Consider the following 55,567-nt stretch of genomic DNA (forward strand, 5'->3'; position numbering starts at 1 on the left):
CTCCGCGAGCGCGCCGGCTTGCGCGCCGAGCGCCGCCAGCCGCGCGCGCAGCGGCGCGGCGGACGCTTCGCCCGCCGCCGCGGCCCGGTCGCCGAGCGCGTCGATCCACGCCAGCGCGCGCTTGCGGTAAATGCCTTTCACCGCGTCGGCGATCTCGCGGGTATACGTCATCGTGTACGCGCTGCCGAACGTAGCGCCGGCATTGACGTGCGTGACGAGCAGGTCGGCGTCCCATAAGCCGTTCACGAACGACGCCAGCGCCGCCTCCAGCCCTTCGCCGCGCCAGCCGATGCCGTCCGCGGCGCGGCGGAACAGATCGAGCAGATGCCACTCGATGCCCGCCTGGACGAGCCCGTGGAAATCATGGTAAAACGCCTGCAGCCGCCGTTCCTGCTCGGCCGCGGTCTTCGCGCCGGCGAACAGCAGGCCTGCCTTGAAGCCCGGCTTGCGGCTCTCCAGAAACGACTGCGCGAGATCGCGCGTCGCCGCCGGCATGATGTTCGCGTTGTCCAGCAGGCTCTGGACATCCAGCCGCAGCCGGGTCCGCAAGCCGTTCGCTTCGTCCTCTATGCTGCGCAGCCGCGCTTCCAGTTCCGCGATCTCCGCGCGGACCCGCTCCGCCTCGGCCTCGCCGCCGGCTTGCGCCAGCAGCCGTTCGCGCTCGGCCTCGGCCGCTTCCTCCATCGCTTTGCCGTGCAGCCGCACGACGTGACGCGCGGACGCATCGACGCTGCAGACGTTCAGCGGCCCGCGCAGCCCGGCGAGCGACTCGAACAACGCCAGCAGCGACGTCCATTCCGAGTGCGGGTGGTTCGGTTCGCGCAACGACAAATAGACGATGCCGCTCGGTTCCAAATGCCAGTTCCCGAACGCTTCGTCTACGCTTTGCCGATAGGCGTCGAACGTCAGCTCGCTCTCGCGATGCTTGTCGATCTGGTTCACGATCAGGTACAGCGGCTTGCCCCATTCCTTCAGCTGCTTCGCGAACGTGAAATTGATTTCCGACTGGACGTGATTGTAGTCCATGACGTAAAAAACGACGTCCGCCAAATGCAGCGCCGATTCGGTCGCCATCCGGTGCGCGTCGTCCGTCGAGTCGATGCCCGGCGTGTCCAGCAGCACCGTATGGCCGCCAAGCCGAGGAATGGGGTAAGACAGGGAAACGGATACGACCGTCTCGCCGTCTTTGCAGTACTCGTTTACGTCTTGGATCGGCACGTCCAGCGTCGTTTCTTGCCCGCCGACGAGCTTGCGGATCGTCGCCTTCGCTTCCCCGTTCAGGATGCGAACGACGTTCGCGCTCGTCGGAATCGGGCTCGAAGGCAGCAGCTCCGTGCCGCAAATCCGGTTGACCAGCGTCGATTTCCCCGCGGAGAAGTGGCCGCAGAACGCAATAGTCAGCCGGCCGTCGTCCAGCTTCGACCGCAGCTCCAGCAGCCGCTTCGCGTCGCCTTCGTCTCCCGCCTCCGCCATCAGCGGCGCCATGTGCCCCAGCGTGGTTTCCATGGCGATCGCCGTTTTTTCCATCGTATGGCTCATGTTTCTCTCTCCCTGTCTGCTCCCCGTCTTACGTCTCACCGAGCCGTTATTAGACCAGCTGTACGGCCGGCAGGCAAATTTCGAATACATCGCCATGCTGCAAAATCGTCACGCCGCGTTCCTTCTCCTTCATGACGACGCATTCCGGCTTCAACCGCATACGTTCAATATATTGCTCCGGCACGTCGCCCGCTCCGCTGACCGTCACGCCTTCCAAGACGATTTCTTCGTTTTCGGCCGGCGGCGCCTCCATGATCTGTTCGTAAATGTCGGAAAACAACGCAAAGTCTTTCGTGTACACGGAAATGCATTTCATGTTTAATCATCCTTCTTGGTATGGGGTGGGTGGAAAAGCATCTAGCTCTTAGCCTTTCGGATTGGAGCAGGTTTCATACGTTGTTTGCCTTCTTTGCAAATTTCTAGCAGCGGGCATACCGGGCACTGCGGGTTTTGCGCCTTGCAATGGTACCGGCCAAAAAAGATCAAGCGGTGATGGGTTTCCGTCCACAGCTCGCGCGGTACGAGATGCATCAGCTTCTTCTCCACCTCGAGCACGCTATCGTCCGGCTTCGCGAAGCCGAGCCGCTTGGAGACGCGCTCGACGTGCGTGTCGACCGCGATCGCCGGCACGCCGAACGCGTTGGAGACGACGACGTTCGCCGTCTTGCGCCCGACGCCGGGCAGCTTCATCAGCTCCTCGTGCTCCCGCGGCACCTCGCCGCCGTAGTCGTCGATCAGGATGCGGCACAGCTTTTGGATGAACTGCGCCTTGTTGCGGTACAGGCCGATTCTCTTTATATCTTGTTCCAGCTCGTCCAAGGGGACGGCCAGATAATCCGCAGGCGTCCGGTACTTCTGAAACAGCGTTGCCGTGACTTTATTCACGGTCTCGTCGGTGCACTGCGCCGAAAGCAGCACGGCGATGGTCAATTCGAACGGATTGCTGTGATGAAGCTCGCAATGCGCGTCCGGGAACATTTCGCCGATAACCGCGAGCACGTTAGCCATTTTCTCTTTCGCCTTCAACTAGCGCTCAACTCCTAATAGAACCATCGCTTCAAAGTGTAGCGAAAATTGTCGCTTTAATCAACCGGCAGACCGCGTGAAACGGGCATGTTTTCGCGGGTTTTCACAGAATTGATAGAAAAAAGTTGTCCCGGCGAAAACGCCGGGACAAATCGTTCTACCTGTGACGCGATTACACCTTCGCGATCTCGACCAGCGTGTCCCGGTAGAAGTAGAGCACGATGGAATCCCCGTCGGCCAATTGGCTCAGGCTGATCGCCGAGCCGTTCTGCGTGAATTTGGCCGAAGCCGGCACCGTGTACGTATACACGTCCGTCAGGCTAGCCCGTTTGACGGACAATACGCGCGTGCTTGCGTCGTACTTCCAGAACTTCTTCGCGATGCCGGCGTTGACGGTAATGGACAGGCGGTCCTTCTCGTCGGGCTTGACTTCGACGCGGTCGCCCGCCGTCAACACGGCGGCGGAGCTGCCGGTCGAGCCGTTCTTGACGACGGAGTATGCCGAGCCCAGCGGCACCGTCACCGTATTGCCGTTGTAATCGGTCACCGTCAGCTTGTCTGCCGCGACCGAAGCGATCCGACCGACCGTGACGTTCAACGCTTTAAAGGAAGAGACCGATTGTCCCATGAAGTACAGGTTGCCGAACTGCCCTGCCGTGATGCTGCCGAGCGCCAGGCTGTCGCCCTTTTCATTCGTCAGCGTCAGTGCCGACGCGGCGTAATCCATAACCGCGCCGTCCGCGGTTTTGAATTTCACCCGCTTGCCGACGAGATCGACGGAATAGACCTCGACCTGCTTGGCGGTCTGCACTTGGAGCGTCGACACTCTATCTTGATTCGCATTCAGCAGCGCGGTCACCGTGTCGCCCGCCTTCACGTCGCTAAGCGTCGCGGACGTTTTGCCCGCGATTTCGACGTAATACGGATAGTCCAGCGGGACCGTGACCGCCAAGCCGTTTTGCAGCAGCGTAATCGAGTTGTTGTTCGTGTTAACCGCCGATACCGTGCCCGTATATTTGTAGACGAATTGAATGAAGACGGCTTTGTTCTCGGTGTAGCCGAGCGTAATCTTTTTGCCTTTGGCGAGCAGGGACGCCACGGCGTTCAGCTGCAGCGTCGTGCCGTTCATGTCCAGCTTCGTCTTGTCGCTCAGGTAGACGGACGCCAGGTTGTTGCTCGTATCCCGGACCGTCAGCGCCTTCAGATCGGCGTCGTAGCTGACGACCGTCGCGCCTGGCAGTGTGTTGACCTTGCGGTTCACGACTTTGACCGCGGCCACTTGCCCGCTGTCGTTCAGCGTAATGTCGAGCACGTCGCCTTTAACCAAATCCGAGATCGTCGTGCCGGTCAGGCCGTCGATGGAGACGTCGACCGAAGGGGTGACGAATTTCGCTTCAAGGGACTGCTGCGCGGAGCCCGCGTTCGTCACGTATTGAATCGTGCTGCCGTCGCTGCTCGCGGAATAAAACTCGCCGCGCACCAGCTTCGACGACGTTTGCGTAATCGTGATTTTCGTCACGATGGAATCCTTCACTTCGTACGTGACGGCATCGCCGACGCGAATCTGCGACAAGCCGCCGTCCAAGATTTGTCCCTGCCACACGACGTCGGCCTGCGGGGAGACGCCGTACATGACCGTCGATTTGGTCGCGCTGTCAGCGATCGTCACCGTTGGCGGCGTCGTTTGCACCGCTTGGACCGTGCCGCTGCCCGTCGCGTTCACCGGCGCCGATTGCACGGCAATGGATACCGCGATCGGCTTGGAACGGTATGTATCGCGGGCGACGACGATCTTGCTGTCCTTGGCCAGCGACGTGACCGGGATGACCTTGCCCGCGCCGTCGGTGACTTTCGTGACGCTGCCGTAATTGACGGCGACCGGCTCGTCGTCGACCCACAGCCACAGCTTGCTTTCGCTTGGCACCAGCCGATCAAACGTGCCCGTCATATTCTCGACTTGCAGCTTGTCGTCCAGCTGTTCGACGTACAGCGCCTTGCCGCCGCTCGCGACGACGAGCACGTTCGTGCTTGGCTGCAGCTGGTCGAGCGTTATCGCCTTCTCCGAATCGAACCGGTAGACGTACGTGTCGGCGCCGAGCGCGACGGACGTCTCTTTACCGTCCTGATAGAGCTTGAGCGAGGAACTATCGGCGCCCGTCAGGACCGCCGTGAATTGACCGGCGTAAGCGACGGGATACTGCACCTCGGCGCGGCTGAACATCGTCGCGATCGCCGCGCGCGTGATGCTGCCCTTCGGATCGAACTTGTCGACCGTAACGCCCTTGATCAGCTGCAGCTGAACCGCCGCGTTGACGTAGCCGGCGTAGTCTTTTCCGACTTGGTTGCCGTCTTTGAACGAGATCGGCGCGGTTGCGAGCCCTTTGGCCGCCTCTTCTTTGCCGATCGCCTTGACGATCAGCTTGGTGATCCATTCGCGGGACGCCTTCTTGGTGCCCCAGGCCGTGCCGGGTTCCGCGCCTGCCCGCTTGAACTCTTCGTCGCGGTTCAACAGCCCTTCTTGGAACGCGAGAATGATGTACGGTTTGAAATAAGTGCTGACGTCGAAATTTTCCGGGAAGACGACCGCGTCGTCCGTCTTCACTTCACTTTCCTTGCCGATGAACCGGATCGCGAGCGCGACCGCTTCCTGCTGGCTGATGTTGTCGTTCGGCTTGAACGCACTGTTGGTTCCCTTGACGATTCCTTGGCTCGCGAGCTTGGCGATGTGCTTCTCGGCCCAATGTCCGGCCGGCACGTCGCTGAATTTCGTCGTCGCGACCGCCGCGTCCGCGTGAACCGATGCGGCGCCCGCCGCCGTAAAGCCCGTCAGCAGCGAGAATACCATGAATGACGAGACGAGCTTGACCCATTTTTTTTGCGGCATATCTGCGTGCTCCCCTTTATTGTTTTTTGATCGGATGCTCCAGATCATCATGCCCCATCAGACTCTCGACCGCTTCGCCGTCGACGAGGATGTCCAAGGACGTCACGCCGTCGAATTGGAAGTACGTTTGCGCGATGGCGGATACGGCCAGCTGTTCGCCGGGCGCCCCGAGTCTCGCCTCGTCCGGGATATGCACGTCGAGCGTCACATTGCCGCCGTCTTGCTTTGCGCTTAACAGCTCGACGTTCTTCCACAGGGATGCCTCGCCCTTGTCGCTGTCCTTCCGAAGGGCCTCGAACGCCGCGGCCAGCTTCTCCTTGTCGTCGGCGTATTCGATTCGGGTCTTCTGCGCGTGCAGGTCGATCATCTGGTCGTCCGTGTAATAGACGGAAATATCCGCCTGCTCCTTCTCGACCGCCGCGTCGGCAGGCTCACTGGCGCCGCCCCCGCTTCCCGTCGTCGCGTTCCCCGCGCCGTTACCGGCATTCGCGGCGCCGCCGGCCGCGCTTCCGTTATCGGTCGTCGCGCCGGCATTGCCGCCGCCCTCCGTCGCCGATTGATTCTGGTTGCTTGTCCCGCCGTTCTGGAGCGGCTGCTCTTTGCTGCCGCAAGCGCTGAGGGATGCGATCGTGGCAGCCGCTATGAATGCCAGCACGACCGTCTTCGTCATCTGTCGCTTCATCTGCATCCTCCTAGCCGATCTTCAAATATTCTTTGATGCCCGCCACGATTTCTTTGGCGATCTTGTCCTGCTTCGCGCTGTTGTACAGCACGGCGCTGTCCGTGCCGTTCGAGAGATAACCCGCCTCGAGCAGAACCGCAGGCATCGTCGTTTCCCGGATGACGTGGTAATTGCCGGTACGGACGCCGCGGTCCTTCAACCCGGTTCCCGCCACCAGATGCTTGTGCATCACCTTCGCGAGCGCGAGGCTGTCCGAACGCCAGTAATACGTTTCGGAGCCGCTTGCGGTTCCGGACGTCGCCATATTCGCGTGGAATGAAACGAAAATGTCCGCGGGCAGCTTGTTGGCGTAATTCGCTCGGTCGGCGAGCTCGACGAACGTATCGTCCGAGCGGGTCAGATACGGTTTGATCTTCGGTTCCTGGTCGAGCAGCGCCATCACCTTCAACGTGATCGCCAGATTGTATTCCTTCTCCTTGCGGCCGTTCACGCTCGAAGCGCCCGGGTCTTTGCCGCCGTGGCCGGCATCCAGCACAACCTTGAACAAGCCGTCGCCCGGCTTGCTGTCCGGCGGCGTCACCGGCGGCGGATCGACGGCCGGACCGGTTTGCTCGAGCACGTCGATGCGCACGACATGGTCTTCGTTCGTTACCTTGAAGTTCGTCGGCGCGGACAGGTCGAGCACGACGCGAATCGTCGACGGCTTGTCCGAATAATACGAATAACGGACCTTCTGCAGCGTCGGATGGGAATCGATCAGCATTTCCCCGAGCTTGGTCCCGTTCGTTGACGGCAGGAAGCCCGGCATGAAGTACGGGTCGAAATTCATGTACGGCAGATCGATGACAATCCGCTCCGTGTTATGGAGCACCTGCGTCTGCACGCCGTCGAATTCGCCTTCGTACGGCAGGTAAATGCTGCCGAGTCCGTCGTACGTAATGGATTTGAGAAGCGCCTTTTCGTCGGTGGACGGAATGGTGGCCCCGCCGCCGGTGCCGGGATTCGTACCGGGCTGGCCCGAGCCGCCGGTGCCGTCGCCAGGCGCCGGATTGCCGCCGCCGGAATCAGCCGGAGGAGGTGTATCCACGAGCTTTGAATACATATGTACGGAGCGGGTTTCGGCATCCCAATACACATCTAAACCGAACTGCTCGCCTACGAAACGGAGAGGGACGTACGTCGAGCTCGACGATATCATCGCCGGCGCGTCAAGCACGGCTTCCCGGTCGTTGACGACGGCCGTCTTGCTGCCGATCGTCAGGACAACAATGGTGCTGCCGTTCGAAATCGTGACGTTCGGCGATTTCCAGTCGACGTCGTAGCCGAGCCCTTCGGTCACGGTACGAATCGGAACGAAGATTCGGGAGTTCACGTTCTTCGGTTCCGCGCTGCTCGACAGTTGTTTGCCATTCAGATAAAGCTTCGGTGCTTCCGCTGCTCCCGCAAGAACCGGAAACAATGTGATGAGAAACGACAACAGCAAAACAGCGGTTACAAACTTCTTCATCTTTCACCTCAATGACTGTTTTTTCGCCTTGAAGCAGCTCGTACAAGACGATGCTTACAGACGTACATTAGACGCGGCTTGTCAGAAAAAGTTGCGTTTATAGGAAAAATGTAGCTAAAGAAAACGACAATAGAAGACCCCGGCAAAAATGCCGGGGTCTTCCGGTGAAACGAAACGCCGTCCGAGCCGGCTTAGTACGCGGCGCGGCTCGCTTCGTAGGCGGCGATTTTGTCTTCGTGCTGCAGCGTGAGGCCGATATCGTCCAGGCCGAGCAGCAGGAATTGGCGGCGGTGCTCGTCGAGGTCGAACGGAATGTTCAGGCCTTGGTCATCCGTGATCGTTTTGTTTTCCAGGTCGACCGACAGCTTGTAGCCTTCCGTCTTCGCCGTGCGCTGGAACAGCTCTTCCACCTGCTCCTCGCTCAGCTTGATCGGGAGGATGCCGTTCTTGAAGCAGTTGTTGTAGAAGATGTCCGCGAACGACGGCGCGATGACGACCTTGAACCCGTAGTCGAGGATCGCCCAAGGCGCGTGCTCGCGGGAGGAACCGCAGCCGAAGTTGGCGCGGGAGAGCAGCACTTCTCCGCCCTTGTAGCGCGGCTGGTTCAGGCTGAACGACTCGATGACGTTGCCCTTCTCGTCCCAGCGCCATTCGAAGAACAGGAATTGGCCGAAGCCGCTGCGCTCGATGCGCTTCAGGAATTGTTTCGGAATGATGGCGTCCGTATCGACGTTCACGCGGTCCACAGGAACGGCGATTCCCGTCAGTTGTTTGAATGCTTCCATGTTAGTTGGCTCCTCTCTCGTTCCCGTTAGTTCAGCACTTCGGACTTGATTTTCCAGTCGCGGACGTCCGTGAATTTGCCCATGATCGCGGCTGCCGCGGCCATGGCCGGCGATACGAGATGCGTGCGTCCGCCGCGGCCTTGACGGCCCTCGAAGTTCCGGTTGGACGTCGACGCGCAGCGCTGGCCCGGCTCAAGTACGTCCGGGTTCATCGCGAGGCACATGGAGCAGCCCGCGTCGCGCCATTCGAAGCCCGCTTCTGTGAACACTTTGTCGAGGCCTTCCTTCTCGGCTTGCAGCTTGACGCGTCCGGAGCCCGGCACGACGATCGCGGTGACGCGGTCGCTTACCTTATAGCCGCGCGCGATTTCGGCGGCGGCGCGAAGGTCTTCGATCCGGCCGTTCGTGCAGGAGCCGATGAAGACGTAGTCGATGGCAATCTCGCTCATCGGCGTGCCCGGCGTCAGGCCCATGTATTCCAGCGCCTTCTCGGCCGCTTTGCGTTCGTTTTCCGTCGGCAGCTCGGCCGGAACCGGAACGCTCTTCGTGATATCGGTGCCCATGCCCGGGCTTGTGCCCCAGGTTACTTGCGGAATGAGCGAATCGACGTCGAACTCGAGGACTTTATCGAACGTCGCGCCTTCGTCGGTCGCCAGCTCTTTCCAGGCGGCGACGGCACGGTCGAACGCTGCGCCCTGCGGCGCGTGTTCGCGGCCCTTCAGGTAGTTGAAAGTCGTCTCGTCCGGCGCGATCAGACCCGCGCGGGCGCCGGCTTCGATGGACATGTTGCAGACGGTCATGCGCTCTTCCATCGACAGCGAACGAATCGCTTCGCCGGTGTATTCCATGACGTAGCCCGTGCCGAAGTCGGTGCCGTATTTGGCGATGACGCCGAGGATCAAGTCCTTCGCCGTAACGCCAGGCTTGCGGCTGCCGACGAAGCGGACTTCCATCGTCTTCGCTTTGGATTGCTGCAGGCATTGCGTCGCCAGCACGTGCTCGACCTCGGACGTGCCGATGCCGAACGCCAGCGCGCCGAACGCGCCGTGCGTGGATGTGTGGCTGTCGCCGCAGACGATCGTTTTGCCCGGATGCGTCAGCCCGAGCTCGGGACCCATGACGTGCACGACGCCTTGGTCGATCGTGTCGAGGTCGTACAGCGTCACGCCGAAATCCTTACAGTTTTGCGTCAGCGTATCGATCTGCTGCTTGGAGATCGGATCGGTGATGTTGTAGCGGTCCTTCGTCGGCACGTTGTGGTCCATCGTCGCGAACGTCAATTCGGGACGGCGAACCTTGCGGCCCGTCATGCGAAGGCCTTCGAAGGCTTGCGGAGACGTGACTTCGTGCACGAGATGCAGGTCGATATAAATAACGCTCGGCTTGCCGGCTTCGGCATGAATGACGTGGTTATCCCAAATTTTCTCAAACATCGTTCTTTTCGTCATTGAACTCACCTCTATCATAGTCTCATAAGTGCGGTTGCGCTTTCTATGAAATCCTTGCAGTTATCATAGCATTTCTTTCTTCATTGATCCAAGATATAATATCTATAAAAGCAATAGGTACGGCCTATAATGACCGTAACGGACATCGTCCATGAAAGGAAGTGCTCATCTTGGAACTTCGCCAGCTTCAATACGTCATTCAAATCGCCAAGGAGAAAAATTTCTCGCGCGCCGCCGAGAAGCTGCATATCGCCCAGCCGTCCCTCAGCCAGCAGCTGTCCAAGCTGGAGAAGGAGATCGGCGTCCTGCTCTTCCGGCGGACGACCAACTCCGTCGAGCTGACGCATGCCGGCGCCGTGTTCGTGGAGAAGGCGGAAGGCATTCTCGACAGCGTCGAGCAGCTGAAGCAGGAGCTGGACGACCTCGCGCACATGCGCAAAGGCAAGCTCGTCGTGGGCTGCCTCTCGATTACCGGCTCCCACGTGCTCCCGATCGTTCTGCCGATCTTCAACCGCCGCTATCCCGAAATCGAAGTGGTGCTCGTGGAAGACACGCCGTCCAAGCTGGAGCAGCTGACGGCCAGCGGCCAGACCGACCTCAGCCTGCTCGCGCTGCCGCTGCACGAGCCGTCGCTGGAATGGCTTCCGATCCTGGAGGAAGAAATCATCCTGGCCGTCCCTCCCGGCCACCCGCTGGCGAAACGGACGACGCCGGTCCGCGTCGGCGAGCTGCGCGCGGAGCCGTTCATCGTGCTGAAGAAAGGCCAAGGCTTCCGCCAGATCGTACTGGAAACGTGCGAGCGCGCCGGCTTCGAGCCGCGCGTCGTGTTCGAGAGCACGAACATCGAGACCGTGCAGTCGCTCGTGGCCGCGGGCATGGGCATCACGTTCGTGCCCAAGATGCTGATGCGGGCCGCCGACGGCGAGCTGGCGCCGGCCTATCTATCATTCGCCGCCCCGAAGCCGACGCGGACGCTCGTGATCGCCAGCCGCAAAGGCCGCTATCTGTCGAGAGCGGCCGAAGCATTCATCGCCACGCTGAACGTGACCGCCGAGGAGCATTTCGGCTGACCCGAATGGACTAATACAACGACGGCCTGCGGTCCTCGAACACGGGGATTTTCGCGCGCACCGCCTCGACGAGCGCCGGATCGATCCCGCCGCGCAGGATCGTCTCCTCCTCGCCGGCTTCGGCGACGATCTCGCCCCACGGATCGATGATCATGGAATGGCCGAAAAACGTCGTATCGCCGCTCGCGCCGCAGCGGTTGCAGGCGACGACGTACATTTGGTTCTCGATCGCCCTTGCCGTGAGCAGCGTCCGCCAATGGTGAAGCCGCGGATTCGGCCATTGCGCCGGCACGAACAGCGCCTTCGCGCCGCCCAGGGCCAGCTTGCGCGCGAGCTCCGGAAACCGGAGGTCGTAGCAGATCATCATGCCGGCTTGGAGCCCGCCGGCGCGCAGTGTGCCGGGCAGGTCGCCGGCCTGCAGATACTTCTCCTCGTCCATCAGCCGGAACAAATGCATCTTGGAATACGTATCCGTCAGTTCGCCCCGTTCGTCGAAGACGTAGGTCGTGTTGTACACACCGTCCGCCCGCTTCTCCGCGATCGAGCCGCCGAGGATCCGGACGGCATGCGTTCTCGCGAACGCGGACAGCAGCGCCTTCGCGCGTTCCCCGTCCCGGTCCGCGATGTCTTCGATGCGTTGCAGCGCGTAGCCCGTGTTCCACATCTCGGGCAGCACGATCAGCTCCGGCTTCTCCTCCCCGCCGACCGCTTCCTCCAGCTTGCGCGCGACCCGTTCGTAATTCGCGTCAGGCTCGCCCGCGTCCACGTGCATCTGCACCAAGGCTACCTTCAATGTCGTTCCGTTCATTCCCATTGCCTCCCGTTTCCCATGCCTGCCGCGCGAATATCGCCGCGATAGGGCTTCCGCGCAGTTTTTACCTAATCATAACGTCTCATGCTTCGCTGTCAAGATGGGTACCGTAACAACGAAACGAAATCCATGCTCGCCAAAGGAGCCCTTGTCATGAAAATGCGAAGTTTGAAAATCGTCGCCCTCTTCGGCCTTTTGCTTTGTTTGGCATTCCCCCTGTCCGCCTTCGCGAACGCCGCTGACCATCATATGCCGGACCAGCGTCCCGTGCAGGCGTTCGACGTCGTCGCCGGCAAAGTCGTCAAGACGGTGCCGAACGGCCCTGAGTTTCAGGGGTATGCGAAGTCGTGGCTGAAAGGCGTCACCGGCTTGTCGCCGAAGCTGCAGGCCGAGGACAAATGCGGGTACGTGTTCCGCATTCCCCTCGACGAGCCGACCTCGGTAAAAGCCGGCGCGGAACAGGTCGCGACGCAGGACGTCTTCCTGTTCTACTGCCCGAAAAAACCGCAGCTGCTGCTTATTTTCGACGAGAACCGCAAGCCTTATTTGCTGAAATTCAAAGCAAACATCAAACCGTTCCTGAAGGCGATGGATCTGTAGCGCCCGGCTCGCCGGACCGCACGTGCTCGACACTTATTCGACTCGTATGCTACATTAAAGCATAGAATAAGGGTGGAGGAGAAAGATGGAACGCACACAACCATTTCGAATCGCGCCGGCAATCCGGATGACCGGTCTGCCGGCTCAGTTTTTTGCTGCGCTCGTCGGCAAGGCGAACGCGCAGGCCGCCAAAGGGCGCGACATCATCAATCTCGGCCAAGGCAATCCCGATCGCCCGACGCCGCCGCATATCGTCGAGGCGCTGCAGGAAGCCGCGCCGAATCCGCTGTACCACAAGTACCCGCCGTTCAGCGGCTTTCCGTTCTTGAAGCAGGCCGTCGCGCAGCGGTATAAGGAAGATTACGGCGTCGACCTCGATCCCGAGAAGGAAGTCGCGATTCTCTTCGGCGGCAAGACCGGCTTGATCGAGATCAGCCAATGCCTGCTGAACCCGGGCGACGTCTGCCTCGTGCCGGATCCCGGCTACCCGGATTATTGGTCCGGCGTCGCGCTGGCCGGCAGCACCATGGAGTATATGCCGCTCTTGGAAAGCAACGGCTTCCTGCCGGATTACGGCGCGGTGCCGGCCAGCGTCGCCGACAAAGCGAAGCTGATGTTCATCAATTACCCGAACAATCCGACCGGAGCTACGGCGGGTTCGGACTTCTACGCGAGCACCGTCGAATTCGCCGCGAAGCACGGCATCGTCGTCGCGAGCGATTTCGCTTACGGGGCGATCGGCTTCGACGGCAAGGCGCCGGTCAGCTTCCTGCAGACGCCGGGCGCCAAGGAAGTCGGCGTCGAATTCTACACGCTGTCAAAGACATACAATATGGCCGGCTGGCGCGTCGGCTTCGCCCTCGGCAACCCGGAAGTGGTCTCGTTGATCAACCTGATTCAAGACCACTACTACTGCAGCCTGTTCGGCGGCATCCAAGCCGCCGCCGCCTCGGCGCTGACCGGTCCGCAGCAGTGCGTGACGGAGCTGGCCGCCACGTATGAAAGCCGCCGCGACGCGCTGTTCGCCGCCATGGACGAGATCGGCTGGGAAAGCCGCAAGCCGAGCGGTTCGTTCTTTTGCTGGCTGCCGGTGCCGAAGGGCTTCACGTCGGCGTCGTTCGCGGACCGCGTCCTGGAGCAGGCTGACGTCGTCCTCGCGCCGGGCATCGGCTTCGGCACGCACGGCGAAGGCTACGTGCGGCTGGGGCTGCTCGCCTCCGAAGAGCGGCTGGCCGAAGCGGTTCGCCGGATCGGCCGGCTGGGCTTGTTCGGCTAACGGCCCGTTTCATCGCCTGAACGAACGTTCGGGCGATTTTTTTTATGCCGTGCCCGCAACGGCGCGCCTCCGGTCGCTTTACAGGCCGGCGGCTAACATGGTATGCTAGCTTTAATTTCACACAAATCAACGTCTTGACGGGGCTAAGTATGCAATCCGCGACGCGATCAGAGAGTAAATTCGCTTGCTGCGAGAATTTACCGCGCCTGCTGCAGAAACCCACCCCTGAACGGCCGGCGACGAGTCGGACAGCGGCCTGCTGTTATCAGGTCTTTAAGCCGAACGGCTCCCTTCCAGTCCGCTGGAACGGCGAGGCCGTTAATAAAGGTGGTACCGCGGAAGTCGAACTTTCGTCCTTTGTCATTACAGAGGGCGGAAGTTTTTTGTTTTGCCGCATTGCAGTCCATTCCTTGAGAAAGGTTTGAGCGCACATGACAGATACGATCGTCGTCAAAATCGGCAGCAGCTCGCTGACGTCCGAGGAAGGCGGCCTGAACCGCGAGCGAATCGCGTTCTTCGCACGCGAGCTCGCGTCGCTGCACGAATCCGGCCGGCAGGTGCTGCTCGTAACGTCCGGCGCCGTGGCGGCCGGCTTCCGCAAGATCGGCTACGCGGCGCGGCCGAAGATCGTGCACGAGAAGCAGGCAGCCGCGGCCGTCGGGCAGGCGCTGCTCATGCAGGCCTATCAAGAGGCCTTCGCCTCGCACGGCGCGGGCGGCGGGATCGGCGTGGCGCAGATTTTGCTCACGCGCGCCGACTTCTCCAACCGCCGGCGGATCCAGAACGCGCAGCTGACCATCGAAGAGCTGCTGAAGCAGCGCATGGTGCCGATCATCAACGAGAACGACACGGTATCCACGGACGAACTTAAGTTCGGCGACAACGACACGCTTTCGGCGCTGGTCGGCAACATGGTGAAAGCGAAGCGGCTCGTCATCATCACGGACATGGACGGCCTGTACACCGAGGATCCGCGGAAAAATCCCGCCGCGCGCCGCATCGAGCGCGTCGACCAGATCTCGGACGACATCTTAAGCATCGCCGGCGGCGCGGGCTCGAGCGTCGGCACCGGCGGCATGCGTTCCAAGATCGAGGCCGCCCGCATCGCGATGCGCGGGGGCATCCCCGCCTTCATCGGCCGCGTCGTCGAGCCCGGCGATCTGATTCTCGCCGTCGAAGGCAACGGGCGCGGGACGTATTTCGATACGAGCCTGCACAACCTGCCGATGAAGAAGCAGTGGCTCGGGTTCCATTCCATGCCGCAGGGCCGCATCCTGGTGGACGAAGGAGCCGAGCGCGCGCTGCTGCTCGGAGGCAAGAGCCTCCTCCCCGCCGGCATCCGGGCGATCGAAGGCGATTTTCACCCCGGCGACGTCGTCGAGGTATGCAATCTGCGGGGCGAGACGCTCGGGCGCGGCGTCGTCAATTACGCCGCCTGGCAGGCGCAGGCGGCCGCGGGTCTCAGCTCCGAGGAAGTGCGCAGACGGGTCGAGGTCGCCCGCATGGAAGTCATTCACCGGGACGAATGGGTCACGCTGAAAGCGTAAATGCTTGGACGGTTCGTACGTAAGGAATAGTATAGCGAAAGAAGGGGTAAACGATGAGCGAAGTGCGCGAGAAGGCCGCGCTGGCCAAAAAGGCCGCGCAACTCATGAATCGCCTGACGACGGCGCAGAAGAACGAAGCGCTCCTCGTCATGGCGGATGCGCTCCTCGCGGAGCAGGACGCGATCATCGCGGCCAACGCGCTCGATCTCGAGCGCGGCCGCGGGAACGGAACAAGCGAATCGCTGCTCGACCGCCTGACATTGACGCCGGCGCGCATCGCGGGCATTGCCGAAGGGCTGCGCCAGGTGGAAACGCTGGCCGATCCGGTCGGCCTGACGCTGGAATCGTTCCAGCGTCCGAACGGCCTGCTGGTCGAGAAGATCTCCGTGCCGCTCGGGGTCATCGGCATGATCTACGAAGCGCGGCCGAACGTGACCGTGGACGCCGCCGCCTTGTGCCTCAAGACCGGCAACGCCGTCGTGCTCCGCGGCGGCTCCGCCGCGCTGGAATCCAACCGCCGGATCGTCGGCGTTCTCCGCGGCGCATTGGCCGGCACGGCCCTCCCGCCCGACGCGCTGCAGCTCGTGGAGGATCCTGCCCGCGCGTCGGTCGACGAGATGCTGAAGCTGAACGGTCTGCTCGACGTCGTCATTCCGCGCGGCGGCGCGGCGCTGATCCGCAACGTCGTCGAGAATGCGACGGTGCCGGTCATCGAGACCGGCGCGGGTATTTGCCATACGTTCGTCGACGCGAGCGCCGCATACGAGATGGCGGCCGACATCGCCTTCAACGCCAAGGTACAGCGTCCGTCCGTCTGCAACGCCATGGAGACGCTGCTGGTCCACGAAGACTTCGCGGAGCAGCACCTGCGGGCGCTGGCGGACCGGTTCCGCGCCGCGAACGTCGAGCTCCGCGGCTGCGAACGGACGCGCGCGCTCGTGCCGGAAGCCGCGGCGGCGGCCGATGCGGATTACGCGACGGAGTATAACGATTACATCCTGAACATCCGCGTCGTCGACGGGCTGGAGCAGGCGCTCGCGCATATCGCCCGGTTCGGCACGATGCATTCCGAATCCATCGTCACCGATGACGAGGCGAACGCGGCGGCGTTCATGCAGCGGGTCGACGCGGCCGCGGTCTATCACAACGCGTCGACCCGCTTCACCGACGGCTTCGAATTCGGCTTCGGCGCCGAGATCGGCATCAGCACGCAGAAGCTGCACGCGCGCGGCCCGATGGGCCTGCCAGCGCTGACGTCCACCAAATTCCGCGTATACGGCAGCGGTCAAGTCAGGAACTAAAAGCAGAGTGGCAGGCGTACAAAGCGCGAGCTTTGCATGCAGCATTCTGATGGCACAAGCGAATCGGCCGGCATGCGACGTTCAATGCTGCGCGTGCTCCCTTCCGCTCCGGATGAAATCCGCAGGGAGACGATGCGGGCCATCCGTTACTAGAAGGAGGTTTACGGCGATCATGACGATACTTTCCTCATCCGGCATCGCGCCGGACATTCAAACGATGAACCTGTGCTTCTACGGCGCGGGCTCCATGGCCGAAGCGCTCGTGCGCGGCTTGCTGGACCGCGGCCTGACCGAGCCGACCCGCATCAGCATGATGAACCGGCAAAACGCCGAACGCATGCGCGAGCTCAACGACCGGTACGGCATTAACGGCGCCGTCACCGGCGGCGATAAAGAAACGATGCTCCGCGAAGCCGATATCGTCTTCCTGGCGATGAAGCCGAAGGACGCCGCCGACGCGATCCGCGGCGTGCGCGACCTGCTTCATCCCGGCCAGCTCGTCGTCTCGCTCATCGCGGGCATGACGATCGCCACGCTGGAGACGCTGCTCGAAAAGCCGATGCCGATTGCCCGGACGATGCCGAATACCTCCTGCACGATCGGCCTCGGCGCCACGGGCATCAGCTTCTCGTCTTCGGCCACTGACGCGCAGCGCAGGCTGACCGACGCGATGTTCCAGGCCGTCGGCCTGACTGCGGTCGTGGATGAGCCGATGCTGGAAACCGTAACCGGGCTGTCCGGCAGCGGACCGGCCTATATCTATTACATGATGGAAGCCATGATCGCCGCCGGCGCCAAGCTCGGCCTGACCGAGGAAGCCGCGCGCGAATTGACGATCCAAACCATACTAGGTGCAGCCCACATGGTGAAAGCCACGGGCGAAGATCCTGCCGAGCTGCGCCGCAAAGTCACCTCCCCGAACGGCACGACGCAGGCGGCGATCGAGGTATTCGCCGCTTTCCGGTTCACGGAGGCGGTCGAGGCCGCAATCGCCCGGGCGTCTGCAAGGGCCGTGGAAATGGGAGCCGAAATCGAAAGGAATGCGAAATCATGAACCAATCCTATTGCACGGCGACGTATCGCTGCTACGACGATCACGCCGATTTTCAGAAGAAAGCGCTCGGCATCGCCGTCGGTCTGACCGTCGGCAGCTGGACCGACTTGCCGGAAGCGCGCAAAGCCGAGATGGAGCAGCATTTGGGCCGTGTCGTGTCCGTCACGGAGCATGACGGCGCGGAACCTGGCACGCGTTACGCGGACATCGTCATCGCCTATCCGGACGTCAATTTCAGCCGCGACCTGCCCGCCCTGCTCGTCACCGTCTTCGGCAAGCTGTCCATGGACGGCCGCATCAAGCTGCTCGATCTGGGCTTCTCGTCCGGCTTTCTGTCCGCGTTCCCGGGGCCGAAGTTCGGCATGGACGGCATTCGCGAGCAGCTCGGCATCCAAGAGCGCCCGCTGCTGATGAGCATTTTCAAGTCCGTCATCGGCCACGACCTGCCGAACCTGCGCGAGCAGTTTTATAAGCAGGCCCTCGGCGGGGTCGACTTGATCAAGGATGACGAAATCCTGTTCGAGAACCCGCTGACGCCGCTGCAGAAGCGCGTCGAGGCGTGCATGGAAGCCGCGCAACAGGCGGAAGCCGAGACCGGCCAGAAGCTGCTCTACGCCGTGAACCTGACCGGGCCGACGTCGAAGCTCGCTTCGCAGGCGAAGCTCGCGATCGCCTCCGGCGCCAACGCCCTGCTCTTCAACGTGCTGGCGTACGGCTTCGACGTCCTGCACGAGCTGAGCGCCGATCCGGAGATTAACGTGCCGATCGCCGCCCACCCGGCGATGGCGGGGGCTTTCTATCCGTCGCCGCATTACGGCATCGCGGCGCCGCTGCTGCTCGGCAAGCTCATGCGCCTCGCCGGCGCGGACCTGGCGCTCTTCCCGTCCCCGTATGGCTCCGTCGTCATGCCGCGGGAAGAGAACCTGGCCGTGCAGGCCGCCCTGCTCGATCCGGCTGTGCCGGTCCGGACAAGCTTCCCGGTGCCGTCCGCGGGGATCCACCCCGGCCTCGTGCCCCTCATCCTGCATGACTTCGGCACCGACGTCGTCGTCAACGCGGGCGGCGGCATTCACGGCCATCCGATGGGCACGGCCGCCGGCGGCCGCGCGTTCCGCCAAGCCATCGACGCGACGCTGGCCGGCGTATCCCTGCCGGACGCGGCCGCGCAGCCGGGCAACGAGGCGCTTCGCACGGCGATCGACAGCTGGGGATATAAGCAAGCATGACGATGAACGAAGGAGCGACGACCATGAACAAGCAGCGCGTCATCTTCTGCGATTTTGACGGCACCATTACCGAGAACGACAACATCGTGGCGATTATCCGCCATTTCAACCCGCCGGGCTGGGAAGCGATCGTGAACGCGATCGTCAGCCAAGCGAAATCCATCAAGCAGGGCGTCGGCGAGCTGTTTCGCCTGCTTCCGACGTCCATGAAGCGCGAGGTCGTCGACTACGCGATCTCAAACGCGCGCATTCGGGCCGGCTTTGCCGACCTGCTGCAGTATTGCAAGGACAACGGCATCGACTTTTATGTGACGAGCGGCGGCATCGATTTCTTCGTCTATCCGCTGCTCGCGCCGTTCGGCATTCCGGAAGACCATATCTATTGCAACGGCAGCGACTTCAGCGGCGCGTTCATCGAGATCACCTGGCCGCATCCGTGCGGCCCGGACTGCACGACGAAATGCGGCATGTGCAAGAAGACGATCATCAACCGGTTCCCGGCGGACCGGTACGAGCGCATCCTGATTGGGGACAGCGTGACCGATTTCGAAGGCGCGAAGCTCGTCGACACCGTCTTCGCCCGTTCCCACCTGACGCAGAAGTGCGCGGAGCTAGGGCTGCCGTGCCACGAATACGAGACGTTCCACGACGTCATCGACCAATTGAAGCTGCAGGAGGCGACACGTTAACCGATGTCCTTTGCATCCCTTTCTCTCGAAACGAAACAACGCGCGCTCGCCGAGCTGACCGACGTGAAGCGCCTCTTCGCTGACCGCGGCTGGTTCCCCGGCACGAGCGGCAACCTGTCCGTCCGCGTCGGCGAATTCGCGCCGGACGACTTCCAATTCGCCATTACAGCAAGCGGCAAGGACAAGTCCTTGTCGACACCGGAGGACTTTCTCTTCGTCGACCGCGAAGGCAAGCCGAGTGAGACGACGAGCCTGAAGCCGTCGGCCGAGACGCTCATCCACTGCGAGATTTACCGGCTGACGGGCTGCGGCGCGATTTTCCACGTCCATACGGTGTTCAACAACCTCGTCTCCGAGCTGTTCTGGGAACGCAAATCGATTCCCGTCGACGGCGTGGAGCTGATTAAAGCATTCAACATCTGGGACGAAGAAGCGCACATCGACATTCCGATCGTCTCCAACTTCGCCCATATTCCGAGCATCGTGCCGGAAGTGACGGAGCGGCTCGACAAGCGCATTCCGGGCATCATGCTGCGCAAGCACGGCATCTATGCCTGGGGCGCCAACGCCTTCGAGGCGAAACGCCATCTCGAGGCGTTCGAATTCCTCTTCGAATACGTGTACCGCTGGGAGCTGCTGCACCGCCGTTAATCCTTCGGGCTGGCGCGTCCCCATGCAATTCAAAAAGGCGATAAGCGAGCTGACCGGTCAGCTGTGCTTATCGCCTTTTGCTGTTGCCGCCGAACCGCTGCTTCGCCTGCACGGCGAGCTCCAGCTTATTGAACGCCAGGCAGTGCTCGAACGTGATTTCGAAAACAGCCGGCAGCGGCAGCTCCTCGAAGTAGCCCCGGACGGCCGCCGGGTCCTGCAGCCAATCGCAACGCTTCGGTATGGACACGGGCACGTTCGGCCACGCGGCGCCCAGCTCGGGGCTGAGCAGCTTCTTCCCGCCCGGGATCAGGCTGCAGCCGGCCAGCCGTTCTTCGTACGCGGCGTCCCGGCCCTGGGCCTCGCGCTCCTTCGCGAACAGATGCGGCGCGTAATCTGCGCGGGAGCCCGTATGATGGACCCCGCGGACGAATGCGAGCACGCCCTGCATCACCTCCGGCACGCGCAGCAGAATGGCGTAGAGCCGTTTGCCGAATTCGATCCGCTCGTGCAGGCTGCCGAACTGCTCCAGCACCAGTCCCGCCAGCTGCATCCCGCCCCCGGCGTCGAGCGGCGAGCCGTACGGCAGGACGACCGTGTTCGTCTGCAGCGGGATCTGCATCAGGAACGGCAGCCGTTTCGTCACGTGCGCCTGAAAATAATCGCTCTGCACAAGCGGCGCCTCGATGACGTGCTGCTCGTTCACGATGAGCGCGGTCGTCAGCAGCACGGGATCGCGGCGCTCCCAATACTGCGCCCAGACGGGCGGCATGAAGCGCGACACGCCGAACGCCGGCAGGAGCGCCGACAAGTCGCGGCCTTCCCGAAGGGAAGCCTCGTACAGCAGCAGCTGCGGGTAGGCGTCGTGGAAGATAAGCGCGTTGATCCGCTCCAGCAGAATGAACGTGTGCAGACGGTTCTCCTCGTCCAGCAGCTCCGGCAGCAGCTCGCCCTGTAAATCCGTCATGTTCCAGCCGCCGTTGCGGGAGACGACGTGCGCGAGCAGCGCCCAGTGCAGCTCCGGCTGCCGATGGTACACCGCGCGGTACGCTTCGGTCCGCGTGACGTTGTTCACATTGGCGAGCTCGGTTTCGTGCCGGATCCGGTGAATGAGCGCGCGATCCTCGTCCGATAAACCGGGGCCGGCCGCTTCTTCGGGCTCCGCCGCGGCGCCCGAGGAGGCTGAGGCGGCGCGGTCCAGCGCGGCGAACAGCTCCTGCGCCGACTCCCGGCGAATGACGGCCGGCAGCGCATGCGCCGCCAAGTCGTGCGAGACGGCGCGCGATTCCCGCTTATGCGCCGCGTAATCGCGGAGAAGCCGCAGCGCGTGCAGCAGCCATCCGAGCAGCGACGGCTTGCCGCGGCTCGGCCAATGTAACGTCATCGCCGATCGCCCTCCTTCCGTTCCTTTCATCCCGCTGTACCGTTATGGATTAGTATGGGCCGCTCCACCTTCGCTTAGCCGTTGTAGTATACTAAAGCTATGCAAACACGTGCCGTTTCGGTACGGGAGGAGGTATGAACGCCATGTGCGGACGCTATACGATCACCGTTACGCTCGAGGAGCTGCTGCTCCATTACTGGATATCCGACTCGAACGCGCCTTACCGGCCCAAATACAACGTCGCGCCGGGCCAAATGGTGCTCGCGGTCATCCACGACGGCGAGAAGAACCGGCTCGGCGAGCTGAAGTGGGGCTTGGTCCCTTCCTGGGCCGAAACAACGAAGCTGGCCGCCAAAATGATCAACGCCCGTTCCGAAACGGTCTGGGAGAAGCCGGCGTTCCGCAAGCTGATGGAGCGCAAGCGCTGCGTCATACCGGCCGACGGCTTCTACGAATGGCGGCAGGAGGAAGGACGCAAGCAGCCGATGCGCATCGTCCGGCGCGACCGGAAGCTGTTCAGCATGGCTGGCCTCTACGACACGTGGGTATCCCCCGACGGCATCAAGCTGAGCACCTGCACCGTGCTGACGACGACGCCCAATGAGCTCATGACGCCGATCCACAACCGCATGCCGGTCATTCTGCACCCTGAGGACGAGGCGACGTGGCTGGACCGCTCCGAGCAAGGCAGCGCGGCGCTGAACCGTCTGCTGCGCCCGTTCCCGTCCGAGCTGCTCGAGGCCTACCCGGTCGGCGCACAGGTCGGGAGCGTCGCCAAGGACGACGAGAGCTGCATCGCCCCGCTCGCGTCGTACGGCTGACCCGAGCCGAATGACAAAGCGAATGTCAACTCCGAATGGCAAAGCCGAAAAAAAACGCCGATCCCGGAGGATCAGCGGAACATCGCCCATAGGCGAATCAAGTGCAGCGTATTGTTCGGATCGATCTTCTGCGCAAGGACGAACGCGATGATTTGCTCCTCCTGCTGCTCGGTCAAGTTTTCATGCATGATGCCGGCCGCCGTGCGGACAAGCTTGCGGACCTTCGTACGATCTTGCAAATCGTATTTGTTCACGCCGTTCAGCAGCATTTTAATCCGGTCCTTGATGACCGGGTTTTTCATTTTGAATTTGATGCGCTCGACCAGCTCCGGGCGTATGCCGAATTTTGTGTAGTTCATGTCCGGTTACAGCACCTCCGTCCAGCTTCAAGAAGCCAGCCCCCGCGAGCAAAGCACGGCTGACCTCCGAAAACCTCGTATAGATGTACTATATGCCGGGGCATTCCCAATAAAAACTAGTCCAACAGCTCCCCCTGAAAAAGTTGCTCCTTGCGCAGGATGTCCCTCAGCCGCGCATACGGCGCTTCCCTCCAGAAATCCGCGCCTGCCGTCAGCTCCGCCGCGTCGTCCCGCGCCGCCTCCAGCACCGCGAAATCCGCAGCCATGTCGGCGAGCTTAAAGTCTGGCACCCCGCTCTGTTTCGTTCCGAAGAAATCGCCCGGTCCGCGCAGCTCCAAATCGCGCCGCGACACCTCGAAGCCGTCGTCGGTTTCCGTCATAATCTTCATCCGTTCGCGGCCGAGCTCCGACTTCGGATCGGCGATCAGCACGCAGTACGACTGGTGGCCGCCCCGGCCGACGCGGCCGCGCAGCTGATGCAGCTGCGACAGCCCGAAGCGCTCGGCGTCCATGATCACCATGAGCGTCGCGTTCGGCACGTCGACGCCGACCTCCACGACGGTCGTCGCCACGAGGACATGGGTTTCGTTCGCAGCGAAGGCGCGCATGACCTCGTCCTTCTCGGCGGCGGACAGCCGGCCGTGCAGCAGCCCGACGTGCAAATCCGGGAACGCCTGCTGGATTTGAACATGCAGGTCGATCGCGTTCTGCACGTCCAGCTTGTCCGATTCCTCAATCAGCGGACAGATGAAGTAACATTGCCGGCCGCCCTCCACCTCGCGGCGAACGAAACCGAGCACGCGGTCCAGCATGCCGTGCTTTACCCAGTTCGTCTGGATGGGCTTGCGTCCGTGCGGGCGCTCCCGCAGCGTCGACACGTCGAGGTCGCCGAACGCCGTGATCGCGAGCGTCCGCGGAATCGGCGTCGCCGTCATCGTCAGCACATCGGGATTCAGCCCCTTGCGCCGCAGCACGCTGCGCTGGTTCACGCCGAACCGGTGCTGCTCGTCCGTGACGACGAGACCGAGGCTGCGGAAAAAGACGCCTTCCTGAATGATTGCCTGCGTGCCGACGACGACGTCGATCAACCCCATCTGCAAGCCGGCCAGCACCTCGCGCCGCTTCTTCTCCGTCAGGCTGCCGGTCAACAGCGCGACCTGCATGCCCGCCGGCCCCAGCAGCTTCTGCAGCGAACGGTAATGCTGCTCCGCCAGGATTTCCGTCGGCACCATCAAGGCGCCCTGATGGCCGGCCTTGAACGTGGCGAACAGCGCGATGGCGGCCACGACCGTCTTGCCGGAGCCGACGTCGCCCTGCAGCAGCCGGTTCATGCACGCGTGCGAGCGCATGTCGATCAGGATCTCGTTCACGACCTTCTTCTGCGAGTCCGTCAGCTCGAATGGCAGCGTCCGCGAGAACGCCCGGATCGACTCCGCGTCGACGACGTGCGCGATGCCGTCCATCCGTTTGCGGTTCAGCGAGCGGTACGCCTGCAGCTTCAGCTGGAATAGGAACAACTCTTCGTACACGAGCCGGCGCCGCGCGTCCTGCCCTTGGGCAATGGCCTCCGGCAGATGAAGATGCCGCACGGCTTCCCGCCTCGGCATGAAGCCATGCTTGTCCACCAGCACGGCCGGCAGAATCTCCTCGACCATATCGCCATACTGCTGCAGCGCCTGCGCGATCAGCTTCCGGATCCACGTCTGTGTAATACTCCCGCCGATGGAATATACCGCCTGCAGCGTGCCGGATCGTGCCGTGCCTTTATCGGGAAATTCCGATTCCGACACCGTGATCTGCAGCCGTCGCTGCTCCCATTTGCCGGTCAGGATTATGTCCCGCCCGGGCACGAGCTGATCCTGCAGGAAGTGCCGGTTGAACCAGACGGCCGTCACCAGCAAGCCGTCCACGGCGATCTTGCACGTCAGCCGCGATTTCGCCCGGCCATAACGCTGCAGCACCGGATTGCCCATGATTTTGCCTTCTACGGTCGCTTTCTCGCCGTCTTTCGTCTCCCCCAGCGTCCGAATGCGATAATCCTCGTAGCGAAACGGAAAATAGTCCAGCAAATCCGCGATCGTATGAACGCCAAAGGCGTGAAGCTCCTGTTCCTTCTGAGCGCTCACGCCTTTCATTTGCCGGACCGGTATTTGATCCAGCTTCATCCCCATTACCTCACACTCGCGTAATAAATAAGGCCGCGGCCCCGGCGCCGGCATGCGTGCCGATAACCGCGCCGATGTCCGTCTGCCTGATGTTGCGCACGTTCAGCTGGCCTTGTGCCAGCGCGGCCAATTCGAGCGCGTGCTCGCGCTTGTGCGTCCAGCCGACCGTCATGTCGATCGGATCGTCGCCGTACTCCGCCTTGAACAGGTCGACGATGCGCTGCATGGCCTTCTTCGTGCCGCGCACTTTGTCGACCGGCGACACTTCGCCCTCTCGATCGATCGTCAGGATCGGCTTGATGTTCAGAATCGAGCCGAACAGCGCAGCGGCTTTGCCGATCCGGCCGCCCTTCTGGAGATACTCCAGCGTATCGAGGAAGAAATACAAGTTCATGTCCTTCCGCATCGCGTCGATCGCGGCGAGAATCTCGTCCTTCGAAGCGCCGGCGGCCGCCATCTCGGCGGCTTTCACCCCGAGCATGCCCAGCCCGTAGGAGACGGACCGGGAATCGATGACGGTGACGTCGGCCGGCGTATCCATCATCGTCGAGCCGAGGAGTGCGGATTGGTACGTACCGCTGAGCATGGAAGATAGATGAATCGAAATGATGGGCGAATCCGGATATTGCTTGCTCAGTCGTTCGTACGTTTCCGTGAATTCCACGGGCGACGGCTGCGACGTCGTCGGCAGCGCTGCCGAAGTGGCAAGCCGCGTGTAAAATTGCTCGTTGGTCAGCGAGATGCCGTCCAGGAACGACTCTTCGCCGAACATGACCTTCAGCGGAACCATCTCGATGCCGTATTGTTCTCTGACCCGTTTCGGGATATCGGCGGTGCTGTCCGTTACGATTTTAACCCCGCTCATGCGATGCCCCCCTCTATTCGACCGCGATTAAATATGGATAGAGCGGCTGGCCGCCCGTATGCACCTCGAACTCCGCATCCGGGAACGTTTCTTTCGCCCATGCCGTCAATTCGGCCGTCTCCGCCGGCTCCGCCTGCTCACCCGTCAGTACCGTGACCAGCTCGCCGCCGTCTTCGAGCATCCGCGCCAGCAGCTCCCGGCACGTTTCCTGCAGGCTCGCGGAGGCGGTTACGATCGTCTTCTCCATGATCCCGATATAATCGCCTTCGTGAATCGAGATGCCGTCGATTGACGTGTCGCGCACCGCGTTCGTCACTTGGCCGGACCGCACCTGCAGCACTGCTTCGCTCATCGCCTGCGCGTTCATTTCCGCCGGCTGCTCCTCCCGGAACGCCAGGACCGCGGCCAGCCCTTGCGGGATGTTCTTCGAGCCGATCACCGTGACGTTGCGCCCGCTCAGTTCCGCGGCCTGCTGGGCCGCCAGAATGATATTGCTGTTGTTCGGCAGCAGGAAAATATGCTCCGCCGGCAGCGATTCGATGGCGTTGACGAAATCCTCCGTCGACGGATTCATCGTCTGTCCGCCGGACAGAACGACGTCGACGTTATTATCCAGGAAGATCGCGCGGATGCCGTCCCCCATCGCCACGGCGACAAGACCGAACGGCGCGAGCTCATGCGCCTGCTCCGCCGGGATGGCGTCCGCCGGCGTGCCCGTCAGCACTTCGGAGACGGCGAGCCCGAGAGCGGCCTCTTCGACGACCGCCGTTTCCGGCAGCACGCCGGCCGCCGGTGCGGATACGCCGCCGGCAATCGCCGCGCTCTCTTGCTCGTGCAGCAAATCCCGATGCTGCTCGCGCATGTTCAAGATGTGAATCTCCGTCAGCTCGCCGTACGGCAGCGCGAAGTTCAGCACGTCGCCCGGCTTGCGCGTATGCACGTGGACCTTGATGATCTCGTCGTCCACGATGACGAGGATGCTGTCGCCGTCCCGGGACAGCATTCCCTTAAACAGCGCCTCGTCGAAGCGCAGTCCCGTCCGTCCCGCCTGCTTGCGGTTGATGAAGAACTCCATGTCGTACAGAAACTCGATCTGCTCCGTTTCCAGCTTGGACTGCGCGCTCAATGGCCGGGACGGCGCAGGCACCGGCTGAGCCGGCGGCTTAGGGACTTCCCGGCGCGGAAGCGCCAATGGCGCGGCGGCTTCCGCGCCGACCGCGGCCTCGCCGGGCATGCCGTTCTCTTCCGTCAGACAGCTCAGGAAGCCTTCGTAGATGCAGACGAGTCCTTGGCCGCCGGAATCGACGACGCCGACCTGCTTCAGCACCGGCAGCAGCTCCGGAGTCCGCGCGAGCGACTCGTTCGCGCGCGTCACGACCTCCTGCACCAGCTGCGCCACGTCGTTGTTGCGCTTGGCGAAGGCGACGGCATGCTTGGCCGTGTCTTTCGCCACCGTGAGGATGGTGCCTTCCACCGGCTTCACGACGGCTTTATACGCCATGTCGACCCCGTGCTGCAGCGCCGCGGCGAACTGCTGCGCGTCGATCTGCTCCTGGTTCGCGATGCTCTTGGAGAAACCGCGGAACAGCTGCGACAGGATAACGCCGGAATTGCCCCGGGCGCCCATCAGCAGCCCTTTAGAAAGCGCTTCCGCAACTTTGCCCACTGCGTTGCTCGGGTTCTTCTGCAGCTCGCGCTTTCCGGAGCTCATCGTCAAATTCATATTGGATCCCGTATCTCCGTCCGGAACCGGGAATACGTTCAGCGCGTTGATGCGCGATTCGTTTCGTTGTAAATTGTCCGCTCCGCTCAGGACCATTCTCGCGAAATCCGAGCCGTTAATAAAGCGTTTGATCAAGCGTGATTACCCCTTCCTACCGAGATACCCGTACGCCTTGGACAAAAATATTGACGACGTCGACTTTTACGCCGACAACCTCGTTCATCACATACTTCACTTTTGACTGAATATTATGTGCGACCTCGGAAATTTTTGTCCCGTAGCTCACGATGATGTACAAATCGATGTGCAAGTATTCGTTCTCTCGGTGGACTTCGACACCGCGCGACAGATTATCTCGACCCAGCAGCTCGGCGATGCCGTCCTTCAGCTGCTTTCTTGAAGCCATGCCTACCAGCCCATAACAGTCCATGGCCGCGGACCCGGCAAGGACGGAAATCACATGATCGGATATATGAACGCTTCCGAGTTCGGATTGAAGCTGCAGAGGCATGGAAGACCACTCCTTCACCGTTGTTATTATGGACTAATGCACATTGTACTATAAATTTGAACGATTTTGAAGTCCAGCCCCCCATTCTCGACCGTTTTCATCCTTTTTTAAGCCGTAGATGTCGATATTGCGCGTTGACAATGCTTGTAGAAAGCCCGGACATATGCTATTATATTGAAGTCTGTTTGTTTGCAGTGATTGTCAAGGGGAGGTGTATTCCATGTCTCGCAAATGTTTCATTACGGGCAAAGGTCCTGGTGTAGGCAACAACGTATCGCACGCTAACAACAAAACCCGCCGCTCTTGGGGCGTTAACGTTCAGAAGGTAAGGATTCTTGTTAACGGCAAGCCGAAGCGCGTTTACGTCAGCACCAAGGCGCTGAAATCCGGCAAAGTCACTCGCGTATAACGGCATGAAGCCATGGACAAAAAGCACCTGATTCAACATCAGGTGCTTTTTTGCATGTCAAAGCGCGGAAGGCGCGACGATGCACGCGAAGCCTTCCGCGCTCCGGATTTCGCACGCCGATCGTCCGCTTCAGGGGCAGCCGCTGCTAGCTCTTCTGAAACGTGTTTAAGATGGCCTTCACAAAACCACCCAAGAACTTCGGCAGCTTGATCGTATAGAATTTCATGCTCCACCCCTCCTAAGAGTTATTGCAGGCAGAAAACCCGTTCGCCCCAAAGTGCCGGAAGCGGTCTCCGATCGTTGAAGCACGGGCCGTCTTTAACATCCGTCACGGTTCCGCGCCTTTCGTCCATAAAAAAAGGCTACAAGAACGACGTTCGTTCATGTAACCATCCTATGCGTCCCGAGACTGTCCTATTCCAAACCTGGGCTTGGCGGACTCCGCCGGCCTCTCTCTATGCCGCGCCGGGCACGCCGCTTCGCATCGCCGTGATCACCGCGTAGATGAACACGAAGAGCAGGAAGCTTACGATCGCCAGCGCAACGAACGCGACCCGCGAACGGATCGACGCGAAGTTCTTGAAATAATGGATCGCGATTACGACCGCGAGCAGGGAGAACACCAGGTTCGCCATGCCCTTGATGATCGTGAATAAGCACAGCATCAGGCCGCAGCCGAGGCCGTACAGAAGCAGCAGCAGCCCTTTCTTCAAGCGCCCGCCCATCCGCGCGCCCCTTAACGCAGCGCGGCGATCGCCGCCGCCCGGTCGCGTTCGGTGAATACGGCGCTGCCCGCGACGAACACGTCGGCGCCGGCCTCGCGCACGAGCGGCGCCGTCTCGGCGTTGATGCCGCCATCGACCTGAATCAGCATGCCTTCGCGGCCCCGCTCCGCCAGCAGCGTGCGCGTTTGGCGAATCTTCTGCAGCGACTGCGGGATGAATTTCTGGCCGCCGAAGCCCGGATTGACGGTCATCAGCAGGATCATGTCGATATCGTCCAGCACGTTCTCGAGCGCGCTGACCGGCGTCGCGGGATTAAGCGCCACGCCCGCCGGGAGGCCGGCTTCCTTGATTTGATGCACCACGCGGTGCAGGTGCACGCAAGCCTCGGCATGGACCGTGATGCGGTCCGCGCCCGCGGCGACGTAATTCGGGATATGCAGCTCCGGCCGTTCGATCATCAGATGGACGTCGTATACGAGCTTCGACGCCGGCCGAACGGCTTGAATGATTTGCGGTCCGAACGTGAGGGTCGGCACGAAATGGCCGTCCATGACGTCGATATGGATCCAATCCGCGCCGGCACGGTCCACGTCTTTGATCTCTTCTCCGAGCGCCGCGAAATCGGCGGACAAAATCGATGGTGCGATGATGATGGACATGTCAGTACCTCCGCTTTTTCTCTTTCATCTCCGCCATGAACAGCGCGTAGTTGGCATGGCGGCTCGGCGCGATTTCGCCGTCTTCCACCGCCTGCAGCACCGCGCATTCCGGTTCATGGATGTGGGTGCAGCCGCGGAACTTGCAAGCGGACGCCCGTTCGCGCATTTCGCGGAAGCAGCTGCCGAGCTCCTCGATGCCGAGCTCCTCGAAGTCCAATTGGCTGAACCCCGGCGTATCCGCCACGAAGCCGCCGCCGATGTCGATCAGCTCGACGTGCCGCGTCGTATGCTTGCCCCGGCCGAGCCGGTTGCTGATTTCATTCGTTTCCAGCGTCAGGCCCGGCACGAGGGCGTTCAAGAGCGACGATTTGCCGACGCCGGACTGGCCGGCGAACACCGCCAAATGCCCCTGCAGCCGTTCCTTGAGCGCTGCCGTCCCCGCGCCGCGCTTCGAGCTAGTGACGAGCACCTCGTAGCCGATCGGCTCGTAGATCCGCTGTACCTCGCGCATCGCGCGCCGCGCCTCTTCCGTTTCCGCGCCGTCCTCGGCCAAATCCTCTTTACTTAAGCATAGTACGGCCTCGATGCCGGCATGCTCGATATGCGCCAGAAATTTGTCGAGGAGCTGCAGGTTCAGCGCAGGCTCCGTGACGGAGAAGACGAGCACGGCCAGGTCCACGTTCGCCACCGGCGGACGGATCAGCTCCGAGCTTCGCGGCCCAATGGCATTGACGGCGCCCTCGCCGTTCTCCGTCTCTTCGAAATCGACGACGTCGCCGACGAGCGGCGATTCGCCCCGTTTCTTGAAGATGCCGCGCGCCCGGCATTGCACGTTCGCCTCGCCTGGCTCCGCGCCTTCCGGACGCACGTAATAGTAACCGCTGAGCGCTTTGACGATTCTGCCGGTCTTGGTTCCCTTAGTGCTCGGTTTCATTGTCGGCTCCATCCGTGTTTGTGCTGCCATTCGTCGGACTCTCCTCGGTGTTGGCCGGCAGGTCGGCCGGCGGCGGGTCCATGCCCGGCACCGTTTCCGGCGGCGCGTCGGCGCCCGATTTGACGTCGTCGTACGTCCGCGTGAACGTATCCGTAAATTGGCCGTCCCGGTAGATTTGCACCTGTGCCTCCGTGTTCGGGTCGAGCACGACCTTCACGGGGAACGTCTCTATATTCTTGATCTTCCGTTTGCCCCATTCGATGTTTTGCCCCGTGGCATCGGAATAGACGATGCGGATCTCGCTCGTCTTGCCCGCTTGCGCCGGAGAAATGACGATGTTGAACGTATATTCGAGCGCGTCGTCCGGCAGGCCGGAGCTGACCGTCAGCGTGATCGCCGATCCTTTCGTCACCTGCGCGTCGGGATCGTACGGATATTGCGCGGTCACTTCGCCCTTCGGCTTATAGCTCGGCTCCCGGACGATATCGGAATCGTTCACGACGAGCCCCAAGGAACGGAGCTGGGCGATGGCTTCGCTTTCCTTCTTGCCGATCACGTTCGGCATCTTCAGCGTCTCCTTGCCCTGGCTGACCGTGAACGAGAACGCCGCGTTCTTCGGATCGAACTGCTCGCCCGCCGGCGGCGTCTGCTCCAGGATCGTTCCCGGCGCTTCGTCGCTGAACGTCTCTTTCTTGGAAATTTGCTTCTCCTGGTCGAGGCCGAGCGCGACGAGCGCCGCCACCGCGTCGTCATAGGACTTGCCGACGTAATTATCGGCCGCCTCCAGCTTCGGGCCGGTGCTGACGTACAGCTTTATGAACGAGCCGACCTTCACGCGCTGCTTCGGCTTGGACTGCTCGTACACGATGTCCTTGGGGACGCCTTCCTTGCTCGTGTAGATCGACGGTTCCTCGACCTTCAGACCTGCCTTCTCGAGCGTCATCCGGGCGTCGGTTTCGTTCATGTTGACGACATACGGCACGTCGACCTCCTCGATATCGAACCAGCCGAGTACGGTCATGGCGCCCCAGTAGACGAGGGCGATCACGACCAGTGTCGACGCGACCGTCACGACGGGCTTCACCCAGCGCCGTCCGCGTTTCTTCTCTTCGAGACCTTCGGCATTCCAACGGTCTTCCTCTACATCGCCCGGTTCGCCCGGCCGCGCGGCGGACGCCGCGGCCGTTCGCTCCGCGGTCGGACGTCCCCGGTCAGTGGCGCCGTACGGCGATGTCCTGTCCGCTCTCGCGGCGGCCGATGATGCAGCGAGCGTATCCGTGATGTTCCCGCGGATCGCGGGCATGACACGGGTCTCGTCGAAGTCCGGATTGTCGAACTCGATCTTCGGCTCCCGCAGCCGCCCGGGCTGCAGGCAGGTTTCGAGGTCGGCCAGCATCTCCGTCGCCGAATGGTAACGCTCGTTCGGGTTTTTGCGCATCGCCTTCAGAATCACGTTCTCCACGCTTTGCGGTATGTACGGATTCAGCTCGCGCGGTTCCTCGAAATTTTCCTGCAAATGCTTCAGCGCGACGCTGATCGGGCTTTCGCCGAGGAAAGGCAGCTTGCCCGTCAGCATCTGGTACAGCACGATGCCGAGTGAATACAGGTCCGACTTCTCGCCGGTCGCGCTGCCCTTGGCGTGCTCGGGCGAGAAATAATGCACCGACCCGACCATGGAGCCCGTTTGCGTGATCGTCGACGACGTGACCGCCCGCGCGATGCCGAAATCCGTGACCTTCACGCGGCCGTTTTTGCCGATAAGAATATTATGAGGTTTAATATCGCGATGGATGATTTGGTTATGGTGCGCGTGCTCCAAGGCATCGCAAATCTGGATCGCGATCTTGACCGCTTCTTCGGCCTGAAGCGGCGCGCGTTCCTTGATGATTTCGTTTAAATTGTTGCCTTCGACGTATTCCATGACGATGTAGTGCGTGTCGTCCTCCTGCCCCACGTCGTAAATGCTCACGACGTTGGGATGCGAGAGCGCCGCGGCGGACTGCGCTTCCCGTCTGAACCGCCGGATGAATTCTTCGTCGTGCACGTATTGCTGGCGAAGCACTTTGACCGCCACGTTGCGGTTCAGCAGCACGTCAAGCGCCTTATAGACAAGCGCCATGCCGCCGCCGCCGATACGCGATATGATTTCGTATCTTCCGCCCAGCTCATGTCCTATCATGTCGATCACCCCTCAAGCTCTGTGTCTTCGGCATGATGCAGCAGCACGACGGTGATGTTGTCGTCCCCGCCGGCTTGCAGCGCAAGCTGTATGAGCCTGTCCGCCTTTTGATCCAGGTCCAGTCCGTTCTGTTCCAGCGTTTCGGCGATCACGGCCGTGCCGACCATGTCGGACAGCCCGTCGCTGCACAGCAGCAGCAGATCGTTCTTCAACCAGGATATGCTGTTGACGTCGACTTCCACTTGTTCGTCCGTACCGAGCGCCCGCGTCAGCACGTTGCGCCGCGGATGCTTCTCGGCTTCCTCGGGCGTGATTTGCCCGGATTTGACCAGTTCGTTCACGAGCGTATGGTCTTCCGTCAGCTGCGTCAGCTTGCCTTCCCGCCATTGATAGGCGCGGCTGTCCCCGATGTGGCCGATGACGGCATGGTCCGCGGACAGCAGCACCGCGACGACCGTCGTGCCCATATTATAATATTGTTCATTGTTGGATGCCGCGTCGAACACGACTTCGTTGGCTTGCAGAATCGCTTGGCCGATGAGCGTCTTGCGCTCCTCCAAGGTCAGGTTCGCCGTCGTGCCTCGCAGTGCTTCGCGCAGCGTATCGACGGCAAGCTGGCTTGCCACTTCTCCTGCCTGGTGCCCGCCCATGCCGTCGGCCAAGATGGCGGCGACGAGACCGGGCTCCAGTTCCTCCGACCAGACCCGGTCTTCGTTCACGAGCCGAATTCTTCCGATATCACTTCGCAAAACCGTTTTCAAGCCTCATCACCCCGCCGTAGACTCCATATGTTTCGCGCGCAATTGTCCGCAAGCCGCTGCAATGTCGTGTCCCTGTTCTCTGCGGATGGTGGCATTGATTTTGTTCTTCTCCAGGATCCGGTGAAATTCGAATATTTGTTCGCGGGGGGTGCGCACGTAATCGCGCTCCGGCACGTGGTTGACCGGAATCAGGTTGACGTGGCAGAGCATGCCCTTCAGCACCTGCGCCAGTTCTTCCGCGTGCTCGCTCTGGTCGTTGACGCCGCCGATCAGCGCGTATTCGAACGTGATGCGCCGTCCCGTCTTCGCGATGTAGTTGCGGCACGCTTCCATGACCTCTTCGAACGGAAACCGGCGGTTGACCGGCATCAGCTTGGAACGCAGCTTGTCGTTCGGCGCGTGGATGGAAATGGCCAGGTTGATCTGGGTGTTCTCCTCGGCGAACTTGTACATGCTCGGCACGATGCCGCTCGTCGATACCGTGATGTGGCGCTGGCCGATGTTAAGTCCCTTCTCGTGGATCATGAGGCGAAGGAACGTCATCGTCGCGTCATAGTTTTCGAACGGCTCGCCGGAGCCCATGATGACGATGCTGGACACGCGCTCGTTCGTCGCATCGAGCATCTGCTGCGCGACGACGACCTGCGCGACGATCTCGCCCGCGGTCAGATTGCGCTTCAAACCGCCCAGCGTCGAGGCGCAGAACGTGCAGCCGATCCGGCAGCCGACCTGCGTGGTCACGCAAATGCTGTTGCCGTAGTTATGACGCATGATGACCGTTTCGATCGCGTGGTTGTCGTGCAGGCCGAACAGAAACTTCACCGTGCCGTCCTTCGACTCGAAGCGGGTGATTTCGTTCAGCGTCACAAACGCGAAATGGTCTTCAAGCTTTTGCCGGAGCGGCTTGGACAGGTTGCTCATCTCGTCGAAGCTCTTCACGCGCTTGACGTACAGCCATTCGAACAGCTGGGCGCCGCGAAACGCGGGCTCGCCGTTCTCCTTCATCCAATCTTGCAGCTGCTCCAGCGTATAATCGTAGATGAACGGTTTCATCGGGTTTACACCTATTTCTTTCGTGAAATGTTGGCTGGCGCCCCATGGATGCGGACCGCCACGTTAATAGTACCATAAACGCCCATAACAGGCCACTTGCGCGCTGTTAGGGGCGTATGGGCAAGACGGTTATGCGGAGCTGTCCGGATCGCGTTTCATCCGGGCGATGAAAAAGCCGTCGCTGCCGAAATGCTGCGGCAGCAGCTGGACCATGCCTTCGAAATCGTCGCCGACGATCCCGTTCGCCCGGAGCGGCTGGAGCACGCGTGAAGGCCACTCGGCATCCAGTTTATACCCTTCGTGCGCCTCCAGAAATTTCAGTACCTGCGTCTCGTTCTCGTCCGTCTCGATCGTGCAGGTGCTGTAGACGAGCGTGCCGCCGGGGCGGACCAGCTTCGCCGCTTCGGCCAGCAGCCGCGCTTGCAGCTCCGCGATTGCCGCGACGTCCGATTCGGTCTTCGTCCATTTGATCTCCGGCTTGCGGCGGACGACGCCGAAGCCGGAGCATGGCGCGTCCAGCAGCACGAGATCGAAGCTGCCGGGCGCGAACCGCTCCGAGAGCGTCGCCGCGTCGCCGACGACCGTCCGCACGGATGCGAGCCCCAGCCGCTCGGCATGCTCGTCGATCAGCCGCTGTTTGTGCGGGTGGACGTCGTTCGCGACGACTTCGCCGCGGTCTTCCATCAGCTCCGCGAGATGCGTCGTCTTGCCGCCCGGCGCCGCGCAGCAGTCCAGCACGCGCATGCCAGGCCCCGGTGCGCAGACGGCCGCCACGAGCATCGAGCTTTCGTCCTGCGGCGTCAGCCAGCCGTCGCGGTAGCCGTCGGACTGCGCCAGATTGCCGCCGCCAGCGGCAACGACGCCTTCGGCCGCGAGCGCGGACGGCGCCGCTTCGGCGCCGTGTTCGGCCAGCAGCGCGACCGCCCGCTCCCGCGACAGCTTGAGCGCGTTGATCCGCGCGCTGTTATGCGGCCGTTCGTTGCCGGCCGCGCAGATCCGCTCCGCGGTTTCCTCGCCGTAGCGGTCGATCCAGCGCTTCACGAGCCAATCGGGATAGGAATGGTCGATGCCGATCCGGCGAACTGGATTCGTCAGCGCGGACGGCCGCTTGAGCTCGTCCAGCCTGCGCTCCATGTTGCGGAGCACGCCGTTCACCATGCCGGAGATGCCGGCATGGCCGCGCCGCTTCGCGATGACGACCGCTTCGTTGACGGCCGCGTGCGGCGGAATGCGGTCGAGCAGCAGCAGCTGGTACGCGCTCATCCGGAGCAGCGCGAGCACCCAGGGCGCCAACTTCCCCAGTCCCTTCACTACCAAGGCGTCCAGCCTGTCGTCGAGCATCCGCAGGTTCTGGATCGTGCCGTACACGAGCTCGGTCACGAGCGCCGCGTCGGCCCGGGACAGCTCGGCAGCCTGCAGCGCACGGTTCAGCTGCAGGTTGCTGTAAGCGCCGGCCTCCATGACCTGCACCAGCGTATCCAACGCGACCTCGCGCGCTGTCTTGGGCCGCGGCACCGGCCTCCGGCCGGACTTGGCCGGTCCCCCGGGTTTGCCGCCCGGGCGCTGTCCGTCCCCGGCCGCCGGACGCGCGCCGCCGGCATGAACGCGCGGCTTCGGCCTCGGCTTGCCGCCGCCGGACGCCGCTCCGCCGCCGCGGGCCTGGCCGCCGGACGCCGGACGCTTGCCGCCGCCGGCCCCGCTCACGCTTCGGCCTCCGCGCCGAAGACCGTGCCCGGCGCGAGCCGAGCGCCCTTCAGCCACTCGGAAGCGGGCATCGCTTTTTTGCCGGCGGGCTGAATGAGGGTCAGCAGCAGCGCGCCTTCGCCCGTCTGCACAGCGATGCCCCGCTCGTCCGCGGCCACCACCGTGCCAGGCGCCGCCGAACCGGTACCGCGGGCCACCGGCTCGCAGCCCCATACCTTGAACGGTTCGCCGTTCCATACCGTGAAGCCGCCGGCCATTGGCGACAAGCCGCGCACTTGGTCATAGATGGCGCGCGCAGGACGGCTCCAGTCGATGCGCTCGTCGTCGCGCGTCAGGTTCGGGGCGTACGTCGCCTCGTCGTGATTTTGCGGGACGGCCTTCGCCGTGCCCGTTTCGAGGGCCGGCAGCGTCTCGGCCAGCAGCTTCGCGCCGGCGGCGGTCAGCTTCTCGAATAGGCTGCCCGACGTGTCCGTCTCCGCGATCGGCACCTCGACGACGCTGATCATGTCGCCGGTATCGAGCCCCTCGGCCATGTACATGATCGTCACGCCGGTCTTCGTCTCCCCATTAATGATCGCGCGTTGGATCGGCGCGCCTCCGCGATAGCGCGGCAGCAGGGAGCCGTGCACGTTGATGCAGCCGAGCCGCGGCACGTCCAGCACCGCCTTCGGCAGGATCTGCCCGTACGCGGCCGTAACGATCAGATCCGGCTGCAGCGCGGCGATGCGCGCCGCCGTCTCCGAGCCGCGCAGCCGCTCCGGCTGCTCGACCGGCAGCCCGCGCAGAAGCGCCGCTTCCTTGACCGGAGGCGGCGTCAGCGTTTTTTTGCGGCCCTTCGGGCGGTCGGGCTGGGTGATGACCAGTTCGACCGTATGGCCAGCATCCAGGATGGCTTCCAGGGAAGGTACGGCGAACTCCGGCGTGCCCATGAACACGATGCGCATGCGGTCACTCTCCGTCCGGGCGGGGCCGCTTGCTGACGTCGTACACCGAGTCCGCGATGTCGGTGAACAGCACCCCGTTCAAATGATCGACTTCGTGCTGGAACGCCCGCGCCAAAAAATCGCTCGCTTCGAGCTCGATCGGCGCGCCGTTGCGGTCGAAGCCCTTCAGCTTGATGTGCTGGGCGCGCCGGACCTCGCCGTTCAGGTTGGCGATGCTGAGGCAGCCTTCCGGTCCGATCTGTTCGCCGGAGCGCTCCACGATTTCGGGATTGACCACCTCGATCAGCCCGTGATCGTCCCCGACGTCCACGACGATGACGCGCTTGGAGATGCCCACCTGCGGCGCGGCCAGGCCGACGCCTTCCGCGTCGTACATCGTTTCCGCCATGTCGTTCAGAAGCTTATGCAAATTGGAATTGAACTTCGTGACCACGGCCGCGCGTTCGCGGAGCACCGGGTCCGGATCCTGAACGATTAATCGAATTGCCATACCATACGACCTCCCAGTCTAAGCTGCTCTCTATAACGTACGTTATAAAATCATTTGCGGATCCACGTCCACGCTCATGGTGACCGGCTGCTGCCCGTTCGCGCCCGCAAGATGCGCGATCGCTTGCTGCAGCAGGTCCGCAGCCCCCACGTTTCCCCGATATTTTAGCATACATTGAAAACGATAGCGATCTTTCATGCGGGGGATCGGCGAGGCGACGGGACCCAGCACGTCCATGAACCGGCTGCCGTCCCCTTCGTCCGAGCTCTGGATGCCAGCAGCCCGGGCCAGGTCCCGCAGCGCCCTCGCGAGCTTCTCGCCTTCCCCGATGACGAGCGCGAGCTGCTCGTGGGACAGCGTCACGAGAATGAGCCGGCAAAACGGCGGATACGCCATGAACCGGCGGTGCTTCAGCTCCTCCCGGACGAACGACGCATAGTCGTGATGCCGCGCGCTGACGATGGCGTAGTGCTCGGGATTATACGTCTGCACGATGACTTCGCCCGGCAGCTCGTGGCGGCCGGCCCGCCCCGCGACCTGGGTCAGCAGCTGGAACGTCTTCTCCGCCGCCCGGAAATCGGGCAGATGCAGGGACGTATCCGCGGCGATGACGCCTACCAAGGTCACATAAGGAAAATCGAGCCCTTTCGCGACCATCTGCGTGCCGAGCAGCACGTCCGCTTCCCGGTTGCCGAACTGCGTCAGCCATTTCTCGTGCGAGCCCTTCTCCGTCGTCGTGTCGACGTCCATCCGAATCACGCGGATGCCCGGAAAGAGCTTCGCCAGCTCCTCCTCCACCCGCTGCGTGCCGGTGCCGAAGAACCGGATATGCTCGCTCTCGCAGGACGGGCACGCCTTCGGCTCCTGTTCGGCGTGGCCGCAGTAATGGCAGCGCAGCGCCCGCGATTTCTGATGAAAGGTGAGCGAAATGTCGCAATGCGGACACTGCGCCGTATAGCCGCAGGACCGGCACATGACGAACGTCGAATAGCCTCTGCGGTTCAGCAGCAGCACGGATTGCTCGCCGCGCTCGAGCCGCTGCCGCAGCCCTTCGTGCAGCTGGCGGCTGAACATCGAGCGGTTGCCGTCCTTCAGCTCGTCACGCATGTCAACGACGTGCACCTTGGGCAGCGGCCGGCCCGCAACCCGGTCCGGCATCGGCAGCAGCGCTGCGCCGCGCCGCGGAGCCGCGCCTTCGCCGGGCGCCTCCTGGCCGACGCGGGAAGCCGAGGCGGCGACGAACGACTCCAGCGACGGCGTCGCCGAGCCGAGCACGACGACGGCGCCGTGCTGGGCCGCCCGCCGGACCGCGACGTCCCGGGCGTGGTACTTGGGGCTTTCTTCTTGTTTATAGGACGACTCGTGTTCCTCGTCGATAATAATGAGTCCGATGCGCTTGAACGGCGCGAACACGGCCGAGCGCGCGCCGACCGCCACCTGCGCGCGCCCTTCGCGGATTTTGCGCCACTCGTCGTAGCGCTCGCCGCTCGACAAGCGGCTGTGCAGCACGGCAACAGCGTCGCCGAAGCGGCCCTTGAAACGTTCGACCATTTGCGGCGTGAGCGCGATCTCCGGCACGAGCACAATCGCCTGCCGCTCCTCGTTCAAGCAGCGTTCGATCGCCTGCAGGTATACCTCCGTCTTGCCGCTGCCCGTCACGCCGTGCAGCAGGAACACGCGGGACGCCCCGTCGTCCAGCGCCTCCGCGAGCTCGTCGTAGACCGCCTGCTGCCCGTCCGTCAGGCGCAGCGGCGCCGTCTTCCCGAAGCCTCGGCCGGCGTACGGATCGCGCCGCTGCTCCGTCTCGCGGATCGCGAGCCAGCCCTTCGCCTCCGCGCCGCGGATCGTGCCGGTCGTCGTTGCGAGCGCCTGCGCCAGTGCGGCGAGCGGAATCGGCTCGGCATGCTCGAGCATGTATTGCGCCGCTTCCCGCTGCTTGGCCGCCCGGGCCGACGCGTTCGCGAGCTCGGCGCGGACGGCGTCCGCATCCTCCGGCGGAAACACCGTCAGCACCTTGCGCACCGAGAGCCGGTCGCGGATCGACACCCGCTCCTCCAGCATGCCACGGCCGATCGCCGCCTTGACGGACGCCGCCGCCTCGGGAAACCGTTCCTGCAGCAGCGCGAGCCGCACTTCGCCGCCTTGCTGCCGCAAGTACCGCAGCCATGGCTCTTCCTCCGGACCGAATAGCCCGTCCGGTTCCGCCGCCGCATCCTCGGACAGCGTCACGACGGAGTCCGCCTTGCCCTTCAGCGCGGACGGGATCATCGCCTGCAGCGCCGTCGTGAGCGGGCAGCAATACTTGTCGGCGATCCACTGCGCGAGCTCGACGAGATCCGGCGACAGCGGCGGCAGATGGTCGAGCAGCTCCGCGATGGGCTTCAGCTTCCGCGCGTCCACCTCCGCGAACGGCGCGATGCCGACGACGAAGCCCTGCAGCACGCGGCCGCCGAACGGCACGCCGACCCGGCTGCCGACCTCCACCCAGCCGGCCATCGCGCCCGGGATCGCATAATCGAACGGCCGGTCCGTCGCGCGGCTCGGCACATCCACGATGACTCTCGCGATCATTCCGCGGCCCCCGGATCCGCCTTCGCGTTCATCCGCTCCGCGATCCGGGCGAGCAGCCGCTCCGCCACTTCGCGCTTGGGCAGCTGCGGCAGCGCTTCGACCAGCCCTTCCGGCCCGAAGACCTGCACGACGTTCGTATCCACGTGGAAGCCCGCGCCTTCCTGCGACACGTCGTTCGCGACGACGAGGTCGCAATGTTTGCGCGTCAGCTTATCCATGGCGTAGGCCGCCACGTTTTCCGTTTCCGCCGCGAAGCCGACCAGATATTGATGCGTCTTCCGTTCGCCGAGCGTCTTCAAAATATCGGTCGTCCGCTCCAGCTCGACGACGAGCCGTTCGCCGGTCTTCTTGATTTTGGACGGCGCCTGCGCGACCGGCCGGTAATCGGCGACGGCTGCCGCCTTGATGACGAGATCCGCGAATTCGTATCGCGCCAGCACCGCCTGGAGCATCTCCTCCGCCGATTCCACGCGGACGAGCTCGACGCCGCCGATCGGCGCCGCCGTCGTCCGCGCGGCGATGACGGTGACGTCCGCGCCGCGGTTCGCCGCCGCTTCCGCCAGGGCAAAGCCCATTTTGCCGGACGAATCGTTCGTCAGATACCGCACAGGATCGAGCCGTTCCACCGTGCCGCCCGCCGTAATCAGCACCTTCTTGCCCGCCAGCTCCGTACGGGAGGCGAACCACTGCTTCACCGCGAACACGATCTCCTCCGGCTCCGCGAGCCGTCCTTTGCCGACGTAGCCGCAGGCCAGGTTGCCCGTGCCCGGCTCCACGAACCGGACGCCGCGCTCCGCGAGCACCGCCATGTTCCGCTCCACGGCCGGATGCGCGTACATGTGCACGTTCATCGCCGGAGCCACGATGACCTGGGCCGTCGCCGCCAGGAGCGTCGTGCTCAAGAAATCGTCCGCGAGCCCGTTCGCCATTTTGCTGAGCACGTTCGCCGTCGCCGGCGCGACCAGCACCAGATCCGCGCTGTCCGCCGCGTCGATATGGGCGACCACGGACGGATCGAATTCGTCGAACGTGTCGAGATAGACGGGGTGGCGCGATAGCGTCTGCAATGTCAGCGGCGAGATGAATTTGGTCGCCGATTCGGTCATGATGACGCGCACGTTCGCGCCCGCCTGCGTCAGCCGGCTGCAAATCGTCGCCGCCTTGTAGGCCGCGATCCCCCCCGTAATACCGAGCAAAATCGTTTTTCCCTGCAGCATGGCTGCCTCTCCTCTCTGTTCCCGTGGCCGCGCCGCCGACCGGTCGGTCCCGCGGATAGCGCCGCTCCCTTTTCCGGGATGAAAAAAATAACAACCGCGAGGGTTGTTATTCCTGTTCGTCCGTGTCTTTCTTGTTCAGCGTGCTTTCGACCACGAGAATATCGTGATAGATTTCTTCGAGCGCGACGCCCACGTATTTGTGAGACTTCGGCGAGCGGATCTCGCTCTTGCTGCCGTCCCGCAGCTTGCGCGCCCGGCGCGAGGCCGCGACGACCAATGAATATTTGCTGTCGACTTTCTTCATCATTTCATCGATGGATGGATATAACAACCTGCTTTCACCTCGCTCATGCTTTCTCGGAAGCTGCTTTCATTTCTTCGAGTTCTTCGACAAACCGTTCCCTGCGGCAGTGCTCCGCGACAATGATGCTTTGAATCCGATGGCAAGCTGCGTCGATCTGGTCGTTTACGACGGCATAATCGTAATAATGAATCAAATTCATCTCTTCCACCGCGACGTTCATGCGATGGTCGATGATATCGGCATTCTCGGTGCCGCGTCCCGTAATGCGCTGTTTGAGCACGTCAAGAGACGGCGGCACCAAGAAGATGAATACGCCTTGCGGAAATTTCTCTTTCACTTTCAGCGCGCCCTGCACCTCGATTTCAAGGATGATGTCCTTGCCCGAGGCCAGTGTCCGCTCCACGAAATCACGCGGGGTGCCGTAATAATTGCCGACGTACTCTGCGTATTCCAGCAGCGCGTCGCGCGCGATCATGTCCTGAAATTGTTCCTTGCTCTTAAAAAAATAATTGATGCCGTCGATTTCTCCCTGGCGGGGCTTACGCGTCGTCGCCGATACGGAATACACCAGATCGTTCTGCTTATGCCGAAGCTGCGCGCACACGGTGCCCTTGCCCACGCCCGAAGGACCGGACAATACGATTAACAATCCTCTTTTCATAAGACTCCCCGTAACTTTATTCGTCGTGATCGTCATCCTTGGTCGAGAGACGATGCGCAACCGTTTCCGGCTGCACGGCGGACAAGATGACATGATCGCTGTCCGTGATGATGACGGCGCGCGTGCGGCGTCCGTACGTCGCGTCGATCAGCATGTGCCGGTCGCGCGCCTCCTGAATGATCCGCTTGATCGGCGCCGATTCCGGACTGACGATCGAAATGATCCGATTCGCGGACACGATGTTGCCAAAGCCGATATTAATGAGTTTGATGGCCATGTTAAGGTTCCCCTCCGGTATCTCTCGTGCTTGGTTAGGAATAGTACACGATCTATCGATAAGCGCAAGAATGAAGGCGTCTGCCGATGGCAGAATATTGCACTATTCTTGACGAAAAAAGTCCGGAGCATACGTTGCGCCAGCCGAAAGCCCAAGCGGAGGCGCGGGGTTTCGGGCCCCTTATTGTAACGCATCGGGGCGCGGCATGGCAAGTGCATCCAACGTCTATATTAATCCATTTTTATCGGACGAACAAGTGTTAAAGCGCAATCGCGAGAAATAACGAGGTTACCTCGCCAAACTGCCCGTTTTTCGCCAGACGTAATCGGTCAGCTTCACCGTCATGTCGTATAGCATGAACGGCGTGATCAGGTAGATGCCCTTGAAATGGTCCATCGCCGCGTCCAGCAGTTCTTCGGCGATGCGGACGCCTTCGGCGCGGCCCGCTTCGCCCTCCAGGCCGGCCATCCGGCCGCGGACGTCGTCCGAGAGCTGGATGCCGGGCACCTCGTTGTGGAGGTACTCCGCGTTGCGGCCGCTCGCGAGCGGCATGACGCCGATGAAGATCGGCACGTTCAGATGCTTGGTCGCCTCCGCGATCCGCGCGATCAGCGCCTTGTCGTAGACTGGCTGCGTCATGATATAGTCGGCGCCCGTTTCGATTTTGCGCTCCAGCCTGGCGATCGCCTTGTCCAAATACTTCACGTTCGGATTGAACGCCGCGCCGGTGACGAAGCTCGCCTTCTGCTTGAGCGGCTTCCCGGAAAACGCGACGCCTTCGTTCAGCTGCTTGATCATGCGGATCATTTCGAACGAGGTCAGGTCATAGACCGAGCTGGAATCCGGCAGATCGCCGAAGCGCGCCGGGTCGCCGGTCACCGCGAGCACGTGGTCGATCCCGAGCGCGTCGAGGCCCATCATGTGCGATTGCGTCCCGATCAGGTTGCGGTCGCGGCAGGCAATGTGCACGAGCGGCTTGATGCCGATCTGATGCTGCACGAGCGAAGCCAGCGCGATGTTGCTCATCCGCGTGACGGCCAAGGAATTGTCGGCCATCGTCACGGCGTCGGCTCCGGCCGCCTTCAGCGCCTTGGCGCCGTCCATGAACTTGCGGATGTCCAGGTCGCGCGGCGGGTCGAGCTCGACGATGACCGTGTGGCGCCGGTTGACGAGGTCCACGATGGACGGCTCCGTCTTCGGCGCGCGTTCCGCCGGCTTCGTCTCGCGGACGGTCAGGCGCTCCGCCGGCGCGGCCGCCAGCCGGTCCACCGGGTCGACCGGCCGCGGCGCGTAGCCGTCCAGCGCCGCGGCGATCGCCGCGATATGCTCCGGCGTCGTCCCGCAGCAGCCGCCGATGACGCGCGCGCCGCGGTCGGCGAATTTGCGCGCCGATTCCGCGAAATAATCCGGCGTCGACGTGTATTGGTACTTGCCGTCGACGTAGTCCGGAATGCCCGCGTTCGGGAAGACCGACAGCGGCAGCCCCGGCTCTCCACCGATGGCGTCGATGGCGCGGAGAATGCCGTTCGGGCCGCTGCGGCAGTTGAAGCCGACGACGTCGGCCCCTTCGAGGCGCAGGCTTTCGAATGCCGCTGCGATCGGCTTGCCGTCGAGCGTCACCCCTTCCTTCTCCACGGCGAACTGGCAGATGACCGGCAGGTCGGACCGCTCGCGCACGATCCGGAGCGCCAGCACCGCTTCTTCGAGATCGTAGAACGTCTCCAGCAGGACGCCGTCGACCCCTTCAGCGAGCTGCGCCCCGATTTGCTGGCGGAACAGGCCTTCCAGTTCGGACGGCGCGATGTTTTTGCGCTTGCCGGCCCGGATGGAGCCGACCGCCGCGACGACGTACGCGTCGCCGCCGACGGCTTCGCGGGCGATGCGCACGCCCGCGCGATTGATCGCTTCCACCTCGGCGTCCAGCCCGTAATTGGCCAGGCTCATCCGGTTGGCGGAGAACGTGTTAGTTTCGATGATTCTCGCTCCGGCGTCGTAGTAGCGGCGATGGACGTCCGCGATAACCTCCGGCCGGAGCAAGTTGAATTCTTCGTAGGAAACGCCGACAGGGAACCCCATCCCATACAGGTAGGTTCCCATCGCGCCGTCGCCGGTCAAGATACGCGCCTTCAGCGCTTCCCTCAAATCCGGTTTCATATGTCAAAACTCCTTCATCCGATGCTTAGACCGTTCCGCGGAATACTTCCTCGGCCGGACCCGTCATGAACACGTAGTTGGTCGCCTCGTCCCACTCGATCAGCAGGTCGCCGCCCTTCAGCGACACCGTCGCCGTCCGGTCGGTCAGGCCGTTCAGCACCGACGCCACGACGGTCGCGCACGCGCCCGTGCCGCACGCCAGCGTCGGGCCTGCGCCGCGCTCCCATACGCGCATGTCCGTGCGGTCCTTGGCGCGCACCGTCACGAATTCGACGTTGATCTTGCGCGGGAAGAGCGGATGCGATTCCAGCTTCGGCCCCCACGCCGCGAGGTCGAAATTGGCCGCGTCGTCGACGTAAATGACACAGTGCGGGTTGCCCATGGACACCGCCGTGAACTTGAATTCGCGGCCGTCCACTTCGATCGGATGGCCGATGACCGGATTGGCGTCGATCGTCGTCGGCACCTTGAGCCCTTCGAGAATCGGCTGGCCCATGTTGACGCGCACCCGGCTCACTTTGCCGTTGTCGACGGTCAGCTGCAGTTCCTGCACGCCCGCGCCGAGCGTCTCGATCGTCAGCGTCTCCTTGTCCGTAAGGCCGTTGTCGTACACGTACTTCGCCACGCAGCGGATCGCGTTGCCGCACTGCTCCGCCTCGGAACCGTCCGAGTTGATGATCCGCATCCGGAAGTCCGCCCGCTCCGAGGGCAAAATATAAACGAGGCCGTCCGCGCCGATGCCGAAGAAGCGGTTGCACAGCCGTTCCGCCAGCTGCGCCGCGTCGTCCGGCAGTTTCGATTCGCCCGCGACCACGATGAAGTCGTTGCCGAGTCCGTGCATTTTCGTGAAGTTCATGATTCCTGGTCTCCCCGTTCGAAGAAATTTGTCGAAAAACATCATGAGTGCCGGTTGGCCACCATGCTAATTAAGAGTTAGTGTACCTTAGAACGGGGGGAATTGTCGACTGTTTTCCGGCTCGTTACCGGTGCTGACGCACGTCGTCCCTATTCGGGAATTGCCGTCCGAACGCCCGGCCAGTGGCGCCATAGGTCGACGAGCGGCGCGCGCCAGTCGTTCCGGCGGTCCTTATGGTCGACGCGAAAATAGACGGAACAGCGGATGCGGTCCGACTGATTAACGCCGCCCGCGTGGACGAGCTGGTAATGCGTAATAATCAAATCGCCGGGCTCGCCCGTAATCTGGACCCCCTTCGGCAGCGGCACGCGGTCCGACCGGTGTCGTTGCCGGATGCCCTCGTCCGTCAGCAGCGCCTCCGGACCGTGCTCGCGGAAGAACGCCTCATAGTCCCGGTGGGTGCCGGGATAGACCTTGAAATTGCCGCGGTCCGGCTCCGTCTGATCGCTCAGCATGACGCCCACGAGCGCCGTGAAATTCTGCGCGATTCCTTCCTTCACGCGGAGAACGCCGTCCAAGTGCGCGCCGAGATCGTCGGGCGGATTGTCCGCGTAGTCCGGGAAGCGTAGCGCGATCTGGCCCGCGCCGATCGAATAATAGGCCTCTTCGCCGATCAGCGAATCGACGATGGATTTGATGGGCGTCCGGTTGAACAGGTCGGTAATGACCGGCCTGTTTTCCAGCTCCCTGCAGTAGTTCGCGCCTCTGTGCCCGGCCGGGATGCCTTGACCGATCGAATGGTTGATCGCTTTCATGGCCTCGCGGACCATGATGTCCGGTACGGCGCCCGGAATCTTCACGTAGCCTCGTTCGATCAGATGCTCGCGCTGCATGTGCGTAAGCCGCATTCGTCTTCCTCCTCAGGTTTCGGTTATACGCCGATCAGCCTCCGTGCTCCCGGGACAGCCGATACGCGCCATCGTCGCGGTACTGCTGCGGCGTTTGTCCGAAATAGTCTTTGAATACCTTCGAGAAATACGTCGCGTTTTGATAGCCGAGCCTGGACGCGACGTCCATGATTTTGTCCGTTCCGGACTTCAGCAGCGCGGCTGCTTTCTCCATGCGCAGCCGAAGCAGGTACTGCCCGATGCTCTCGCCCGTCTCCAGTTTGTAGATTCGCGACAGATAAACCGGGTGCAGGCCTATGTGCTCGGCAATGGACTGGATCGATACGTCCCTGGAGAGTTCTTCCTCGATAAAGGACCGTACCCGATCGACGATGCCCCTGCGGTTCATTCTCATGTCCCGCTCCAGCAGTTCCTCGATCTTCCCGAAGACGCGCATCGCCCAGCCTCTGAGCTCCGCCAGCGTCCGGTACTGCGGCTGCGCAAGCTGCGCCGCGTCGCCGCCGATCGCGTCGGCCAAGGCGAAGCCGCTCTTGTGCGCGATGTGCAACACCGCGCCGGAAAGGGCAAAAAAAAGCTCCATCGCATGCTCGCTGGTCATTCGCATGGCCGCCGCTTCCGCGAAAATCGTCTGCAGCTTCTCCCTTACCGCCTCCCAGCGGCCGGCGTCCAGCAGATGCAGCAGCGTCGGCGGCTCGTACAGGGCCGACAATGCCCCGACGCGGCTGCCTTCGCCGCCGTCCCGGCGGGTGCCGGCGACGAGGATCAGCTCCCCGTCCCTGCCGAGCCGTTCCCGTACGACCGCGAGCGCCTGCTCGTACAGCTCGGCGATGCGCGCCGGAAACGCCGACCATTCGGCGATCACGACCGAAACGCCGACCTTCAAATACCGCTTCACGTTCTCCTGAAGCTGCACGGCGAGGCGCTCGGCAAGCTTCAGCGGCCGCCCTTCCGCAAGGGCGCTCTCTCCGTCGCCGCGGCGGTTCTTCGGCTTGACGCAGAGCACGAGATGGTCGTGCACGTCCCTGCGCGACCAAAATTCGAAGTCGCGCTCGCCGAGCTCCTCCGCGATATTGACGATGGCATATTCCAGCAGCGACAGCCGCTGGAAATCGCGGCCGGCGAAATCCTCCTCCAGGCGCACCAGCAACAGCGAGAACGGGTCGCCGTCCTCGAACGGCAGGCCGTACAGCGCAAGCTTCTGCCGCAGCCGGTCCGCCGAATACCGCTTGCCCTGCAGCAGCTCGCCGAGCAGATTGCTGCGCAGCAGCGGCAAATGCTGCTCCAGCGCTTCCTCCGCCCGCCGCTGCGAGACGACGGCCTCCCATTCCCGCTCGATCCGGCCGATCGCCCGTTCGACGGCCCGCAGCAAATCGTTTTCGCGGATCGGCTTCAGCAAATAATCGACCGTTTCGCTCTGCAGCGCCTGGCGCGCATAATCGAAGTCGGCATAGCCGGACAGGATAAGGCATTTGATCCTGCTCCACCTTGCCCCGATCTGGGCCGCCAGCTCGAGTCCCGACGCGCCCGGCATGCGGACGTCGGTAATGACGATATGGATCGTCTCCGTCTCGAGCACACCCAGCGCCTCCTCGGCGGAGAACGCCTTGAACACCTCCGAGATCCCAAGCCGGCTCCACGGCATCGTGAGCGCCAAATTGTCGACGACCGCCTCTTCGTCATCCACTACGAGCAGCCGGTACATCGCGTCCCACCTCCCTGTCCAGTCTTGTCCAAGCGAGCGTAACCCGGATGCCGCCTTCCGGAAGCAGGCTCATGCCGATGCCGGAGCCATCGCCGTACTGGATTTTCAGCCGCTGATGGACGTTCCAGACGCCGCATCCCATGCTTTCGTCCATGGTCCGGTCCATCGTCTCCATCAGCCGCACCAGCGCATCCTGCGACATCCCCGCGCCGTCATCCTCGACGACGAGATAGTTGTACGCGTCCTCCTGCCGGCCGCGAATCGCGATTCGACCTCTTCCCGGCTTGCGCTCAATCCCGTGCACGATCGCGTTCTCCGCGGCCGGCTGCACGATCAGCCGCGGAACGGGCAGCTCCATCATCTCCTCGGGAACGTCGATTTCGTACTCGAACCGCTTCATGCGCATTTGCTGGATTTCCAAATAATTGCCCACGAAGCCGAGCTCGCTGCGCAGCGTGACCGTCTGCTTCTCCACGCGCGTGTTGTACCGGTAATATTCGCCGAGGTTCAGGGCCATCTTCTCCGCCAGATCGAGCGCGCCGAGGCGGATCATGCTTTGGACGTAGAACAGGCAGTTATAGAGAAAATGCGGATTGATCTGCGACTGGAGCTGCTTGAGCGTCGCCTCCCTTGTCCGGATTTCCTCCATATATACCTTTTCCACGAGCCGCTGGATTTCCTGTGCCATTTCGTTGAATCTGGAAAAAACGAACGAAAACTCGTTCTCCCTCCGCTGAAACATCCGAACGGCATAATTGCCGTGCTTGATCTCCCGCAAACTGAAGATGAGCTGCCTGATCGGAATTTGCACATTCCGGTAAAGCAGCAGCAGCGCCAGTATGCTGAGCACGAGCAGCAGGCCGACAGAGACGTAGAACAGCTTGCTCACCTCGCGAATCGGCGCAAGAATGCTGCCGATCGGCACATAATCGACCAAGTACCAGCCGAGGCTCGGGATTTTCGTGGAACTGATCATGTAGTTTTGGCCGCCGAGCGCGATCTTCATGGACCGGACGTCCGGAAGCGGCATGCCCGCGAGCGACCGCTGCAATTCGGCGGCAATAGCGCCGTCCATCGAACGGTTGCCGATCATGCCGTCCTCCGGACTGAACAGAAACGGATCGTCCCCGCCGCTGCGCTTGAAATCGTCCAGCATGCGCCGCAGGCTGTCGACGGGAAAGCTGGTCCGGATAATGGCGTTCGCCTGATCGGGATGCGCGTAGGCGGAATACGGCTCGACCGTGTAGCGGGTAAAATAGTCGTCCTCCGCCGGCGTATCCGGCGACCGGTGCAGTCTCCAGCCGGCACTGACGTCCTTCAGGAATGCGTCCTTGTCGAACGGCTCCTCCGTGCTCGTCGAGATGACGAGACCGCTCGCCGGCGAATAGAAGGCGAGCCGGTTCTGGAAGCTGGTCGAGATGCTGCCGAGCAGCAGCTTCTCGTAAATCGCATTGATCATCCGGTCCCGGTCGTAGCCGCGGCTCGATTGGAGGGCAAGCTGGAAGTCGAGCACGTCCGAATCCCGCATCAGCTGCAGCGAGAACATCGACAGCTGCTCGATCTGCCCGCCGATCTGATTCATGAACACCGACAGCTGCTTCAGCTTCGATTTGCGGATCTCATCCTCGACGAGCGTCGAGCTTCGGTCGTTCACGTACGAGAACAGCAGTACGATCGGAATCAGCAAGGCGCAGATGAGGAAGGCCATTTTGCCGAAAATGCTGAATTTCACGCGCATGGATGGAGCCACCTCCGTTTACGTTTCGCTTCAGCCCCCGATTGTAGCAGGTCGATCCGCCGCGCGTACAGCCCCTTATTCCTTCACTGAACCGAGCGTCATGCCGTGCACGAAATATTTTTGCAGGAACGGGTACACGGCCAGCACGGGCAGCGCCGACACGAAGATGAGCGACGCCTTCAGCGTCCGGTCGGACAGATTCGAGAACTCCCGCGGGTCCATGCTGAGCTTCGTGAAATCCGTCGCCGCCACGACCGTCTGCAGGAAGGTCGACATCGGATAGTTGCGAAAATCGGACATGTAGATGAGCCCGTCGAACCAGGAATTCCAATTGCCGACGATCGTGAACAGCCCGAGCGTGGCGAGCGACGGAAGCGAGATCGGCAAATAGATGCGCAGAAGCGTACGGAAATGGCCGGCTCCGTCGATCAGCGCCGCTTCTTCGAGCTCCTTCGGAATACCGCGGAAGAAATTCATCATCAGCACGACGTTGAACACGTTCGCGGCGCCCGGCAGCACGAGCGAGGCGATCGTGTTGGTCAATCCGAGATGATAGACAACCAGGTAGGACGGGATGAGCCCGCCGCTGAACAGCATCGTGAAGACGATGATCCAGGCGTAGGCCGTCCGTCCCCGGAAGACGCGGTCTTCCTTCGACAAGGCGTACGCCGCCGTGCACGTCAGCGCCATTGTCAGCGTGGTGGCAAGCGCCGTTCGTTCGACCGCGATCCAGAACGAACGGATGAAATTTTGATTGTCGAACGTTTTGGCGTACGCGTCGAGCGTGAATTTGATCGGCCAGAACGCGACGAGACCGGCATCCGCCGGCTCCTTGGAGCTGAAGGAAATGGCCAGCACGTTCAGCAGGGGCGCGATGCATAGCAGCGCGGCCGCCGCGAGAAAAACCGCGTTGAACCGGGCGAATACGCGGTAGCCGAGCGAGTAGTTGTTCCGCATTGCCGTATCCCTCCCTAGAAAATGCGGTAATTGGCCGCTTTATTGGCCGCTCCGTAAGTCAGGACGATCAAGACGAAGCCGACGACGGATTTGAAGAGACCGACGGCCGTCGCGAAGCTGTAGTTGGAGCCCTGCAGGCCGACCCGGTAAACGAACGTGTCGATGATATCTCCCTTATCGTAGACGAGCGGCGAGTACAGGTTGAAAATCTGATCGAAGCCGGCGTTCAGAATGTTGCCGAGCGACAGCGTCGCCAGCACGACGGCGATCGGTAATATCGACGGGATCGTAATGTGAATCGTCTGCTGCCATCTGTTCGCGCCGTCGATGTCCGAAGCCTCGTACAGCGACGGATTGACGCCCGTCAGCGCCGCGAGATACACGATCGTGGAGAAGCCGAATTCCTTCCAGATATCGCTGATGACAATCGTCGCCCGAAACCAGTTCCCGTCGCCGAGAAACATGATCGGATCGATGCCAAACAGCGCGGCGAGCCCCCGGTTCAGCAGCCCGTTCACCGACAGGAGGTCGGTCAGAATGCCGCCTAGAATGACCCAGGACAGGAAATGGGGCAAGTAGACGAACGTCTGTACCGTCCGTTTGAACGCCGTCTTCCGGACTTCGTTCAGCAGCAGTGCGAAGACGAACGGCACGACGAACCCGGCCGCGATTTTCAGGAACGAAATGATGAACGTGTTCCAAATGACCTGCACGCTGTCGGGATACGTGAACATATATTCGAAATGCGTCAGCCCGGCCCAGGGCGAGCCCGCGAAACCGAGCCACGGCTTATAGTCCTGGAAAGCGATGACGAGTCCCAGGATCGGCACGTAGCTGAAGACGGCGATGAATAGGATCGTCGGCAGCAGCAGCGCGTGCAGCTGCCAGGTTTTGCGCAAATAAGCCTTCATGGGGCGCCGGCACCTCCTCTTCTTGCTGGCGGGCGCGGCGGCCGGAGCATGCGGCCCGCGATTCGCCGGGCCGCCGCTGACGAAGCATGCCGCTGCCTGCCGCGATGATGCAAGCGGCATCCGGCGGATGCCGGGTTCTTTATTGGCCGCCTACGGATGTCCACCAATCGTTAACTTCCTTCGTGATCTCGTCGCCTCCGCCGGCCTTCCATTCCTGGACGAACCGGTCGAAATCGTCGATCGGCGTTTTGCCGTACACGATCTTGATGAACGTTTCCTTCTCGCTCTTGTCGAGCAGCTCGGCCTTGGAGCTCATCGTCTTCGTGCTGGCGCCGGTGAAATGGTTGGGCATGCTCTTGCCGATCAGGCCGTCGTTGATGACGAGCCCCTGCAGCACCGGCTTCGGATCCTGCGCGCGGGATTGCAAATACGGCGTCGAGACGTCGCCGGACAGCGCCTTCTGCACGAGGTCCTCATTCGAGTATTGCCCCGGCGAAACGCCGCCCACGATCGGAATCGGCGCGTTTTTGCCCGGCAGCTGATCCTTCGGCAGCAGCTTGCCGTCCTGCAGCTTATAATCGTAATCCTCTTGGTAGCCGTACTTGAACGGGGAATCCGGGTCCAAGAAAGCCGGTCCGTAGATGACGTCGAAATAATCGAAGAACGCCTCGTACTGGTTAAACTCCTTGCCGAACACCATGAAGCCGTTAGCACCCGCGGTCGACCGGCGGGCGGTCTGGCCGCCGGGTCCTGCTGGCAGGGGGATCGGCTCGTAGGTCGCGCCCTTGACGTTCACCGTTACGTCCTGCAGCGGCCAGCCGCCCATCCAGGCCGGACCGGCGATAAGGCCCGCTTTGCCCTTCTGCCACCATTCCGCCGCCTTGTAGGCGTCGTTGAGCGACAGATCCTGAGCGAGATAGCCTTTCTCGTACCAGTCGTGCAGCTTGGCGAGGCCCTGCTTGACCGACGGCTGGATCGAGGCGTATTGCAGCGAGCCGTCGGCCGCCTTCGACCAGATGCCCGGAATATCGTTGCCGTACGCGCCGAACACCCAGTCGGTCGATGCCATCCAGTCCATCAGCGAATCTTTGCCGGCGACGGCCAGTCCGATCGTATCCTTCTTGCCGTTGCCGTCCGGGTCCTGCGTGACGAAGGCGTCCATGACCTTCTCCAGGTCGTCGATCGTCTTCGGCGCCTCCATGCCGACCTTCTTCAGCCAGTCGGTCCGGATCCACAGGATGTTGTCGAACTGATGAGTCCAAATGAACGGAATGCCGTACCGTTTGCCGTCGATCGTCACCGAATTCCAGACATCGGCGTTGTCGGCGTACAGCTTCTTCAGCCGATCGGACGCGTACTTGTCGAACATGTCGTCGACCGGCTGGATTTTGCCCGCCTCGACGAGATCCTTCAGCAGCACCTTGTCGCCGAAATTGAGAATGTCCGGCAGCCGCTCGCCGCTCGAAAGCGAAAGCTTGATTTTGTTCTCCAGCGTCTCGCCCTGCTTGGCGACGATCCACGCGTACTTCAGGTCGATGCCCATGTTGTCGCGCGCCCAGCGGATAATCGGCGTGTTCTCGATCGAGTCCCCGTTCACGAATTTCGTGTCGCCGCCAATCCAGGCGCCGGTCGTAATCGTAACGGGCGGATCGAATTTGCCATCCTTCTTGGCCTGGCCGCCGCCCGGCAGCGTATTCGCTCCCGCTGGCGCGTTCTGATTCGCCGTACCGCTTTCGCCGGGAGGCGGATCCCCCTTCGCGCAGCCGCCGAGGAGCAGCGTGCCGCCAAGCGCAAGCACGGAAGCCGTTATATAACCCTTCCTCATCCATTTCATCCTGTATATCCCTCCTGCAACTTGATTTCGCCGTACACTCAAATTGTAAGAAAGCGTTTTCCGTTTGTAACCTATAAAAAAACGAACCTTTCCATGAATATCCTAACTTTTAGCAGAGATTTCCACTAAAAAAAAGAACCGCCGTTGATCGGCAGTCCTCATAAATTAAGCGGCATGAAGAAGCAAAGCGCTATCGCGAACGCCTCATCCGCCCGGCTTGAGGCGGATTCGGCTCCGCCGTGCCCGTGCCGAAGTTTTCGAAGACGATCGCCGCGCCGCCCGGGCTCAGCACGCGGTCGATCTCGGCCATGATGGCCGCGAGATTGTCCTGCCAGCCAACGACCGAAGAGCTCGCCGAGTAGCAAATGGTCCAACCCGCGGTCAGCAGGTCGACGGAACAGTCCGCCAAGGGCAGGCGGTCGTTGGTCCCCGCCGCAACGGTCCAATTGGCCGCGCCTTGCGCGCGCAGCCGATCCGCGGCGAATCGGAGCATCTCCTCCGAGGCATCCGTCGCTCGGACGGTCAGCACATGCGGCTCGAGCAGCGCGGTCAGCCGTCCCGTACCCGCGCCGATGTCCGCCGCGTCCCGTGCCCGCAGATCCGGCGCGACCGTCCGGATGGCGCTCAGCAGGTTCCCCTCGCAGTCTTCCCGTTCGACGAGCCGGTCGTAACGCGCGGCTTCACTGCGGTAAATAACGTCGTGATCGATCATTGAATCCCCTCCCGTGTAATGGCGGCGCATCTCCAGCATGAGGCCTGACGCCGGGACAAGGTCAAGTCACGACGAGCGGGCGGCGTACAGGACGCCGATCTGCGGGTTGACGGCATACTGAACGGTCACGTAGCCCCGCTCCCGGAACCACGCTAACGTCTTCGCCCGCCCGATGCTATGCTTGGCCGGTTCTGGACCGGCCGTTTCCCCGCCTTCCTCCGTCATGAGTCCGGCCAGGCACGCGCGCCCGCCGGGCTTCAGGACGCGGTCTATTTGCGCCAGCGCCAGCAGTTGCTGCTCCGCGTTCAGGAAGTGATACGCGAACGCCGACGCGACGAACGCGAACCGGCCGTCCGCGAACGGCAGCGCCAGCGCGTTGCCAAGCTTGGCCGCCACGTCCGGATGCTTCTCCCGGCATATCGCCAGCATCGCCTTCGACTGGTCGACGGCCGACATCCGCGCGCCACGGGCGGCGAGCAGGCCGGCCAGATTACCCGTCCCCGCCCCGACGTCCAGCCCCGGCTCGTCCGGCCGCGGAGCCGTCGAACCGCGGAGCGAGGTCGTCGAACCGCCAGTCGTCACTCCATGAAGCCTGCTGACGTCGAATATCGTTCAACCGCCGCGTCAGCCGGAACAGCTCGCCGGTCTCCAGCCGGCCCTCAGCATGCGCTCATTATAAACCATGACGCAAGGTGAAGGTCCAGCATGCCCGAAATTACTCGAAAAGCCCGAAATCGAGTAGGAGGAGGCGGCTAGCCTCCGTCCTCTCACACCACCGTACATGCGGGTCCGCATACGGCGGTTCCAAAGGGTTAACAAAGCTCCAAATAACGTGAAAGCATACTCTTGAGCCCTTTCTCTTCCCAGTAGGAAGTCGGAAGGGCATTGTTTGTGTTTCGGGACATTTCCCAGGGGCCACGTCTTGAGTTGCCCATTACCAGACTGAACCACTTCGGAACTCCAAGTGCCCGGAGCTCCCTGACTCG

51 protein-coding genes and 1 pseudogene are annotated in these 55,567 nt (G+C 62.3%); 11 read left to right on the forward strand and 41 right to left on the reverse strand.

The annotated features are described in order from the left end of the window. From ACFPB1_RS20775 to leuC, 8 genes are all read right to left on the reverse strand, one after another. On the reverse strand, positions 1-1,539 hold a 1,539-nt coding region (locus tag ACFPB1_RS20775; protein ID WP_379228008.1), incomplete at its 3' end, for a dynamin family protein. A gap of 49 nt (positions 1,540-1,588) precedes the next feature. After that, a complete protein-coding gene (locus tag ACFPB1_RS20780) occupies positions 1,589-1,855 on the reverse strand; it encodes an NAD/NADP transhydrogenase alpha subunit (RefSeq protein WP_090635853.1) in 267 nt (88 codons plus the stop codon). Positions 1,856-1,896: 41 nt separating this feature from the next. Continuing rightward, the gene (gene nth / locus ACFPB1_RS20785; protein ID WP_379228060.1) at positions 1,897-2,547 is read right to left on the reverse strand and encodes an endonuclease III; all 651 of its coding nucleotides are present in this window, start codon (positions 2,545-2,547) and stop codon (positions 1,897-1,899) included. A gap of 190 nt (positions 2,548-2,737) precedes the next feature. Continuing rightward, positions 2,738-5,449, reverse strand: a complete 2,712-nt coding sequence (locus ACFPB1_RS20790) for an S-layer homology domain-containing protein (RefSeq protein ID WP_379228009.1) — start codon at positions 5,447-5,449, stop codon at positions 2,738-2,740. A gap of 16 nt (positions 5,450-5,465) precedes the next feature. Further along, positions 5,466-6,131, reverse strand: coding sequence for a GerMN domain-containing protein (locus ACFPB1_RS20795; protein WP_379228011.1), 666 nt, complete (start codon positions 6,129-6,131; stop codon positions 5,466-5,468). A gap of 10 nt (positions 6,132-6,141) precedes the next feature. Continuing rightward, entirely contained in the window at positions 6,142-7,638 is a 1,497-nt protein-coding gene (locus tag ACFPB1_RS20800; RefSeq protein ID WP_379228012.1) for an N-acetylmuramoyl-L-alanine amidase, read from the reverse strand. A 191-nt stretch (positions 7,639-7,829) separates the two neighbouring features. Next, positions 7,830-8,423, reverse strand: a complete 594-nt coding sequence (gene leuD / locus ACFPB1_RS20805) for a 3-isopropylmalate dehydratase small subunit (RefSeq protein WP_379228014.1) — start codon at positions 8,421-8,423, stop codon at positions 7,830-7,832. Between the two features lie 26 nt (positions 8,424-8,449). Then, a complete protein-coding gene (gene leuC / locus ACFPB1_RS20810; protein WP_379228015.1) occupies positions 8,450-9,871 on the reverse strand; it encodes a 3-isopropylmalate dehydratase large subunit in 1,422 nt (473 codons plus the stop codon). A 170-nt stretch (positions 9,872-10,041) separates the two neighbouring features. Between leuC and ACFPB1_RS20815 the strand changes: the two genes are divergently transcribed. Continuing rightward, complete coding sequence (locus ACFPB1_RS20815; protein ID WP_379228016.1) at positions 10,042-10,941, forward strand: LysR family transcriptional regulator; 900 nt, start codon at positions 10,042-10,044, stop codon at positions 10,939-10,941. Positions 10,942-10,951: 10 nt separating this feature from the next. Here ACFPB1_RS20815 and ACFPB1_RS20820 read toward each other — a convergent pair whose 3' ends face one another. Next, a complete protein-coding gene (locus ACFPB1_RS20820; RefSeq protein WP_379228017.1) occupies positions 10,952-11,749 on the reverse strand; it encodes a carbon-nitrogen family hydrolase in 798 nt (265 codons plus the stop codon). Positions 11,750-11,905: 156 nt separating this feature from the next. Here ACFPB1_RS20820 and ACFPB1_RS20825 point away from each other — a divergent pair, with 156 nt between their 5' ends. The 8 genes from ACFPB1_RS20825 to mtnB all read left to right on the forward strand — a co-directional run bounded on the left by ACFPB1_RS20825 (position 11,906) and on the right by mtnB (position 20,096). Then, on the forward strand, positions 11,906-12,352 hold the full coding sequence (locus ACFPB1_RS20825) for a hypothetical protein (RefSeq protein WP_379228018.1): 447 nt from the start codon (positions 11,906-11,908) through the stop codon (positions 12,350-12,352). An 85-nt stretch (positions 12,353-12,437) separates the two neighbouring features. Then, the gene (locus ACFPB1_RS20830; RefSeq protein ID WP_379228019.1) at positions 12,438-13,628 is read left to right on the forward strand and encodes a pyridoxal phosphate-dependent aminotransferase; all 1,191 of its coding nucleotides are present in this window, start codon (positions 12,438-12,440) and stop codon (positions 13,626-13,628) included. Between the two features lie 431 nt (positions 13,629-14,059). Continuing rightward, positions 14,060-15,175, forward strand: a complete 1,116-nt coding sequence (gene proB, locus ACFPB1_RS20835) for a glutamate 5-kinase (RefSeq protein WP_379228020.1) — start codon at positions 14,060-14,062, stop codon at positions 15,173-15,175. A 53-nt stretch (positions 15,176-15,228) separates the two neighbouring features. Next, positions 15,229-16,476, forward strand: a complete 1,248-nt coding sequence (locus tag ACFPB1_RS20840) for a glutamate-5-semialdehyde dehydrogenase (protein ID WP_379228021.1) — start codon at positions 15,229-15,231, stop codon at positions 16,474-16,476. 172 nt (positions 16,477-16,648) lie between these two features. After that, entirely contained in the window at positions 16,649-17,530 is an 882-nt protein-coding gene (gene proC, locus ACFPB1_RS20845; protein ID WP_379228022.1) for a pyrroline-5-carboxylate reductase, read from the forward strand. Further along, positions 17,527-18,756 (forward strand): 2,3-diketo-5-methylthiopentyl-1-phosphate enolase, encoded by a 1,230-nt coding sequence (locus ACFPB1_RS20850; protein WP_379228023.1) that lies wholly within the window; start codon positions 17,527-17,529, stop codon positions 18,754-18,756. The genes proC and ACFPB1_RS20850 overlap by 4 nt, the downstream gene beginning before the upstream one ends. Before the next feature lie 23 nt (positions 18,757-18,779). Then, positions 18,780-19,445 (forward strand): 2-hydroxy-3-keto-5-methylthiopentenyl-1-phosphate phosphatase, encoded by a 666-nt coding sequence (locus tag ACFPB1_RS20855; RefSeq protein ID WP_379228024.1) that lies wholly within the window; start codon positions 18,780-18,782, stop codon positions 19,443-19,445. Positions 19,446-19,448: 3 nt separating this feature from the next. After that, positions 19,449-20,096, forward strand: coding sequence for a methylthioribulose 1-phosphate dehydratase (gene mtnB, locus ACFPB1_RS20860; protein ID WP_379228025.1), 648 nt, complete (start codon positions 19,449-19,451; stop codon positions 20,094-20,096). 67 nt (positions 20,097-20,163) lie between these two features. On the opposite strand, the gene ACFPB1_RS20865 is transcribed toward mtnB, so the two are convergent. Then, complete coding sequence (locus ACFPB1_RS20865; RefSeq protein WP_379228026.1) at positions 20,164-21,477, reverse strand: DUF2515 family protein; 1,314 nt, start codon at positions 21,475-21,477, stop codon at positions 20,164-20,166. Between the two features lie 143 nt (positions 21,478-21,620). Between ACFPB1_RS20865 and ACFPB1_RS20870 the strand changes: the two genes are divergently transcribed. Further along, positions 21,621-22,298 (forward strand): SOS response-associated peptidase, encoded by a 678-nt coding sequence (locus ACFPB1_RS20870; protein WP_379228027.1) that lies wholly within the window; start codon positions 21,621-21,623, stop codon positions 22,296-22,298. Between the two features lie 71 nt (positions 22,299-22,369). Here the strand turns inward: ACFPB1_RS20870 and ACFPB1_RS20875 are convergent, their stop codons facing one another. The 5 genes from ACFPB1_RS20875 to ACFPB1_RS20895 all read right to left on the reverse strand — a co-directional run bounded on the left by ACFPB1_RS20875 (position 22,370) and on the right by ACFPB1_RS20895 (position 27,921). Further along, positions 22,370-22,657, reverse strand: a complete 288-nt coding sequence (locus ACFPB1_RS20875) for a stage VI sporulation protein F (protein ID WP_379228029.1) — start codon at positions 22,655-22,657, stop codon at positions 22,370-22,372. Between the two features lie 116 nt (positions 22,658-22,773). Beyond that, a complete protein-coding gene (gene recG, locus ACFPB1_RS20880; RefSeq protein ID WP_379228030.1) occupies positions 22,774-24,822 on the reverse strand; it encodes an ATP-dependent DNA helicase RecG in 2,049 nt (682 codons plus the stop codon). A gap of 10 nt (positions 24,823-24,832) precedes the next feature. After that, on the reverse strand, positions 24,833-25,687 hold the full coding sequence (locus tag ACFPB1_RS20885) for a DegV family protein (RefSeq protein WP_379228031.1): 855 nt from the start codon (positions 25,685-25,687) through the stop codon (positions 24,833-24,835). A 13-nt stretch (positions 25,688-25,700) separates the two neighbouring features. Further along, the gene (locus ACFPB1_RS20890) at positions 25,701-27,545 is read right to left on the reverse strand and encodes a DAK2 domain-containing protein (RefSeq protein ID WP_379228032.1); all 1,845 of its coding nucleotides are present in this window, start codon (positions 27,543-27,545) and stop codon (positions 25,701-25,703) included. A gap of 16 nt (positions 27,546-27,561) precedes the next feature. Beyond that, positions 27,562-27,921 (reverse strand): Asp23/Gls24 family envelope stress response protein, encoded by a 360-nt coding sequence (locus ACFPB1_RS20895; RefSeq protein WP_379228033.1) that lies wholly within the window; start codon positions 27,919-27,921, stop codon positions 27,562-27,564. Between the two features lie 220 nt (positions 27,922-28,141). On the opposite strand from ACFPB1_RS20895, the gene rpmB reads away from it, so the two are divergent. Further along, positions 28,142-28,330: a 50S ribosomal protein L28 gene (gene rpmB, locus ACFPB1_RS20900; RefSeq protein WP_090635816.1), complete on the forward strand. Its 189-nt coding sequence runs from the start codon at positions 28,142-28,144 to the stop codon at positions 28,328-28,330. A gap of 145 nt (positions 28,331-28,475) precedes the next feature. On the opposite strand, the gene spoVM is transcribed toward rpmB, so the two are convergent. The 26 genes and pseudogenes from spoVM to ACFPB1_RS21030 form a co-directional block, all read right to left on the reverse strand. Then, complete coding sequence (spoVM, locus tag ACFPB1_RS20905) at positions 28,476-28,556, reverse strand: stage V sporulation protein SpoVM (protein WP_040711006.1); 81 nt, start codon at positions 28,554-28,556, stop codon at positions 28,476-28,478. A 229-nt stretch (positions 28,557-28,785) separates the two neighbouring features. After that, on the reverse strand, positions 28,786-29,055 hold the full coding sequence (locus ACFPB1_RS20910; protein WP_379228034.1) for a hypothetical protein: 270 nt from the start codon (positions 29,053-29,055) through the stop codon (positions 28,786-28,788). 11 nt (positions 29,056-29,066) lie between these two features. Then, positions 29,067-29,714 (reverse strand): ribulose-phosphate 3-epimerase, encoded by a 648-nt coding sequence (gene rpe, locus ACFPB1_RS20915; RefSeq protein WP_379228035.1) that lies wholly within the window; start codon positions 29,712-29,714, stop codon positions 29,067-29,069. Position 29,715: 1 nt separating this feature from the next. Further along, the gene (rsgA, locus tag ACFPB1_RS20920; RefSeq protein ID WP_379228036.1) at positions 29,716-30,648 is read right to left on the reverse strand and encodes a ribosome small subunit-dependent GTPase A; all 933 of its coding nucleotides are present in this window, start codon (positions 30,646-30,648) and stop codon (positions 29,716-29,718) included. Beyond that, positions 30,632-32,827 carry a Stk1 family PASTA domain-containing Ser/Thr kinase gene (pknB, locus tag ACFPB1_RS20925; protein ID WP_379228037.1) on the reverse strand — a complete coding sequence of 732 codons (2,196 nt, stop codon included), beginning with the start codon at positions 32,825-32,827 and terminating at the stop codon, positions 30,632-30,634. Before pknB ends, rsgA begins: the two co-directional genes overlap by 17 nt. 5 nt (positions 32,828-32,832) lie before the next feature. Then, complete coding sequence (locus ACFPB1_RS20930; protein WP_379228039.1) at positions 32,833-33,588, reverse strand: Stp1/IreP family PP2C-type Ser/Thr phosphatase; 756 nt, start codon at positions 33,586-33,588, stop codon at positions 32,833-32,835. A gap of 6 nt (positions 33,589-33,594) precedes the next feature. Beyond that, positions 33,595-34,641, reverse strand: a complete 1,047-nt coding sequence (rlmN, locus tag ACFPB1_RS20935) for a 23S rRNA (adenine(2503)-C(2))-methyltransferase RlmN (protein WP_379228040.1) — start codon at positions 34,639-34,641, stop codon at positions 33,595-33,597. 129 nt (positions 34,642-34,770) lie between these two features. Next, complete coding sequence (rsmB, locus tag ACFPB1_RS20940; protein ID WP_379228041.1) at positions 34,771-36,345, reverse strand: 16S rRNA (cytosine(967)-C(5))-methyltransferase RsmB; 1,575 nt, start codon at positions 36,343-36,345, stop codon at positions 34,771-34,773. Next, positions 36,342-37,289: a methionyl-tRNA formyltransferase gene (fmt, locus tag ACFPB1_RS20945; RefSeq protein ID WP_379228042.1), complete on the reverse strand. Its 948-nt coding sequence runs from the start codon at positions 37,287-37,289 to the stop codon at positions 36,342-36,344. Before fmt ends, rsmB begins: the two co-directional genes overlap by 4 nt. Before the next feature lie 4 nt (positions 37,290-37,293). Beyond that, a complete protein-coding gene (def, locus tag ACFPB1_RS20950; protein WP_379228043.1) occupies positions 37,294-37,779 on the reverse strand; it encodes a peptide deformylase in 486 nt (161 codons plus the stop codon). Between the two features lie 42 nt (positions 37,780-37,821). After that, positions 37,822-40,350 (reverse strand): primosomal protein N', encoded by a 2,529-nt coding sequence (gene priA, locus ACFPB1_RS20955; RefSeq protein ID WP_379228044.1) that lies wholly within the window; start codon positions 40,348-40,350, stop codon positions 37,822-37,824. Next, a complete protein-coding gene (gene coaBC, locus ACFPB1_RS20960) occupies positions 40,347-41,567 on the reverse strand; it encodes a bifunctional phosphopantothenoylcysteine decarboxylase/phosphopantothenate--cysteine ligase CoaBC (RefSeq protein ID WP_379228045.1) in 1,221 nt (406 codons plus the stop codon). Before coaBC ends, priA begins: the two co-directional genes overlap by 4 nt. Before the next feature lie 106 nt (positions 41,568-41,673). After that, the gene (rpoZ, locus tag ACFPB1_RS20965) at positions 41,674-41,898 is read right to left on the reverse strand and encodes a DNA-directed RNA polymerase subunit omega (protein ID WP_379228046.1); all 225 of its coding nucleotides are present in this window, start codon (positions 41,896-41,898) and stop codon (positions 41,674-41,676) included. Between the two features lie 16 nt (positions 41,899-41,914). Continuing rightward, positions 41,915-42,532, reverse strand: a complete 618-nt coding sequence (gmk, locus tag ACFPB1_RS20970; RefSeq protein ID WP_090635797.1) for a guanylate kinase — start codon at positions 42,530-42,532, stop codon at positions 41,915-41,917. 16 nt (positions 42,533-42,548) lie between these two features. Beyond that, on the reverse strand, positions 42,549-42,809 hold the full coding sequence (remA, locus tag ACFPB1_RS20975; RefSeq protein ID WP_020615370.1) for an extracellular matrix/biofilm regulator RemA: 261 nt from the start codon (positions 42,807-42,809) through the stop codon (positions 42,549-42,551). Positions 42,810-43,097: 288 nt separating this feature from the next. Then, positions 43,098-44,963: a bifunctional homocysteine S-methyltransferase/methylenetetrahydrofolate reductase gene (locus tag ACFPB1_RS20980; protein WP_379228048.1), complete on the reverse strand. Its 1,866-nt coding sequence runs from the start codon at positions 44,961-44,963 to the stop codon at positions 43,098-43,100. A gap of 25 nt (positions 44,964-44,988) precedes the next feature. Beyond that, entirely contained in the window at positions 44,989-45,819 is an 831-nt protein-coding gene (gene dapF / locus ACFPB1_RS20985) for a diaminopimelate epimerase (RefSeq protein ID WP_379228049.1), read from the reverse strand. Positions 45,820-45,968: 149 nt separating this feature from the next. Next, positions 45,969-46,727: a phytanoyl-CoA dioxygenase family protein gene (locus ACFPB1_RS20990; protein WP_379228050.1), complete on the reverse strand. Its 759-nt coding sequence runs from the start codon at positions 46,725-46,727 to the stop codon at positions 45,969-45,971. Positions 46,728-46,761: 34 nt separating this feature from the next. After that, complete coding sequence (locus tag ACFPB1_RS20995; protein WP_379228052.1) at positions 46,762-48,429, reverse strand: response regulator; 1,668 nt, start codon at positions 48,427-48,429, stop codon at positions 46,762-46,764. Next, complete coding sequence (locus tag ACFPB1_RS21000; protein ID WP_379228053.1) at positions 48,404-50,167, reverse strand: cache domain-containing sensor histidine kinase; 1,764 nt, start codon at positions 50,165-50,167, stop codon at positions 48,404-48,406. The genes ACFPB1_RS20995 and ACFPB1_RS21000 overlap by 26 nt, the downstream gene beginning before the upstream one ends. Before the next feature lie 75 nt (positions 50,168-50,242). After that, entirely contained in the window at positions 50,243-51,124 is an 882-nt protein-coding gene (locus tag ACFPB1_RS21005; protein ID WP_379228055.1) for a carbohydrate ABC transporter permease, read from the reverse strand. A gap of 14 nt (positions 51,125-51,138) precedes the next feature. Beyond that, positions 51,139-52,035: an ABC transporter permease gene (locus tag ACFPB1_RS21010; protein ID WP_379228056.1), complete on the reverse strand. Its 897-nt coding sequence runs from the start codon at positions 52,033-52,035 to the stop codon at positions 51,139-51,141. A 139-nt stretch (positions 52,036-52,174) separates the two neighbouring features. After that, positions 52,175-53,869, reverse strand: coding sequence for an extracellular solute-binding protein (locus ACFPB1_RS21015; RefSeq protein WP_379228057.1), 1,695 nt, complete (start codon positions 53,867-53,869; stop codon positions 52,175-52,177). Positions 53,870-54,059: 190 nt separating this feature from the next. Then, a complete protein-coding gene (locus ACFPB1_RS21020) occupies positions 54,060-54,581 on the reverse strand; it encodes a class I SAM-dependent methyltransferase (RefSeq protein WP_379228058.1) in 522 nt (173 codons plus the stop codon). Positions 54,582-54,647: 66 nt separating this feature from the next. Next, positions 54,648-55,163: a class I SAM-dependent methyltransferase gene (locus ACFPB1_RS21025; RefSeq protein ID WP_379228059.1), complete on the reverse strand. Its 516-nt coding sequence runs from the start codon at positions 55,161-55,163 to the stop codon at positions 54,648-54,650. Positions 55,164-55,393: 230 nt separating this feature from the next. Continuing rightward, positions 55,394-55,567 (reverse strand): annotated as a pseudogene (locus tag ACFPB1_RS21030) (group II intron reverse transcriptase/maturase); the annotation flags it as partial.

Origin of the sequence: Paenibacillus sp. GCM10023250 (genome assembly GCF_042653205.1) — a bacterium.
Classification (GTDB): domain Bacteria; phylum Bacillota; class Bacilli; order Paenibacillales; family Paenibacillaceae; genus Paenibacillus_Z.

Bases quoted from the DNA above. Each gene is read 5' to 3' on its own strand.
- ACFPB1_RS20780 (WP_090635853.1), bottom strand. From the start codon at position 1,855: ATGAAATGCATTTCCGTGTACACGAAAGACTTTGCGTTGTTTTCCGAC.
- nth (WP_379228060.1), bottom strand. From the start codon at position 2,547: ATGGCTAACGTGCTCGCGGTTATCGGCGAAATGTTCCCGGACGCGCAT.
- ACFPB1_RS20790 (WP_379228009.1), bottom strand. From the start codon at position 5,449: ATGCCGCAAAAAAAATGGGTCAAGCTCGTCTCGTCATTCATGGTATTC.
- ACFPB1_RS20795 (WP_379228011.1), bottom strand. From the start codon at position 6,131: ATGAAGCGACAGATGACGAAGACGGTCGTGCTGGCATTCATAGCGGCT.
- ACFPB1_RS20800 (WP_379228012.1), bottom strand. From the start codon at position 7,638: ATGAAGAAGTTTGTAACCGCTGTTTTGCTGTTGTCGTTTCTCATCACA.
- leuD (WP_379228014.1), bottom strand. From the start codon at position 8,423: ATGGAAGCATTCAAACAACTGACGGGAATCGCCGTTCCTGTGGACCGC.
- leuC (WP_379228015.1), bottom strand. From the start codon at position 9,871: ATGACGAAAAGAACGATGTTTGAGAAAATTTGGGATAACCACGTCATT.
- ACFPB1_RS20820 (WP_379228017.1), bottom strand. From the start codon at position 11,749: ATGAACGGAACGACATTGAAGGTAGCCTTGGTGCAGATGCACGTGGAC.
- ACFPB1_RS20825 (WP_379228018.1), top strand. From the start codon at position 11,906: ATGAAAATGCGAAGTTTGAAAATCGTCGCCCTCTTCGGCCTTTTGCTT.
- ACFPB1_RS20830 (WP_379228019.1), top strand. From the start codon at position 12,438: ATGGAACGCACACAACCATTTCGAATCGCGCCGGCAATCCGGATGACC.
- proB (WP_379228020.1), top strand. From the start codon at position 14,060: ATGACAGATACGATCGTCGTCAAAATCGGCAGCAGCTCGCTGACGTCC.
- ACFPB1_RS20840 (WP_379228021.1), top strand. From the start codon at position 15,229: ATGAGCGAAGTGCGCGAGAAGGCCGCGCTGGCCAAAAAGGCCGCGCAA.
- proC (WP_379228022.1), top strand. From the start codon at position 16,649: ATGACGATACTTTCCTCATCCGGCATCGCGCCGGACATTCAAACGATG.
- ACFPB1_RS20850 (WP_379228023.1), top strand. From the start codon at position 17,527: ATGAACCAATCCTATTGCACGGCGACGTATCGCTGCTACGACGATCAC.
- ACFPB1_RS20855 (WP_379228024.1), top strand. From the start codon at position 18,780: ATGAACAAGCAGCGCGTCATCTTCTGCGATTTTGACGGCACCATTACC.
- mtnB (WP_379228025.1), top strand. From the start codon at position 19,449: ATGTCCTTTGCATCCCTTTCTCTCGAAACGAAACAACGCGCGCTCGCC.
- ACFPB1_RS20865 (WP_379228026.1), bottom strand. From the start codon at position 21,477: ATGACGTTACATTGGCCGAGCCGCGGCAAGCCGTCGCTGCTCGGATGG.
- ACFPB1_RS20870 (WP_379228027.1), top strand. From the start codon at position 21,621: ATGTGCGGACGCTATACGATCACCGTTACGCTCGAGGAGCTGCTGCTC.
- ACFPB1_RS20875 (WP_379228029.1), bottom strand. From the start codon at position 22,657: ATGAACTACACAAAATTCGGCATACGCCCGGAGCTGGTCGAGCGCATC.
- recG (WP_379228030.1), bottom strand. From the start codon at position 24,822: ATGAAGCTGGATCAAATACCGGTCCGGCAAATGAAAGGCGTGAGCGCT.
- ACFPB1_RS20885 (WP_379228031.1), bottom strand. From the start codon at position 25,687: ATGAGCGGGGTTAAAATCGTAACGGACAGCACCGCCGATATCCCGAAA.
- ACFPB1_RS20895 (WP_379228033.1), bottom strand. From the start codon at position 27,921: ATGCCTCTGCAGCTTCAATCCGAACTCGGAAGCGTTCATATATCCGAT.
- rpmB (WP_090635816.1), top strand. From the start codon at position 28,142: ATGTCTCGCAAATGTTTCATTACGGGCAAAGGTCCTGGTGTAGGCAAC.
- spoVM (WP_040711006.1), bottom strand. From the start codon at position 28,556: ATGAAATTCTATACGATCAAGCTGCCGAAGTTCTTGGGTGGTTTTGTG.
- ACFPB1_RS20910 (WP_379228034.1), bottom strand. From the start codon at position 29,055: ATGGGCGGGCGCTTGAAGAAAGGGCTGCTGCTGCTTCTGTACGGCCTC.
- rpe (WP_379228035.1), bottom strand. From the start codon at position 29,714: ATGTCCATCATCATCGCACCATCGATTTTGTCCGCCGATTTCGCGGCG.
- rsgA (WP_379228036.1), bottom strand. From the start codon at position 30,648: ATGAAACCGAGCACTAAGGGAACCAAGACCGGCAGAATCGTCAAAGCG.
- pknB (WP_379228037.1), bottom strand. From the start codon at position 32,827: ATGATAGGACATGAGCTGGGCGGAAGATACGAAATCATATCGCGTATC.
- rlmN (WP_379228040.1), bottom strand. From the start codon at position 34,641: ATGAAACCGTTCATCTACGATTATACGCTGGAGCAGCTGCAAGATTGG.
- fmt (WP_379228042.1), bottom strand. From the start codon at position 37,289: ATGCGCATCGTGTTCATGGGCACGCCGGAGTTCGCCGTACCTTCCCTG.
- def (WP_379228043.1), bottom strand. From the start codon at position 37,779: ATGGCAATTCGATTAATCGTTCAGGATCCGGACCCGGTGCTCCGCGAA.
- priA (WP_379228044.1), bottom strand. From the start codon at position 40,350: ATGATCGCGAGAGTCATCGTGGATGTGCCGAGCCGCGCGACGGACCGG.
- coaBC (WP_379228045.1), bottom strand. From the start codon at position 41,567: ATGCTGCAGGGAAAAACGATTTTGCTCGGTATTACGGGGGGGATCGCG.
- gmk (WP_090635797.1), bottom strand. From the start codon at position 42,532: ATGAAAAGAGGATTGTTAATCGTATTGTCCGGTCCTTCGGGCGTGGGC.
- remA (WP_020615370.1), bottom strand. From the start codon at position 42,809: ATGGCCATCAAACTCATTAATATCGGCTTTGGCAACATCGTGTCCGCG.
- ACFPB1_RS20980 (WP_379228048.1), bottom strand. From the start codon at position 44,963: ATGAAACCGGATTTGAGGGAAGCGCTGAAGGCGCGTATCTTGACCGGC.
- dapF (WP_379228049.1), bottom strand. From the start codon at position 45,819: ATGAACTTCACGAAAATGCACGGACTCGGCAACGACTTCATCGTGGTC.
- ACFPB1_RS20990 (WP_379228050.1), bottom strand. From the start codon at position 46,727: ATGCGGCTTACGCACATGCAGCGCGAGCATCTGATCGAACGAGGCTAC.
- ACFPB1_RS20995 (WP_379228052.1), bottom strand. From the start codon at position 48,429: ATGTACCGGCTGCTCGTAGTGGATGACGAAGAGGCGGTCGTCGACAAT.
- ACFPB1_RS21000 (WP_379228053.1), bottom strand. From the start codon at position 50,167: ATGCGCGTGAAATTCAGCATTTTCGGCAAAATGGCCTTCCTCATCTGC.
- ACFPB1_RS21005 (WP_379228055.1), bottom strand. From the start codon at position 51,124: ATGCGGAACAACTACTCGCTCGGCTACCGCGTATTCGCCCGGTTCAAC.
- ACFPB1_RS21010 (WP_379228056.1), bottom strand. From the start codon at position 52,035: ATGAAGGCTTATTTGCGCAAAACCTGGCAGCTGCACGCGCTGCTGCTG.
- ACFPB1_RS21015 (WP_379228057.1), bottom strand. From the start codon at position 53,869: ATGAAATGGATGAGGAAGGGTTATATAACGGCTTCCGTGCTTGCGCTT.
- ACFPB1_RS21020 (WP_379228058.1), bottom strand. From the start codon at position 54,581: ATGATCGATCACGACGTTATTTACCGCAGTGAAGCCGCGCGTTACGAC.